The organism is Pseudomonas sp. SMN11, from assembly GCF_052041945.1.
Taxonomy (GTDB): domain Bacteria; phylum Pseudomonadota; class Gammaproteobacteria; order Pseudomonadales; family Pseudomonadaceae; genus Aquipseudomonas.
In genome coordinates this window covers 1-53,890 of record NZ_JBKGGW010000041.1, presented here as the reverse complement: position 1 = coordinate 53,890, position 53,890 = coordinate 1, and the positions used below count along the sequence as shown (strand labels likewise).

Below are 53,890 nucleotides of genomic sequence, written 5' to 3'. Positions count from 1 at the left end.
TCTTTCAGGTGCTGAAGGTGCCGGACACTCCGGCCACACCTCAATCCTTAAATCCCACCCCGCCGCACATGCTTCACCAGCACCTTCTCCAGCAACTCCCACATCGCCGGGTCGGTACTGAACGCCACATTGAAGCGCATCCATCCAGTCGCCTTGGCATCGACCATGAACAATTGCCCAGGCCCAAGCATGATGCCTTTCTCCAGCGCATCATCCAGCAACGCCGCGCTATCCGGAATCGCCGGATGGCGGGTCCAGATGTACATCCCTTCATCCGACTCGATGAACAGTTCAAAGCCCAATCGATGCAAATGCCGGCCAACTTCCTGATGCGCCTCGGCCAGGCGCTGGCGCAGGCGCTTGAGGTGCTTGCGCCAGCGTCCGTCGATGATCGCGGCATACACCACCCGCTCCATCACCTGCGAGGTGGTCAGCCCCGAGCGCATCTTCAGGTGCAGCAGCTTCTGCATCAGTTCCGGGCTGGCCAGCAGGTAGCCGACCCGCACGTTGGGTGAGATGCTCTTCGAGTAGCTGCCCACGTACACCACCTGCTGCAGGTGGTCGAGGCTGGCCAGGCATGGCTGCGGTTCGGCGACCATGTCGGCGTACAGGTTGTTTTCCACCAGCCGGAAGCCGTGCTGACTAGCCAGCTGCAGCAGGCGGTGCAGTTGCGGCAGCGGGGTGCGTGAGCAGGTCGGGCTGTGCAGGTGCGGCTGGGTGAAGAAGGTGGTCGGGCGGTGGTGGGCCAGCAGTTGCTCGAGGTGATTGAGGTCATAACCGTTCGGCGTGCGCGGTACGCCGATCAGCGTTGCGCCCTGGGTGCGCAGGATGCTCATCAGGTTGGGGTAACCCGGGTCGTCCACCAGCACCACGTCACCCGGGCGTACCAAGGTGCGCACGGCCAGGTCCAGTGCCTGGCTGGCGCCGTGGGTCAGCATCAGCTGCGCCGGGTTGCAGACAATCGACAGCTCCTGCTGCAGGTTCTGCGCGGTCAGCGCGCGCAGCTCCGGCAGGCCCATCGGGTCGCCGTAGCCAGACAGCTCCAGCGGGCTGCCGGCGACCTGGCGCAGGCCGCGGCGCAAGCCTTCTTCGTACATCCAGTCGTTGGGCAACCAGCCGCAGCCGGGCTTGTAAGGCAGTTGGCGGGTTTCGAAGATCTGTTGCAGGTACCACTCGGAATTGAACGTCGGGCGGCCGCTTTCGGCCTCGCTGTTCTGGCTTTCAAGCAGCTCGTTCGCCGCACGATTGACGAAGAACCCCGCATTGCCCTTGCTCACCAGCAGCCCCTGGGCGACCAGGCGGTCGTACGCCTCGACCACGGTGAAGGTGCTTACCGAATAGCTTGCCGCGAAGGCGCGGATCGACGGCACCTTGGCGCCCGGCTTGAGGGTCTGGTTGTCGATCAGCTCGCGCAGGCCGTCGATGATCTGGTTGACCAACGGCGTGGAAGAGTCTGGATGTAATTCGAACATTCGGGGCCTTCAAGAGTGCGGAACGCCAGGCGCAGCGGGGTGTATTGCATCGGCGGCCTGTACAGTGCAGTGCGAGATTCATGCCACTGTGCATGGCTCTCTACGTCGGACATTTTTACATTAGGTGTCAGATATCGCCACATAAAGCATGTTCAGTTCGCCCCAGGTGCCAACCCTGGGGCGCGTCAGCAGGCCGCCACGGAAGGCCTGCGTGTGTTTGCGCACACCATCCTGCCCGCATTAGCACTGATGTACAGGTGAAACCGAGAGCCATCGGGGTTTCACAGTTTTCCTTGGATAAAAAGAAGCACGGGGTACACAACTGATGGACGCAACATCCACAACCACCACCGCGAAAAGCGGGCACGAGAGCAAGCTCAGTGCCTCGCTCAAGTCGCGCCACCTGACGATGATGTCGATCGCCGGGGTTATCGGCGGCGCCTTGTTCGTCGGTTCCGGCAGCGTGATCCACAGCGCCGGCCCGGCCGCAGTGCTGGCCTACCTGGCCGGCGGCATTCTGGTGGTCCTGATCATGCGCATGCTGGGTGAAATGGCGACCTCTTCGCCGGACACCGGCTCGTTCTCCACCTACGCCGACCGCGCGATCGGCCGCTGGGCCGGTTTCACCATCGGCTGGCTGTACTGGTGGTACTGGGTCATCCTGATGGCCTGGGAAGCCTATGTGGCGGGCAAGATCCTGCATGGCTTCTTCCCCGACGTGAGCGTCAACGTGTTCGTGCTGGCCACGACCCTGCTGCTGATCACCGTCAACTTCTTCAACGTCAAGCACTACGGTGAGTTCGAATTCTGGTTCGCGCTGATCAAGGTGGTGGCGATCGTCTGCTTCCTGATCGTGTGCGGCGCTGCCGTGATGAACATCTGGCAGTTTGGTGAAGTGCGCGGCATGACCCATCTGACCGCCGAAGGCTTCATGCCCAACGGCATCACCACGGTCATTGGTGCGTTGCTGGGTGTGATGTTCGCTTTCCTCGGCGCTGAAATCGTCACCATCGCCGCGTCCGAAGCCAAGGACCCGGCCACCCAGATCGTCAAGGCCACCAACTCGGTGGTATGGCGTGTGTGCCTGTTCTACGTCGGCTCGATCTTCCTGATCGTCTGCCTGGTCCCGTGGAACGACCCGCAACTGGGCGTTTCCGGCTATGGCGCCTACCGCCGTACCCTGGAGCTGCTGGGCGTGCCGCACGCCGAGCTGCTGATGAACTTCGTGGTACTGACCTCGGTGAGCAGCTGCCTGATCTCGGGCCACTACACCGCTTCGCGCATGCTGTTCTCCCTGGCCCAGCGTGGCGACGCGCCGTCGTTCTTCAAGATCACCCGTGCCGGCACCGGCGTACCGGTGTACGCGATCATCGGCTCCTGCGCCGTGGCCGTGGTCTGCGCGCTGATCAACTTCAGCGAGACCCTGCGCCCGAAAGACGTGCTGGAAACCCTGATGAACACCACTGGCATGATCGCCCTGCTGGTGTACCTGGTGATCGCCTTCTCGCAGCTGCGCATGCGCCGCAAGCTGATTGCCGAAGGCAAGGAAGTGCGCCTGCAGATGTGGCTGTTCCCGTGGCTGACCTACCTGGTGATCGGCTTCATCATCGCCGCCCTGGTGACCATGGCCTTCATGCCTGACTACCAGATCCTGGTGATCTCCACCGGCATCGCCGCGGCTGTCGTGGTGGCCATGGGCGTGGTGCACCAGATCCGCTCTGGCAAGCAGCAGCACTAAGCGTCATTCGTTGTTGGAAACGGCCGGCTCCCTTGGGGACCCGGCCGTTTCGCGTTGTTGGGGCGGGTGTTTTTCCTCGGGCATGTGAAACCGCTGGTTCATCCATGGCGAACCCAGCAGGGCGGCGGCGGCGATCAGGGCCAGGATGGCAAGGGCCAGGGATAGCTTCATCGGCATGCGCATGTAGGGACTGACCTGAAGCATAGGCTGACAGTTCAGGTTCATGGGAAACGGTACATGGCTTATGCTCAAGCCACTGCCCGCCAGAAAGGAGCCTTCCATGGCCTGGTCCGCCACCCAGTATTCCCTCTTCGAAGATGAACGCACCCGCGCCGTGCGCGACTTGCTGGCCGCCGTGCCACCGCGGCCGGTGCGCCATGCCACCGACCTGGGCTGTGGCCCGGGCAACTCCACCGAAGTGCTGCTGCAGCACTGCAAAGATGCCCAGGTGACTGCGCTGGACAGCGACAAGGACATGATCGACAAAGCCCGAGAGCGCAAGCGCCTGCACATTCCGCGGGTGCGCTGCGAGATCGCCGACATCAGCGACTGGTCCGCCCCCGAACCGCAGGACCTGATCCTGGCCAATGCCTCGCTGCAATGGGTGCCCGACCACGGCTCGCTGTATCCGCACCTGGTGCGCCAGCTGAGTGAGGGTGGCAGCCTGGCCGTGCAGACCCCGGACAACCTCGATGAACCGGCACATCGGCAGTTGCGAGAAATCGCCAGCCAGGGCCCGTGGGCGGACAAGTTCGCCGACTTCCAGCTGCCACCGCGGCACAATGCGGCCTTCTACTATGACCTGCTCACGCCGTTGTGCGCGCGGGTGGACGTGTGGCGCACCACCTATCACCACCCGTTGGCGGGTGGTGCCGAGGCAGTGGTGGAATGGTTCAAGGGCTCGGCGCTACGGCCTTATCTGGCCAGGCTGGACGAGCAGGAGCAGGCGGACTTCCTGCAGATGTACCTGCAGGCCATGCAGCGGGACTACCCGCCAGCCACAGACGGCAAGGTGCTGCTGCCGTTTCCGCGGCTGTTTGTCGTCGCCACCCGCTAAGTGCGACGCCAGCGCCAGATGACGCAGGCGTAGATGGCCAGGTTCAGCACCAGCACGACGCCGCCCAGCAGCAGCTGGATCTGCGGCGTCAGCCCGGCGGGGTAGATCAATGGCCAGATGTAGTGCTCGACGAAGCCGCCGTGGTAGCCGGCGTCACCGGCGGCCAAGCGCATGCGGTTTTCCCAGTCGGTGAGCGGGCATTGCAGGTGCAGGCCTTCCACCGCCAGGCCCCAGGCCAGGGCGGGGAGGTGCAGGAGCAGGGCGGGGCGCCACTTGAGCACCAGCAGGCCCCCGAACAGGACCAGCAGGATGAAGGCCAGGTGCAGCAGGACCAGGGCGTCGGCGGCCAGGCGGAAAAGCATGGAGGGTGGGCCTGGAATTGAGGTATTCCCAGCATAGTTGTAATGCCTGTGGTGGCCTCTTCGCGGCTAAAGCCGTTCCCACAGGTACTGCACAGATTTCGCAAGCGGTGGGATACCTGTGGGCGCGGCTTTAGCCGCGAAGAGGCCGGTACAGGCGCTACAACTCTTCCTGAACCATCTGCAGGAAAGTCGACACCACCCGTCGGCTTCTTTGCTCGCTGAGGCACACCAGTGTCTCGGTCAGATGCCGCTGACAATCGACGATCGGCAAGGCACACACCCGCGCATCCGCACCAAACTCGGCCGCCGACACCACCCCCACGCCAATCCCCACCACCACCGCCTCGCGCGCCGCCTCGCGGCCTTCCACCTGGATCGCCGGGCGAATCCGCAAGCCAGCGCGCTGCATCTCTTCCTCCAGCGTCTGCCGCGTCACCGACCCCGGCTCGCGCAGTACCAGTGGGGTGTCGTCCAGGTCCGCCAGGCTGATCGAGCTAAGGCTGGCCCACGGGTGGTTGTGCGAGACGAACGCGACCATCGGGTCGCGGCGCAGCGGCACGCAGTACAGCCGCTCGTCATCGACATCGCGCCCGAGCAGCGCCAGGTCGGCCTGGTAGCTGAACAGCCTTGCCAGCGACTCATCGGTATTGCCGGTCTCGACCTTGACCTGAATACCCGGGTAGCGCTGGCAGAAGCGCGCTATCTGCGGCAGCACGTGCACGGGCGCATCCACCGCCAGCACCAGGCTGCCGGTATGCAGGGCGCGTGAGTCCTGCAGCAGGTCATGAGCTTCGGCCTCGCAGGCGAACAGGCGCTGGCTGATGCCCAGCAGGCGCTCGCCCAGGTCGGTCAGCTGCACCGAGCGCTTGTTGCGCTGGAACAGCAGCACGCCGAAGCGCTCCTCGAGTTTGCGCACCTGGTCGGACACCGCCGGCTGGGTCAGAAACAGTTTTTCCGCCGCGCGGGTGAAGCTGCCGTGCACGGCCACTGCATGGAAGGCCTTGAGTTGAGCGTGGGATACCGACATGCTGACTCCAGTAACAAGCTGAGCTTATGTGTGAAATACGATAAATCGATTTTCTTTATCAGTCAGCAACTGTTTCCATACGTTTCAACCCGAGGCCGTCGCCACAAGCAGCGGCCGGGCCATGGCCCGCACACGGTGCCATCTGACCAGATGACGAGCCTTCGTCATGCAGTGCGCAACACAACAACAAGACAGGCGTTTTTTAACAATCTGCCGGCACACTTGAGCAAGAGGTCAGAGTCAATGAATCAATCACTAGCCGCGTTGAAACGCTGGCGCATCCAGATTTTTGCTATCACCTGGCTGGCTTACGCCGCCTTCTACTTCACCCGCAAAGCCTTCTCGGTGGCCAAGCTCGGCATCGCTGAAGACCCGACGTTCATGCTCGACAAGGCCGCCATGGCCAACCTCGACGCCATCTACCTGGCCGCCTATGCCGTGGGCCAGTTCACCTGGGGCATGCTCGCCGACCGCTTTGGCCCGCGTGTGGTGGTACTGGGCGGGCTGCTGATTTCGGCAGCAGCCGCAGTGGTGATGGGCAGTTACGCGACTTTCCCGATCTTCGCCACCTGCATGCTGATCCAGGGCCTGGCGCAATCCACCGGCTGGGCCGGCCTGTGCAAGAACATCGGCAGTTTCTTCCCGGCCTCGCAGCGCGGGCGGGTACTGGGGCTGTGGAGTTCGTGCTACGCCTTTGGCGGCCTGGTCGCTTCGCCGTTCGCCGGCTGGTGGGCCTATACCCTGGTCGGCACCTGGCATGCGGCGTTCTTCTCCAGTGCCGCAGTGGTGGCCGGCGTCGCCGTGCTGTTCTTCTTCCTGCAGCGCAACAAGCCGGAAGACGTCGGCCTGGCAGCGGTCGAACCGGAGCCGCAGAGCATGGCCCCGGCCGGCAACCTGTGCAGCGTCTGGGCGCCACTACGCGAAATCCTGCGCAACCGCACGGTGCTGACCCTGGGCATGGCGTACTTCCTGTTGAAACCGGCGCGCTACGCCATCCTGCTGTGGGGCCCGGTGATCGTCTTCGAGCAGATGCCGTCGGTGGGCAAGGTTGGCGCGGCGATCATCCCGACTGCCTTCGAACTGGCCGGGCTGCTGGGCCCGATCATCATCGGTCTGGCCTCGGACAAGCTGTTCGGTGCCCGGCGCATGCCGGCCTGCGTGATCAGCCTGGTGCTGCTGACCGTGACCCTGGCAGCGTTCATGGGGGCCATGCACAGCGGCAGTATCGTGCTGGTAGTCGCCTTGCTGTTCGTCATGGGCCTGACCCTGTACGGGCCGGACTCGATGATCAGCGGCGCGGCGGCCATCGACTTCGGCACGGCCAAGGCCGGCGCCACCGCGGCAGGCTTCGTCAATGGCTGCGGCTCGGTGGGGGCGGTGCTCGGCGGCCTGTTGCCGGGCTACTTCGACAGCGTCACGGTGTTCATCGTGTTTGCCGGCTGCGCGTTGTTCTCCGCACTGGTGCTGCTGCCGCACTGGAACAGCCGCCCCGCCACTGCGCCCCAGGCCGAGGACGTGGCACCCAACACCAGCATGGCGATCAAGCCCCTGCGTAGCTGAAGGAAAGGCCCAAGGCTGAGATTACTTGTCGATCCACTGCCCGAGGGCGTATAAACTGCTCCCACTTTTGGCCGGTCGCTTCCTGAACCGGCCGTTGAAACAAAGAGAGTCGACATGGGCGCACAGTGGAAAGCCAAACATAGAGAAACAGCTGCCAATGCCAAGGGCAAGATCATGGGCAAGCTGGCCAAGGAAATCCAGATCGCTGCCAAGTCCGGCGCCGACCCGGACATGAACCCGCGCCTGCGCCTGGCCATCGTCCAGGCCAAGAAAGCTTCGATGACCCGCGAGACCCTTGAGCGTGCCATCAAGAAAGGCGCCGGCCTGGACGGTGAGGCCGTGCAGTACCATGCCGTCAGCTATGAAGGCTTCGCCCCGCACCAAGTGCCACTGATCGTCGAGTGCCTGACCGACAACGTCAACCGCACCGTGGCGCAGATTCGCGTGCTGTTCCGCAAGGGCCAGCTGGGCGCCAGCGGTTCGGTGACCTGGGACTTCAACCACGTCGGCCTGATCGAAGCCACCCCGGAAGGCGATGCCGACCCGGAAATGGCCGCCATCGAAGCCGGTGCCCAGGACTTCGAGGAAGGTGAAGAAGAAGGTTCGACCCTGTTCATCACTGACACCACCGATCTGGATGCCGTGCAGAAGGCGCTGCCGGATCATGGTTTCACCGTGACTTCGGCGAAGATCGGTTATACCCCGAAGAACCCGGTGAGCGCTGCCAGCCTGAGCGCTGAAGCACTGGCTGAGGTTGAAGCGTTCCTCGAGGCGATCGACGAGAACGATGATGTGCAGAACGTCTACGTTGGCCTGACTGCCTAAAAAAGCTGGGGCCGCTTTGCGGCCCTTTCGCGACACAAGGCCGCTCCTACAGGAATACGCATTTCCCTGTAGGAGCGGCCTTGTGTCGCGAAACGAGGGCAAAGCCCTCGCCGGCGATCCGGAGCCGAACCCCAATGAACCCGACCTTCGCCTCCCTCAGCCTCGCCCACCTGCGCACCCTCGACTGCCTCCTGCAGCTCAAGAATCTCAGCCACGCCGCCGACCGCCTGGGTGTCAGCCAATCGGCCCTGAGCCGCCAGCTGGCCCACCTGCGCGAAGCCTTCGACGACCCGTTACTGGTGCGCCAGGGGCGCGGTTATGTGCTCAGCGAACACGCCGAAGCCTTGGTCGAACCCCTGCGCCAGGTGCTCGAAGAACTCCAGGCCCTGCGCCAACCCGCCGCCTTCGACCCGGCCCGCTGCGAGCGGCGCTTCTGTCTGGCCGCTTCCGATTACGTGGCCGAGCACATGCTGCCGCTGCTGGTGGCTGCCTTGGAACAGGAAGCCCCGGGCGTGTCCATCGACTACCGCACCTGGCAGGCGGGGCAATACGCCTTGCTCGCCAGCGGCGAGATCGACCTGGCCACCACCTTGTTCGACGAGTCGCCGCCCAACCTGCATGGGCGCCTGCTCGGCGAAGACCGCGCGGTGTGCCTGATGCGCCAGGATCACCCGCTGACCGCGCTGGGCGTGCTTGGCCAGGACGACTACCTGGCCTGCAAGCACGTGCGCATATCCGGTGGCGGCGACAAGGACAGTTTCATCGACCGCCACCTGCGCGCCCAGGGCCTGCAACGGCGCATCAGCCTGGAAGTGCCGTTCTTCTCGGCCACGGTGCAGGTAATCGCCAACAGCCAGGCGCTGGCCACGGTGCCCGAGCACATCGCCCGGCAGCTGTGCCGCCTGCATGGGCTGGCGTGGCGGCCGTTGGGGTTTGTCGAGCATACCCAGCGCTATTGGGTGGTGTGGCATCAGCGCTTGCAGGCTTCGGCCGAGCACCGCTGGCTGCGCAATCGGGTGTTCGAGCTTTGGCGGCAGTCGCAGTTCGGGGTGCAGGGCGGGGTTGCAGGTTTGCCATAGCAGGTATGCGCGAAGCGGGGTTATTCGCCTGGGCGCAGGCGCCTAGACTGGGGCACTGGATAATCCTCAGGAGAGCGCGCGTGACCCCAGAACAATTTCGCCAATACGGCCACCAGCTGATCGACCTGATCGCCGACTACCGCCAATCCGTCGGCGAACGCCCGGTCATGGCCCAGGTCGAGCCCGGCTACCTCAAGGCCCAGCTGCCCCAAGGCGCTCCACAGCAGGGCGAGTCGTTCGACTCGATCCTCGACGACGTGAACCAACTGATCATGCCCGGCCTGTCGCACTGGCAGCACCCGGACTTCTACGGCTACTTCCCGTCCAACGGCACCCTGTCGTCTGTGCTCGGCGACTTCCTCAGCACCGGCCTCGGCGTGCTCGGCCTGTCGTGGCAATCCAGCCCGGCGCTGAGCGAGCTTGAAGAAACCACCCTCGACTGGCTGCGCCAGTTGCTCGGCCTGTCGGCCCAGTGGAGCGGGGTGATCCAGGACACCGCGTCCACCAGCACCCTGGTGGCACTGATCAGCGCCCGTGAACGCGCCACCGACTACGCGCTGGTGCGCGGCGGCCTGCAGGCCGAGGCCAAGCCGTTGATCGTCTATGTCAGCGCCCATGCCCACAGCTCGGTGGACAAGGCCGCACTGCTGGCCGGCTTTGGCCGCGCCAACATCCGCCTGATCGCTACCGACGAACAGTTCGCCATGCGCCCGCAGGCGCTGCAGGCGGCCATCGAGCAAGACCTTGCCGCCGGCAACCAGCCATGCGCCGTGGTCGCCACCACCGGCACAACCACCACCACCGCCCTCGACCCCCTGCGCCCGATCGGCGAAATCGCCCAGGCCAACGGGCTGTGGCTGCATGTCGACTCGGCCATGGCCGGTTCGGCGATGATCCTGCCGGAATGCCGCTGGATGTGGGACGGCATCGAGCTGGCCGATTCTGTTGTGGTCAATGCGCACAAATGGCTGGGCGTGGCGTTCGATTGCTCGATCTACTACGTGCGTGATCCGCAGCACTTGATCCGGGTGATGAGCACCAACCCGAGCTACCTGCAGTCGGCGGTGGATGGCGAGGTGAAGAACCTGCGGGATTGGGGGATTCCGCTGGGTCGCCGGTTCCGTGCGTTGAAATTGTGGTTCATGTTGCGCAGCGAGGGAGTGGAGGCGTTGCAGCAGCGCTTGCGGCGGGACATGGAGAACGCCCGCTGGCTGGCGGAGCAGGTGAATGCGACGGCAGAGTGGGATGTGCTGGCGCCGGTGCAACTGCAGACTTTGTGCATTCGCCACCGGCCCGCTGGGCTGGAGGGGGAGGCGCTGGATGCACATACCAAGGCGTGGGCTGAGCGGTTGAATGCGTCCGGGGTGGCGTATGTGACGCCGGCGACGCTGGAAGGGCGGTGGATGGTGCGGGTGTCGGTCGGGGCCTTGCCGACCGAGCGGGAGCATGTCGAGAAGCTTTGGGCGAACCTACAAGAGGTGGTCAAAGGCTGACATCGTCGGGGCCGCGTTGCGGCCCTTTCCGACCGGTCCGGCGCCCCGGCAAGGCCGCTCCCACATTGAGCGGCGAACGCCGTGCTTTTGTGGGAGGGGCCTTGCCGGGGCGCCGGACCGGTCGGAAAGGGCTGCAAAGCAGCCCCAGCAATCTATCAGTTGCTCACCGCCTGAAAACTCCCCTTGCGGCTGGCCTCGAAGGCTTCTTTCTCCATCGGCTTGGCATCCGGGTTACCCAGATCTTCCATCGCCATACGGTGGGTTTCCGGCGCAATGTAGGCCGCCAGTGCACACACGCAGGTGATGAAGAACGCCAGGCCACCGATCACCAGCGGAATGTTCTCCGAACCCGGTGGCGCCACCAGGGCGAACAGCGCCGGCAGCATGGCGGTGAGCATGGTGCCGATGTTCTGCGCGATGGCCATGGCCGATACGCGGTAGCGGGTGTGGAACAGCTCCGGGTAGAAGCTTGGGAACACCGCGTTGTAGCCCTGGTAGACCATGCCCCACATCACGATCGAGGCGGCGAAGGCCAGTGGCACGTTCTGGATGCTGATCGCATACAGGTAGACGAAGGCCAGCAGGCCAGAGCCCAGGCAGCCGGCGATCATGGTCGGGCGGCGGCCGATCTTGTCGGACAGGTTGCCCACGAACGGGATCACCAGCACCGCGACGATGTTGCCCACGACCGGGATCCACAGGTACACGCTCTTGTCGAAGCCGATGCCGTAGGCCGGCTGCACCGCATAAGCCGCGCCGAAGATGGTGGCAACCACCGGGATCACGTTCATCAGGGCCATGAACATCACCAGCACCATGTGCTTCCAACTGTGGCGGAAGGCCTCGCTGATTGGCGACTTGGCGACCTTGTCCTGCTTCTCTTCCTTCACGAACGCCGGGGTCTCGTGCACTTCCTTGCGGATGATGAAGCCCGCGATCAGGACGAAGGCGCTCATCAGGAACGGAATGCGCCAGCCCCAGTCATTGAAGGCGTCGCTCGGCATGAAGTAGGCCAGTGGCAAGAACACCGCCGCTGCCAGCACCTGGCCAGCCTGCACGCCCTGCAAGGTGAAGCTGGCGTAGTAACCCCGCCGCCCGAACGGGGCGTGCTCCATGATCATCGAGCTTGCGCCAGAGATTTCACCGGCTACGGCAAAGCCCTGGACCAGGCGCAGCACCACCAGCAAGGCCGGGGCCAGCAGGCCGATGTCGTGGTAGGTCGGCAGCAGGCCCACGGCCATGGTCGACAGGCCCATCAGGAACATGCACAGCAGCAATACGTTCTTGCGCCCGCGGGTGTCTCCCCAGTGGCCGAGCACAAAGGCGCCGATCGGGCGCGCCAGGTAGCCAACGCCGTAGGTGGCCAGCGAGGCGATGATGGCCATTTTCGGGTCGGTGTTGGGGAAGAAGATCTGCGGGAAGATCAGCGCCGCAGCTTGGGCATAAATGAAGAAATCGTAGTATTCGAGTGCCGAGCCAATCCATCCGCTGGCGGTCGCTTTCTTGGCTTGAGAGCTTGAGTGAGCCATCGTTGTCTCCGTTGTTCTTGTAGGTCGCCGCACGGCTGGCGTCGCCCGGGGGCGGCCAGAGGGGTGCGATCGCTTGTCGGGAGTAGGGCGGTTATAGCGCTGACGATCGCAGGCGGTGTCTGCTAAGGGAGGACGAACGAGCAGGTGCGGATCGCAAGGCGATGGAGGTGTGCATAGGTCGGTACCCGGTTTATTGAACTTATTATGTCGTGACGTTGGGCTGGTCTGCGCAGGTCCTGCCGAACGCCCGTCTGGGCAGAATTGGGCGGTCGGTGTGCCTGCGTCTGGGTTCATGTTTGCCTAGGGTTGGCAGTGAATCAATTCGTCGAAATCGGTTCTGTGCGGTAATCGAACGCAAAACTAACCATTTCGTACAAACAGATTGCCGGGCTGACTGTACCCGCGAATAATCGACAGTGCCAGGAGCCTTGCGAGGGTTTCGGCCCGTCGTCCGTCCAATAACAAGGAACTTCCCCATGCAGCGTTCGATAGCCACCGTGTCCTTGAGCGGCACCCTGCCGGAAAAGCTCGAAGCCATCGCCGCCGCCGGTTTCGACGGCGTCGAGATCTTCGAGAACGACCTGTTGTACTACGCGGGCAGCCCTCGCGAAGTGCGGCAGATGTGCGCCGACCTCGGCATTGCCATCACCCTGTTCCAGCCGTTCCGCGATTTTGAAGGCTGCCGCCGCGACCGCCTGCAGAAGAACCTCGACCGCGCCGAGCGCAAGTTCGACCTGATGCAAGAGCTGGGCACCGACCTGGTGCTGGTGTGCAGCAACGTCCAGGCCGACGCCCTGGGCGATGAACAGATCCTGGTGGACGATCTGCGCCTGCTCGGCGAGCACGCTGGCAAACGCGGCCTGCGCATCGGCTACGAAGCCCTGGCCTGGGGCCGCCACGTCAATACCTACCAGCAAGTGTGGAACCTGGTGCGCCAGGCCGACCACCCGGCGCTGGGCGTGATCCTCGACAGCTTCCACACCCTGTCGCTCAAGGGTGACCCGGCGGCGATCCGCGACATCCCCGGCGACAAGATCTTCTTCGTGCAGATGGCCGACGCGCCGATCCTGAACATGGACGTGCTGGAGTGGAGCCGCCACTTCCGCAACTTCCCGGGCCAGGGCGAAATGGACCTGGCCGGCTTCCTCGCACCGATCCTCGCCACTGGCTACCGCGGCCCGCTGTCACTGGAAATTTTCAACGACGGCTTCCGCGCCGCGCCGCCACGGCAGAACGCGGCCGACGGCCTGCGCTCGCTGCTGTACCTCGAAGAGCAGACACGCCTGCGTCTGGAGCAGGAAGGCACCGCCATCGAGCCGGGCGTGCTGTTCACCCCGCCGGCCGCCAGCACCTATGAAGGCGTGGAGTTCCTCGAATTTGCCGTCGACGAGGCCGTTGGCGCGCGCCTGAGCGGTTGGCTCAAGCGCCTGGGCTTTGCCGAGGCCGGCAAGCACCGTAGCAAGGACGTGCGCCTGCTGCGCCAGAACGACATCAACATCGTGCTCAACGCCGAGCCGTACTCGTTCGGCCACAACTTCTTCGAGGCCCACGGCCCGTCGCTGTGCGCCACCGCCTTGCGTGTAAAGGACGAGCACGCCGCGCTGCAACGCGCCACCGACTATCGTGGTCAGCCGTTCCGTGGCCTGGTCGGCCCCAACGAATGCGAAGTGCCAGCTGTGCGTGCGCCCGACGGCAGCCTGCTCTACCTGGTGGAGCAGGGCAAGGAAGGCCCTTCTCTGTACGACACCGACTTCCGCCTCGATCCGGCCGCCAGCGCCACCGGTGGCCTGCAGCGCATCGACCACATGGCCCTGGCGCTGCCGGCCGAGTCGCTGGACAGCTGGGTGCTGTTCTACAAGAGCCTGTTCGACTTTGCCGCCGACGACGAAGTGGTGTTGCCCGACCCGTACGGCCTGGTCAAGAGCCGCGCTTTGCGCAGCCAATGCGGCAGCCTGCGCTTGCCGCTGAACATCTCGGAAAACCGCAACACCGCCATTGCCCATGCGCTGTCCAGCTATCGAGGCTCGGGCGTGCATCATATCGCCTTCGATTGCGCAGACATCTTCAGCGAAGTGGCGCGGGCGAAGGAATCCGGGGTGCCGTTGCTGGAAATCCCGCTGAACTACTACGACGACCTCGCGGCGCGCTTCGATTTCAACGACGAGTTCCTCAGCGAACTGGCGTACTACAACGTGCTGTATGACCGTGATGCCCAAGGTGGCGAGCTGTTCCACGTGTACACCGAACCGTTCGAGGAGCGTTTCTTCTTTGAGATCATCCAGCGCAAGGGTGGCTATGCCGGGTACGGCGCGGCGAACGTCGCGGTGCGCCTGGCGGCCATGGCCAAGCGCCGCAGTGGAGCGGCGCGCAAGCCGGTGTTGTGATTGCGAGGTGCCTGCCGACAGGTATATGGCGCCTGTCGGCATACCACTCGGCGATGCGCCGCTGCAGGCTCAGCGCCGCAACAAACGGCTGACCACCAGCGCAAGCCCCGCAGCCACCGCCAGCGCCGTCAGCGGTTTCTCCCTGACGAATGCCGAGACGTTGTCCAGGGCATCGCCGTAGCGCTTGGTCAGTTCCCCTGACGCCTGACGGGCATCACCTTCAGCTTCCAGTGCCGGGTCCTCCAGCCACTGCCCAGCCGCGCTCTGCGCCTTGCCAGCCAGTTTCTCTGCTACACCTTCGATCTGTTCACGCTTCATGATTAATCAAACCTTCCTGTGAATGGCCATGGGGTTGTCGCACTGGGTTAGGAGGCAGCGACTGTGGCTTAGTTCCCGCTGCGTAGGCCGCCGATCTGACGGGGAGCGAATGCTTGTCATCTATGCTTATGTGGCTTTTATCCGGAAGTTGTGACAGGTCCAGTCGAGAGGGCAATCATGAGCAAGGTATTCGTCAACATCGGCCTCAGCCTTGACGGCTACATGGCCCCGGAAGGCATGGACATCGCATATTGGGAAAACCCCGAGTACAAGCACTGGGGCGCCAGGTGGGGTGAGCTGATGAGCTGGATCCTCAAGCAGCAGTACTTCCGCGAGCACCTCATGTTCGCCTCGGGCGGCGAGACCGGCCCGGTCAACGACATGCTCCGTTACACCCTGGAGCGTACCGGCGCCGCCATCATGGGCAAGCGCATGTTCGAGCAGGGCGAGCGCAGTTGGCCGGAGGTAGCGCCTTTCCATTGCCCGGTGTACGTGCTCACCCACGAAAAGCGCGAACCGTGGGTGCGCCCGGGCGGCACGACGTTCCATTTTTGCAACGATGGGCCGGCGAAAGCCCTTGAGCTAGCCAGGGTGGTTGCAGGCAGCCGTGACGTCCGCATCTCTGGCGGCGCGGACGTGATACAGCAGTACTTACGCATGGATGCCATCGACGAACTGGAAATTGCCCTTGCTCCGGTGCTCTTTTGCTGTGGACGACGCCTGTTCGACAACCTGCATGAGCCCGTGGCCAGGTTTCGGGTCGAAAAAGCATTCCATACACCCGATGCTACGCACCTGCGCTATGTGCGAGCGTGAGGGGAGGTCGAACCTGGCTATCCGCGCGTTCGCGCTGGTCGCCCTGCTGGCGATGGCACTGCCCGCAAGCGCGGATTGGCGTGCGTCACTGCCTGCCGCACAGGTCGCGGGCAGTGGCGACTTCACCTGGTTCGGCCTGCGCCTCTACACTGCCCGCCTGTGGCGCGCCAGTGGCTCGTGGAGCTGGGACGAGCCATTCGCCCTCGAACTGGTCTACCACCGGTCGCTGTCACGGAACACGCTGGTGCAGGCCAGCATCGATGAAATACAACGGCTGGCGAAGTATCCATTGCCCACCGACACCGTCAAACGCTGGTCAGCCGCCATGGCTGAAGCCTTCGTGGACGTGCGCCCGGGCATGAACATCACCGGCCTGTATCTACCCGGCCAGGGTTGCCGTTTCTACGTCGATGGTCAACTCAGCCTGGAAGTCGCGGACCCGGCCTTCGCCCGAGCGTTCTTTGCCATCTGGCTGGATCCCCGGGCCCGCGATACACAGCTGCGCGAGCGTCTGCTAGGAGTGGGCGGGAGCGAGCGAGGAGGTTGAGCCATGTACAAGGCACTGCTGTTGATCGCCTGCCTGCTCCTGGGCAGTTGCAAGGTCGGGGTCGAACACTACGCCCAGGAACAACCGCGCCTGGACCTGGCGGCGTTCTTCTCCCAACCGGTGCAGGCGTGGGGCATGTTCCAGAAGCGCTCGGGCGAGGTGGTCAAGCGCTTCCATGTGCGTATCGACAGTCGCCGCGAAGGTGAGCGACTGATCCTCGACGAGCATTTTGTGTACAGCGATGGCACACGCCAGCAGCGGACCTGGACCCTCACCCCCGACGGCCCCAACCGGTGGCGCGGCACGGCAGGCGATGTGATCGGCGAGGCCACTGGCATCATGGCTGGCAACGCCCTGCAATGGCGCTACCAACTGGACCTGCCGGTCGATGGCCGGCACTGGACCATGGACATGGACGACTGGATGTACCTGATGGACCAGGACACCATGATCAACCGCACGCGCATGAGCAAGCTGGGTGTGGAAGTCGGGCAGATCACCTTGTTCTTCCGCCGCATGCCGCATGGCTCGCCATGAACAAGGGTGAGCTACCCAGCAAGGTCTGTGTCGTCTGCGGCTTGCCATTCACCTGGCGCAAACGCTGGGCGCGTTGTTGGGAGGAGGTGCGCTACTGCTCCGAGCGCTGCCGCCGTGCAGCGAAACGCCGCGAGCCGCAGGCGAGTGAAACATCGTAAGGTCAGCCACTAAATACTGTTATAGAGAGCTTTCATGCTTTATGTCGTCATGCTCGGCGGCCGCCACCCGGCCGCCAAGATCGAAGTCCACGACGTGGTGTTCGCCCACGCCGACACGCTCGAACACACCTATCCCCAGTTGCGCGAAGCCTGGTTCGGGGCGGCCAAAGGCCTGCATATCGATTCCTGGCTTGAAGTCCACGGCGTGGATGGCTATCGCGTGGAGCTCCAGCCAATGCCCCCAGGCAAGGAGGCGTTACGCCTGTTTTTCATCAACCTCGGCGGGTACGAGCGGGATGTATTTGGCGAGGCGCACCGCTATCTGCTGGTCGCCGCCGCCAATAAGGTCGATGCCAAGGCCATGGGCAAGAAGCGCATGCAGCGTAGCTGGCTGAAACCCCACACCGACGCCTTGCTCGACGTCGACCAGTGCCTGGCGATCGATCAGGTCGCGGGCCTGCATGTGCATCTGGTGCAAGGTGAACATGCCGACCCGGTGGCCCGCAGCGATTACATCCTGCTCTGAAGGCTCGCCTCACCATCGGGTACTGCGCAAGCCTTAAGGGTACAGTGCCCCTATTTCCAGCGCGCTGAGTCAGCCTAAACCAAAAGCCTGCTTCCCAGCCCCTTGCCACTCACGGATAATCCCCCAAATCCCAAAAAATACACCGTGAGCCGCCATGAGCAACCCCGTAGCCCCCCTCAGCCCGCCTGAACCCTCGGCTACGCGCCAACCGCGCAAGAACAACCCCGAGAAAACCCGCGAGGACATCCTCCAGGCCGCCATCAACGAGTTCGTCCAGCAGGGCCTGGCCGGCGCGCGCGTCGACGCCATCGCCGAGCGTACGGCCACTTCCAAGCGCATGATCTACTACTACTTCGGCAGCAAGGAGCAGCTGTACGTCGAGTGCCTGGTCAAGCTGTATGGCGACATCCGCAAGACCGAGCAGAGCCTGGACCTGGAGTCGCTGCCGGCCGAGCAGGCGATTCGCCGGCTGTCCGAGTTCACCTTCGACCACCATGACCGCAACGTCGATTTCGTGCGCATGGTCTGTACCGAGAACATCCACTACGGCGAGTACGTCAAGAAATCCCCGGCCATTCGCGAGATGAGCAGCCTGGTGCTGCAGGCATTGGGCAGCACCCTGGCGCGTGGCGTGAAAGAGGGCGTGTTCCGCGAAGGCATCGAGGTCATCGACCTGCACATGCTGATGAGTTCGTTCTGCTTCTACCGGGTGTCCAATCGCCACACCTTCGGTGACATCTTCCAGATAGACCTGGCCGACGAGCAGGTCAAGCAGCGCCACCGGCAGATGATCTGCGACGTGGTGCTCAGCTACATCCGCGCCTGAACCCGCTTACTCGCCCAGCCGTTGCTCGCGTGACGGCGGATAGCCGAAGTAGGCGGCATAGCACTTGCTGAAGTGCGACACCGAGACAAAGCCGCAGGCCACTGCCACCTCCATCACCGACAGGTCGGAGTACTGCAGCAGGCGGCGGCTCTTGGTGATGCGCAGTTCCATGTAGTAGCGCCGCGGCGAAGTACCAAGCTGGGCCTGGAACAGGCGGTCGATCTGCCGACGCGAGCGGCCGCTGTAGGCCGCCAGCTGGTCGAGGCTCAGGGTTTCTTCGAGGTTGTTTTCCATCAGCTCGACGATGGTGCGCAGGTGCAGGCTCATGGACTTTTTCGCCCCGGGGCCGACCTGGCGGTAGCGAGCGCCGGAGAACGACAGGATCTCCTCCACGCCCTCGGCCAGGCCATCGCCATACAGGCGGCGCACCAGGCCGAGCATCAGCTCCATCGCACCGTTGGGGCTGGCGGCGCTAAGGCGGTCGCGGTCGAGGGTGAAGCTGGACGGGGTGATGCGGGTTTGCGGGCTGCGCTCGGACAGGCTGGCGCGCTGTTCGGGGTGGATGCTGCAGCCGTAGTCGTCGAGCACGCCGGCCCGGCCGAGGAACCAGGCGCCGTTCCACAACCCGCCCAAGGCCATGCCGTGGCTGGCGCAGTCGTCCAGCAGGCGGTCGAGCTCGGGGTATTTCAGCGGTGTACGCAGGCCGCCGCAGACGATCAGCAGGTCGAGTTCCTTCAGTTCGCTGGCAGACAGTTCGCTGGCGACCAGTTCCAGGCCCAGGTCGCTCAGCACCCGGTCACCCTTGAGTGACAGCGGGGTAAAGCGGAAGCTGTCGGCGCGCAGGAGGTTGGCGGTGACCAGCACGTCCATGGCCACGGTGAAGCTGGCCATCGAGAAGTGCTCGAGCAGGATGAAGTCGACGCGGTAGGGTGCCTCGGGGCTACCGGCGCTGGCCTTGAGCCGCAGCATGTTGCTGGTGCTGGTCTTCTTGCTGAACTGACGTGGGGTGGGCACTCTGGACTCCGCTTCCTGGCTGGCCAGCAGAGTGTGGCGGGAGCGTGCGGGAAAGACAACTTCCGGTGGGCGCGTGTCGTATTGCAGGTCGTGTTGAGGCAAGTGGGCTATGCTGGCGATCCTGTTCTGGAGAACCTCGATGAAATACGCCATCGCATTACTGTTCGGTCTGCTGCCGTTGCTGGCCAATGCCTTGGAGGCAGGCGAGCGACTGGCGCCCTGGACGCTGCTTGACCAGTACGACCAGCCTTACAGCCTGAACGCCGACACCCACATACTATTGGTGGCTCGCGACATGGATGGCGCCAAGCTGGTCAAGGCCGCCCTGGCCGATACCCCCGAGGGTTATCTGGAGGCGCGTGATGCGGTGTTCGTCGCCGATATCCAGCGTATGCCGGCGCTGGTCAGCAAACTGTTCGCCATTCCGGCGATGCGCGATTACAGCTACCGGGTGATGCTCGACCGCGAAGGCCGCGTGGCCAGCCGTTATCCGGGGCAGGCAGGGCAAGTGTCGTGGTTGCAGTTGCAGGATGGAGTGTTGGTGAACCAACAGGCATTTGCCGATGCTGCCGCACTCAAGGCTGCCTTGGAGCACAATGCGGATCACTGAGTGATGCTTGGGCCTGGCACGGTCATTGTGGGAGCGGCCTTGCGTCGCGAGAGGGCTGCAGAGCAGCCCCAGGATCTCGGCATCACGCAGGAGTTGCCGGGGCCGCTCTGCGGCCCTTTCGCGACGCAAGGCCGCTCCCACAGGAGCCAGCGTCTGCCTTAAGCTTTGCTCAGGCCAGGTAGTCGGCGAAGGCCTTGTCCTGCTCCAGCACGAATGGCAGCTTTTCGAATAGCAAGTCGAGGTTGACCTCTTCGAACAGCGGGCCACCCAGGGCTTCGCGTGCCTCGTCCGTCGGCCCGCCATGCTGCTCCAGCGCATCGAAGATCTCCATCGCCTGGGCGATGACCCGCGCATAGGGCTGGCCATCAGGCGCCAGGTGCGGTTGTGCCTGGTAACGAATAGCCGCCTGCAGGGTTTGCGGCAGGTTCCAGCGCTTGGCCAGTTCGGCGCCGACTTCCGGGTAGCCGAAGCCCAGTTGCTGGGTTTCGCTGGCAGCGCGGTTGGTGGTGCCACTGGCCCCTTTGATCCGTGCGGCGTATTCCGGCGCGCCGGTCTGGATCAACAGCTCGCCGATGTCGTGCATGACCCCGCAAGTGAAGGCCACTTCAGCGTCGAGCCCGGCCTGGCGGGCTAGCAGGCGGCTGATGCTGGCAACCTGGAAGGTGCGCCCCCAGAACACCTTGAGGTTGAAGCCCGGTGCCGACTTGAACGCCCCGGTTACGGCCGAGGCCAGCACCAGAGTGCGTAGCGTGTTGAAGCCCAGGCGCATGGCCGCATCCTCGATGCTGGCCGACTCGCGGGCGCCCTTGAAGCGCGCCGAGTTGGCCAGGCGTAGCACCTTGGCGGCGATTACCGGGTCGCGCTCGATGCTGCGCGCGACCTTTTCCAGGCTCTCGTGGGGGTTGTCGAACTGCTGGACCAGCTCCAGGGCCACCTGGGGAATGCTGGGGAGAGTGTGCAACTGCGCAAACAGCGTATTGATGTCCATGGCAAGACGCTCTTCGTCCGGTGGGACTTTATACGATAGGCAATTTTTCGCTGTCTGCCTGCCGCTGGTCCGGCTTCAGCACGCGGCGTTCGGGAAGTCGCCACGCAGGTTCTCCCGCAACCAGGCGATGAACCACAGCGCATCCTCGCCGGGCGCGGGTGTCGGGCTCAGCACCTGGTAGCTTTCAAGTGGTACCCCTTGTGCCACGCAGCGCACCAGGCTGCCTGCGGCCAGCTCGTCTGCCACCAGCACCTCGGTGGCCAAGGCAATGCCGTGCCCCGCCTTGGCCAGGTTCAGCACGATGTCGTTGCTCACATGGGAAGTATCTGCCTTGACGCATTGCCGCACACCCTGGGCGGCAAACCAGCTGCTCCACCGGCTGCCGCTGTCGACGTGGATAAGTTTGCACCCGGGCAGCTCGACCACCGTCAGCGCCAACGGCAGCGTCGCCCTGAAGGCGGGTGAACAGACGGCAAACACCTCCGGGCGAATCAGCAGTTCATGCACACCCGACAATTCCCCCGGCAAGCCATAGGCGATGGCCAGGTCCGCCTGGCGGGCGTCGACGCTGGTAAAGGTGGCGTTAGGTTCGATGGCGATCTTCAGCTCCGGGCGCAGGGCTTTCAACGCCCCGATGCGCGGGGTCAGCCAGCGCGAGGCGAAGGCCGGCACGCACAGGATCCGCAGCCAGCGCTCGGGCGCCCGGCGGCTGACCACCTGGCCGGCATGGGCCAGCATCTTCAAGGCTTCCGAGGCGCTCTGGTAGTAGTAGGCGCCTTCCTGGGTCAGGCTCACGCCCCGCGGCGAGCGGTCGAGCAGGCGCACGCCCAGCCAGCCTTCAAGGATCTTCACATGCCGGCCGACGGCGGGTTGGGTGACATGCAAGGCCTGGGCGGCAGCGACGTAGCTGCCCAGGCGAGCGGCGGCCTCAAAGGCACGCACGGCGTTCAGGGGCGGGAGCCGGTCGAGGGACATGAGCAACCTTGGCTTGTTAGTTTTTTTAATAGTGGCTGCAAAATTATTGTGCTTTTCCGTGCCTGGCAACTTGTCCAGACTCGCTTGGCATACTTCCACACCTTGCGAGGAGCGGCCCATGCCGGCATTTCCAAGAATAAGAACATCCCTGTCTGCCTTGGCCATCGTGGCCACCCTGAATGCTGTGGCTCACGCCGAAGAGGGCAAAGGACCGTGCGGTGTGCCTGGGCTGAAAACCTGCCCGCAACCGTTCGACAAGACGCTGCCAGCGGCCAAGGACATGCTCAGCTGGGACCAGGCCACCCGGGTGATCGGTTTCCGCAATACCTACCGCCTGTATGGCGGCGATGTGTTCAGCACCCGGGGCGCCAAGCCATACCCGCTGCCTGAAGCCGCCCACCCGCTTGCTGAAGTGCGCTACACTGTGGATGGCAAGCCGCAAGGCATCGCCGACTATGAGCGCAACCAGAGCGTCACCGGCCTGCTGATCCTCAAGGACGGCAAGATCGCCTACGAACACTATGCTCAGGGCAATACACCGCAGACCCTGTGGACCTCCCGCTCGGTGGCCAAGTCGGTGGTCAGCGTGCTGGTCGGGGTGGCGATCAAGCAGGGCAAGATCCATTCGGTAGACGACAAGATCACCCGCTACATTCCCGAACTGGCCGGCACCGCCTGGCAGGACGTGACCCTGCATCAGCTGCTGCAGCACAACTCGGGTGTGGTCTGGGACGAAAACTACGCTTCTAAGAACTCCGACTTCTCGCACATGACGCAGTGCGAAGCGACACCAGACCCGTTCACCTGCGTGTTCAACCTGGTGAAGTCGGTGAAGCGCAAGCCTGGGGTGAAACCCGGCGAAGTCTGGTCGTACAACACGGGTGGTGCCTGGCTGGTCGGCCGGGTCCTGGAGAATGCCACCGGCCAGACCCTGGCGAAGAACCTCGAAACGCAGATCTGGAGCCGCTACGGCATGCAGCAGGACGGCGTATGGCATGCGCTGGTACCGGGCAAGGTCAACATGGGCGGACACGGTTTCAACGCCACGCTGCGAGACTGGGGCCGCTTCGGCCAGTTCGTGATGAGTGGCGGGCAGCTGCCGGGCGGCGAAAAGCTGCTGCCGGACGACTGGATCGCCCGCTCCACCCACTGGACCCAGGCCAAGGGCTCGGTCACCGATGCAGCGCCGAACGGGCAGTACGGCTATCAGTGGTGGTACAACGCACCGGCAGCGGATGCCAAGCTTGAGCCGAAGAGCACGGCGACCAGCGACCAGACGTTCTGGGCGCTGGGCATCTACGGCCAGACCATCGCGATCAACCCGGCGCAGAAACTGGTGATGGTGCAGTGGTCGACCTGGAAGAATGCTGAAACGCCAAGCTCCCTGTACGACGAGCAGGCGGTCTTCGTGAACGCGGTATCGCAGGCGCTGGGCGGTAAGTAGCGGCAAGCAAGCAATCCAAATGAACCCTCACGGCTGGCAGCAACCCAACCCAGTACATGGCAACGGGAGAGCACTCATGGAAATCGGAACGATCTGGATCATTGTCGCGGCCCTGGTCATCTTGCTGGAGATCTTCGCCATCTGGCACATCATCGGTAGCGAACGGCGCGCAGAGCGCAAGATGCTATGGATCGTGTTCGTGGTCTATGCACCGTTCCCGGGGTTGTTGTTCTGGGCCTGGCGGGGGCCGCGGGCGGTGAAGGGCAGGGCGGTGCTGCAGGAGAAATGACGGCGGCGGTATCAGGCGCGGGGCGCCTGATACCGGTGGCTTCAGTCCGGCGTGATACCGATCTTTATTTCCGGGTCCAGGCCGCTCACCAGCAGGCTGCCGGCGAAGCTGACCGTGTCCTGTACTTCAAGCGCCTTGAACGCGTCGCGGATGCGGGTACGGATCGCCTTGCCGGCCTCTTTGCGTTTTTCTTCCGCAGTGCCTGGGGACAGGACCAGTTCACCGTTCAGGGTCGTTTCGATCTTGCCGGTTTTTTCCCAGCCCATCTCTTCGCGCAGGTGGGTACGCGCTGCTGCGGCGTCACTTTCATGATCATTGCTCACTGGGCTGATGGTGTAGGCGAGTTGGAACGCGTAGGGCTTGCTCATGGCTTTTCCTTCAGTGAAGCGGCGCTGCGCCGCGGTTGTGGCCTCCGTGCCGGGAGCTGCAATCTAGCGAACTGCGCGGCTTAGGCCTACATACGCGGTGTTGAGCTTCTGTACTTCAATCAAGAAACTTCCTACAAGCGGTTGACCTCTACCTAACTCGAGCCAACAGACTCGGACGCTCACTCACACGAAGGAGCGTTCCATGACCCGCGCATTCCAGCTGTCCAATCCACAAGGCCTGTACGACCCCAGCGCCAACGCCTATTCCCATGTTGCCGAGGTGACCGCCGGCAGCCGCCTGCTGTTTATTGCAGGGCAGGGTGGGGAGGATGCCGATGGGCAGCTTTCGTCCGAATTTGCACGGCAGGCGCGGCAGGCGCTGGCCAATCTGCAGACTGCGCTGGCTTCGAAAGGGACGGAGTTGGCACAGGTGTTCAAGCTGACGTTGCTGATTGTCGATCACAGTGAAGAACGCCTGGCGCAGTGGGTGGTTGAGGCGGATCTTGCGTGGGGAGGACACATGAAACCGACCTGCACGCTGATACCGGTGCCGCGCCTGGCGCTGGATGGAATGCTGGTGGAGATCGAGGCTGTGGCGGCTATTGCATAAGCCTGCACCGGCCCTTTCGCGGGGCCCGCTCCTACAGGTACAGCGCCGACCGTGAAGGCAGCGCTGTACCTGTAGGAGCGGGCCCCGCGAAAGGGCCAGTACTGGCACTACAAAAGCCTTAGAATGAGCTTTTCCCCGAGCCCACCCAGCCATGCCGCCCATCGAACTGCTGCCCACCACCCCTGACCAGGCCGAACTGATCCGTAACCTCTATCAATTCTACGCCTACGAGTCCTCCGACTGGGAGCAGGAAGATGTCGAGGTTGACGGCCGTTTCTACATCCACGAAGAGCACCTGCAGCGCTACTGGCAGTCCCCGGGCTGGAGCGCCAGCCTGGTGCTGGTGGACGGTTTCATCGCCGGCTTCGTGCTCGTCGAGCGCAGTGAGCTGCCCGGCATCGAGGCGCTGGAGCTGGCGGACTTGTTCATCCTCAAGCGCTATCGACGCCAGGGCATCGGCCGTGCCGTGGCCAGCCAATGCCTCGCCAGCCTGGGTGACTGGCTGCTGCGCTGCTACGCCCTGGACCCGATCGCGGTGGCGTTCTGCAAGGCGGTGCTGGCCGACCTGCATCGGCCAGTGCAACAGATCTACCCCGGCGATGACCCGGACCTGCTCACCTATCAGGTGACCGCCACTCGGCACTGATTGCCTGTCGATAGAGCAAAATTTTGTGATCCACTTCACAAAATCCACTCGCAAGGCATAATGCCAGCACTGATTTTCTAGACTCGGCCCCTCTGGCCCGGTGTTCCTTTCGTGCGCGTCGCAGGTTCAGGTAAATTTCATGTCGCTAGTCGCAAGTCCCGACATCATGTACCGGCTGTTGATCCAGAGCGTGGTGGACTATGCCATCTACCTGCTCACCCCCGACGGTATTGTTGCCAACTGGAACCCCGGCGCCCAGCGGGCCAAGGGCTATCGCGCCGAAGAGATCGTCGGCCAGCATTACTCGCTGTTCTACAGTGAAGACGAGCGCGCGGCCGGCTTGCCCGAGCAGAACCTGGAGCAGGCGCGCAGTACCGGTCGCTTCGAAGAGATCGGCTCGCGCCTGCGCAAGGACGGCTCGGCATTTCATGCCCATGTGGTGATCGACGCGGTTCGCGATGACAACGGCCAGCTGGTCGGCTTCGCCAAGGTCACCCGCGACATTTCCGAGCGCCGCCAGCAGGAGCTGGAGCTGCTGCAAGCCAAGGAACTGGCCGAGCAGTACAGCCAGGAAATGGCCAACCTGTCTCAGTTCCTCGACTCGGTGATCGCCAATATCCCCGCCAGCGTCATCGTCCAGGACCTGGAAAGCCAGCGCATCCTGCTCGCCAACCAGCAGGCCGAACGCCTGTTCGGTGGGGGCGGTAAGCCAATGATCGGCCATATGCCTGGCGAGTGCCTGGCACCGGCCGCGGCCGATTACCTGGAAACCCAGCTCAGCCGAGGCGCGCGCAGCAGCAAGGGATTTGCAGCCGAAACCCGGGTCGACACCGCCTGCGGCCCGCGCACCTTGCGCAGCCGAGCGCTGCTCAGCCAGAAATGCGAAGGTCAGGCGGATTACGTGTTGTTCGTGGCCGAAGACGCTACCGAAGAGCTCGCCGCCCACGCGCAGATCCACCACATGGCGCACCACGACGCGCTCACCGGGCTGCCCAACCGCACTTTGTTCCATGAGCGCCTCAAGCAAGCCCTGGTACGCGGTCACGAGAACGAAAAGCTCACCGCCGCGCTGTGCCTGGACCTGGACAACTTCAAGAACATCAACGATTCCCTCGGCCATGCCTTCGGCGACAAGCTCCTGCGTGCGCTCGGCAAGCGCCTGCGCCGTGAGCTGCGCGAGCACGACACTCTGGCCCGATTGGGTGGCGACGAGTTTGCGGTGGTGCTGACCCACCTGGACAGCCACGAAGCCGCCTGCAATACCGCCAGGCGCCTGATCGAGGCCATTCGCCCGCCGTTCCAGATCGAAGGCCACCAATTCTCGGTGGGCGTCAGCATCGGTATCGCCATCGCTCCCGACGACAACGATCAGGCCGAACAACTGCTCGGTTACGCCGACATGGCCCTGTACGAGGCCAAGCGCAATGGCCGCAACCGTTACGAGTGCTTCCACCTCGAACTGGATGTCGCCGCCCGCCAGCGCCGCCTGGTGGAGACCGACCTGCGCACCGCTTTGCACCTGGGGCAGTTGCAGCTGCACTACCAACCCGTGGTGGATCAGCAGACCAGCAGCGTGACCGGCTACGAGGCGCTGCTGCGCTGGGAGCACCCAACCCGTGGCATGGTCATGCCCATGGACTTCATCCCCATTGCCGAGGAAACCGGGCTGATCCACGAGCTCGGCAACCGTGCGTTGAACCTGGCGTGCCAGGAGGCGGCCACCTGGGGTACCGAGCAGACCGTGTCGGTGAACCTGTCGGCGGTGCAGTTCAAGAACGCCAACCTGGTCCACACCGTGACCCTGGCCCTGGCCGACTCGGGGCTGGCGCCGCAGCGCCTGGAGCTGGAGATCACCGAGTCGGTACTGCTCGGCAACAGCGAAGAAAACGTGCGCACCCTGCGGGCGCTGAAGGACCTGGGCGTGTCGATCTCGCTGGATGACTTTGGTACGGGGTATTCGTCGCTGGGCTATCTGCGTTCGTTCCCGTTCGACCGGATCAAGATCGACAAGTCGTTCGTGCATGACATGTGCGACAGCCGCGAAGCGATGTCGATCATCCGCGCGATCACCGAGCTGTCCAACAGCCTGATGATCAAGACCACGGCCGAAGGGGTGGAGTCGGAGGAGCAGATGGAGCGGCTGCGGGCGGAAGGGTGCTCGCACTTCCAGGGCTATCTGTATGGGCGGCCGGCGCCGGCCAGCGAGCGTTTGAAGCAGGTTTGTGTGTAGCCGTTCGAGGGCCCTTGGGGCCGCAAAGCGGCCCCGGTTCTCAGTTATTCCAGTCGGGCGCAAAGTCCGGGCTGACCACCCGCTGATCTTTCGGCAACCCCGCGATCAGTGCCCGGTCGGCATCATCCAGGCGCACCTCCAGCGCCGCCAGGTTGGCCAGCTGGTTTTCCCGGCTGCTGGCCTTGGGAATCACCGCCACCCCATCCTGGTCCAGCAACCACTTCAACGCCACCTGGCTCGGCAGCACGTCATGCTTGCGCGCAATCTCGCGGATCACCGCCTGCTCCGCCGCACGGCCGCGGGCCAACGGGGTATAGGCGGTCAGCAGCAGGTCATGCTGGCGGGCGTAGTCGAGCAGCGGTTGCTGGCTGAGCAACACGTGGTATTCGACCTGGATCGCCGACAGCGGCGCGCCCAGCTCTTCGATCACCCGGCGCAGCAGGCCAAGCGGAAAGTTGGCCACGCCAATGCTGCGCGCCTTGCCTTCATCACGCAGGGCCACCAGGGTTTCGATGCTGCGGGCCAGGTCCCAATCCTTGCCGGGCCAGTGGATGTGGAACAGGTCGACCTGTTCGGTGCCCAACGCGCGCAGGCTGTCTTCCAGGGACTGGCGCATGGCCTTGGGCGCCAGGCGATCCCACCAGACCTTGGTGGTCAGGTGGATCTGCTCGCGGGGCACGCGGCTGTCGCGCAGGGCCTGGCCGACGGCGGCCTCGTTGTCGTAGGCGGTGGCCGTGTCGATGTGCCGGTAACCCAGTTCCAGCGCCTGGTGCACGGCACGGGTGCAGACATCGCCGGTCATCGGCCAGGTGCCCAGGCCGATGCAGGGCAGGTCGAGGCCGTTGCGGGTAGTGAGCCGATGCATGAAAACTCCTTGTTCGAGGTCGAGGGTCCGTCATCGATGGTGCGCGCTTTGCCGGGCACGGGCCATGCAGCCGAGGCGGAAAGTGGTCGATCAGCGAACGGAATGGCAAACGTGCCACGCAAAGCCTGGAAATGAACTTCCTCAAGTTGTCGTATCTCTTCTAGAATCCGTGCTGTCGCACCTTCCCCTGGCGCAGCATGCAGCCGCGCCGCCGTCGAGAACGCCATGAGTTCCAGCACACCGCTGTCCGGAGTCAACCAACCCCTGCGCGGCATCGCCCTGGTGGTGGTGGCGACGTTCCTGTTCGCCAGTCACGATGCTTTGTCCAAGTTCCTCGGTGGGCTGTACCCGATCATCATGGTGGTGTGGGCCCGCTACGTGGTGCACACGCTGCTGATGGCCGGGATCTTCCTGCCCAAGTCGGGCCTCAATGTGCTGCGCACCCGCCGCCCGGTGCTGCAGACCCTGCGGGCGCTGAGCCTGCTGAGTACCAGCTTGTTGTTCACCACCGGCCTGCAGTACCTGCCGCTGGCCGAGGCGACTTCGGTCAACTTCCTTGCCCCGGTGCTGGTCACCGCGCTGTCGGCGCCCTTGCTCAAGGAGCGGGTGACACCTGGACAGTGGGTGGCGGTAGTGCTGGGCTTCATCGGAGTGCTGGTGGTCGTGCACCCCGGTGGCGCGATGTTCACCCCGGCGATCCTCTATCCGTTCGGTTCGGCACTGGGCTTCTGCTTCTATCAGCTGCTCACGCGCATCCTGGCAGCCTACGACAGCCCGACCACCAGCAACTTTTACGCCGGGCTGTGCAACACCTTGGTGATGAGTGCACTGGTGCCGTTCTTCTGGGAAGTGCCGCGCTGGGAGCATGGGTTGCTGATGCTGGCCCTGGGCGGTTTCGGCATGAGCGCGCACCTGCTGCTGACCCAGGCCTTCCGCCATGCCGCACCGGCGCTGCTGGCGCCGTTCAGCTACTGCCAGATCGTGTTTGCCGGCTTGCTGGGGCTGTTGATCTATGGCCAAGTGCCCGACAGCGCGAGCTTGCTGGGTATCGCCATCATCTGCCTGAGCGGCCTCGGGGCGGCCTGGATGCAGCGCAAGAAGTAAATAAGATCTTGAAATTGCTGGGGCTGCGCAGCAGCCCCATGGCCCTGTCAGGCCAACTGGTAAGTGGTCTTTACTCGAGTGAAGAACTGCCGCGCATGGGTGCCTTGCTCACGCGACCCCAGGCTCGAAGCCCCATTTCCACCAAACGGCACATGGTAATCCACCCCCGCCGTCGGCAGGTTGACCATCACCATGCCAGCCGAACTGTTGCGCTTGAAGTGCTCGGCATGGCGCAGCGAGGTGGTGACGATCCCCGCCGACAAACCGAACGCCGTGTCCTCGGCAGCGGCAAAGGCTTCGTCATAGTCACGCACCTTGAGCACGCTCAGCACCGGCCCGAAGATCTCTTCGCGGTAGATACGCATGTCCGGCGTCACCTCGGTGAACAGCGCCGGGGTGAACAGATACGCCCCCGCAGCGTTCTCTACCCGCTCGCCACCGCACACCAGTTTCGCCCCTTGTTCACGGCCACTGGCCACGTATGCCAGGTTCTGTTCCAGCTGCCGACTGTCGACCACCGGGCCGATATCGGTACTGGCCTGCAGTGCGTCACCCACCTGCAGCGCACGGGTACGTTCGCCCAGGCGCGCAACAAAGGCATCGTGGATGCCCTGGGTAACGATTACCCGTGAACTCGCCGTGCAACGCTGCCCGGTGCTGAAGAACGAGCCGTTCAGCGCCACGTCCACGGCCTGTTCCAGGTCGGCATCGTCGAGCACGATCAGCGGGTTCTTGCCACCCATTTCCAGTTGCACTTTCTTCATGCCTTCCGCCGCCAGCCGGGCAATCTGCCGGCCGGTGTTTTCCGAGCCGGTAAAACTGATGCCATCGAGCAGCGGCGAGCGGATGATCGTGTCGCCAACGCTGCGCCCCGGTCCGATCAGCAGGTTGAACACACCCGCAGGCAGGCCGGCGCGGGAGATGATCTCGGCCAGGGCCCAGGCCGAAGAGGGCACCAGTTCGGCGGGCTTGAACACCACGCAGTTGCCGAAGCACAACGCCGGGGCGATCTTCCAGGCCGGGATGGCGATCGGGAAGTTCCACGGCGCAATGATGCCGACCACGCCCAGCGGCTGGGTGAACACGTCGATGCCCACGTCCTGGCGCACCGACTGGTACTTCTCGCCCTCGGCGCGCAGCGCCTCCTGGGCGTAGAACTTGAACGAGCGCCCGGCGCGGTCCACTTCACCCAATGCCTCGCGGACGATCTTGCCCTCCTCGCGGGCCAGCAGAGTGGCCAGCTCCTGGCGGCGGGTGAGGATCTCGCTGCCGATGAAGTCCAGCGCATCGGCGCGCTCCTGCGGATTGCTGCGTGCCCAGCCGGGCGCGGCACGGCGAGCGGCTGCGAGGGCCTGCTCGGTCAACGCCTGGTCTGCGCGCACAAAGCGCTCGATCACTTCAGCGGGGTTGGACGGGTTGCGGTTTTCCAGCACGTCGCTGCCGCTGTCCAGCGCGACGAAGGCGCCGTCGACGTAACTGCTCTTGGTTACCAGGGTCATGCGCTACGGATCCTTTTGGCGGAATTATGGCGGGCAACAAACTCGCTGATGTTGTCCACGGCGCTGTCCATCAGCTGCTGCATGGCGTCTTCGCTGCTCCAGGCGATGTGCGGGTTGAGCAGGAAGTCGTCGCGGTCTATCAGCTGGAACAGCGGGTTGCTCGGGTGCAGCGGCTCGACTTCCACCACGTCCAGCGCCACACCCCCCAGGCGTCCGTGGCGCAAGGCGTCGATCAATGCGGCCTCGTTGACTACGCCACCACGGCCGGTGTTGACCACGATGGCATCCGGCTTCATCAGCGCCAGGCGGTCGGCGTCGATCAAGTTGTGGGTTTCGGGCGTAAGCGGGCAGTTGATCGACAGCACGTCGCAGCTGCGCAGGAGTTCGGCCAGCGGTCGGCAGTCGGCCCCCCGGCGCTTGCCACCACGGTCCTCGAACAGCACCTGCATGCCAAAAGCCCGCGCCAGCTCGGCCAGGCGCAGGGCAATCGGGCCGCTGCCGATGATCGCCAGCTGTTTGCCACGCACATCGCGAATGCGGTGGTCGAAGTAGATGTTCTTGTACTCGGCCTCGCCGGCATGCACCTGGCGCATCAGCCGGGTGAACGCGGCCGGGCGACGGAACAGTTCGAGGATCATCGCCAGGCTGTGCTCGGCCACCGTGTTGGCGGCGTAGCCCGGCACGCTGGCCACTTCGATGCCATGGGCGTTGCAGTAGTCGACATCGACGATGTCGCGGCCGGTCAGGGCCAGCGAGATCATCTTCAGCTTGGGCAGCTGGCGCAGGTGCTCTTCACGCAGTGGCACGCTGCAGGTGAAGGCGATGGTGGCATCCTTCAGGTGCTCGAGCATCTGCTCCGGGTGGGTGTAGGCAAACTGCTGCCAGGTGTGCTCGCAGTCCGGGCGCTTGAGCCGGGTGGAAGGCGCCAGGCCCTCGTCGTCGAGCAGTACGATATGTTCGCTCATGCTGTGTTCCTTATTTTTTTTGCGCCGGCACGTAGCCGGCCGGGGCCATGCTGACCAACTGGCGGGTAACGAAACCGGCGTCCTGGTCGTGGTCTTCCAGCGACTCCTTGCGCACCAGCGCATCGCGCACCATGTGCGCGCCGAAGAAGCGGAACGGCTCTGGCGGCAGCAGCTTCATCTTCTGGTTGACCAGGCCGCAGTTGGCCCACTCGTCGTTGGCGTGGGTGGCCAGCGACTTGATGATGCGGCTGGCGAACACCGTGGTGGCCACGCCGTTGCCCGAGAAGCCGATGCCGTAACTGACCGTCTGGTAATGGTCGAGGTAGCCGAAGTTGGGCAGCCCTTTCATGGCCCGGTCGATCGGGCCGGTCCAGCTGCTGACCACCGGCACGTCCTCCAGCTGCGGGTACAGGCGGCGCAGTTCGGCGGCAACCCTGTCGGCAGCCGGCGAAGGCTTTTCATAGAGGTTGCCGATACGCCCGGCGTAGGCGAACTGGCCAAGCGGTTTGCCGAACACCACACGGCCGTCCGGGGTGTTGCGCCAGTAGTTGAGCACGGTGCGCGAGTCGGTCATGCACTCGCCGCGGCTGAAACCGATGGCATCGAGCTTGGCCTTGACCGGCGCGGTGGCCACCATGTCGCTGGACATGATCGCGATCATCCGGCGCAATTCAGGGAATTGCGCGCCCCAGGCATTGAGCGCGAGTACCACGTGGTTGGCTTTCACATGCCCCTTGGCGGTGTGCACGACGGGGTGCTTGCCGCGTACCAAATGGGTGAACGGCGACTTCTCGAAGATCTTCACCCCCAGCTTCAGCGCCACCCGGCGCAGGCCACGGGCGAGCATGGCTGGCTGCACGGTGGCGGCGTTGGGGTCGAAGATGCCGCCCAGCACCAGCGGCGAGCCGACGCGGCCGCGAATGGTTTCGCGGTCCAGTTCCTGGAACGGGTTGACGTCGAGTTTCTGCAGGCCGTCGGTGAGCACCCGCCATGAGTTCATCTGCCGCTGGTTGGTCGCAGTCCACAGCCAGCCGTCCTTGCGGTACTGGGCATCGATGCCGTGCTCCTGGCAGAAGCTGCCGATTTCGTCGATCGCCGACTCCGCCGCCTCGCAGATGCGCCGCGCCTCGACGTCGCCGCAGATGGTGCGCACCGACAGGTACTTGCCCCACCAGTTGGTGGCAATGCCGCCATTGCGGCCGCTGGCGCCGGAGCCGCAACGGTCGCGTTCGACGATGACGATGGTTTTCTCGGGATGTGCCTGTTTCAGGCGGATGGCCGACCACAGGCCAAGGAAGCCACCGCCGACGATACACACGTCGGCTTGAATCGAGTCCTGCAGGGCAGGGGCCAGGTCGCTGTCCAGGTCGAGTGCCTGGGCATACCAGAATCCGCGGTACATGAGGGGTGCCTCTGAGCATGTTGTTGTGGCTACATGATGCTCAGCGCGCCCGGCGGCCCGATATTACAGCCATGACAATTGATAGAACGGCGGCGCGTTTTGTCATGGACTTACTATTTGTCGTGCGGCATATGATATGCCGGACGCCAGGTGCGCCCTACAATGGCGCTATTCAGCATGTCATGAGGCCGACTTTCATGGTTGCGCAACTACAAGAAGAACAACAACTACAACCCCCGGCACAGATCAAACCCGAACTGCGCGTCGGTTTCGTGCTGCTCAACCAGTTCACCCTGGTGCCCGTCGCCGGCCTGGTCGATTCACTGCGCTTTGCCGCCGACAAGTCGTTCCGCAGCCAGCAGGTTTACTGCCAGTGGGACTGGATGACCCTCGACGACCAACCGATCGCTGCCAGCTGCGGCATGCCGATTTCGCCAACCAAATCGCTCAACCTGTTCGCCCAGTACGACTACATCGTGGTCGCCGGCGGCCTGCTCGGCGAGACCCGCAATCCGCCAGACTGGCTACTGGATGCCTTGCGCGACGTGCATGCCGCCAACATCCCGATCATCGCCCTGTGCTCGGCTTCGTTCGTGCTGGGCAAGGCCGGCCTGCTCGATGGCCGCCGTTGCGCGGTGCACTTCACCCTGCGCGACGAGTTCCGCGAGCGCTTCCCGCTGTCGACCATGGTCATCGACAAGAGCTACGTGGATGACCGTGGCATCATCACTTGCCCGGGTGGCACCGCCATCGACCTCGCCGCCAACCTGATCCGCCGCCACTGCGGCGCGGTGCGGGCGCAGAAGGGCCTGGAATACCTGCTGGTGGATGAGCGGGCGGAGGAGGAGAGCGACAAGGCCGCCAGCGAATGCGTGTACCAGAACGACCGGGTGCAGCGGGCAATTGCCTTCATGCGCGCCAACCTCGATGCGTCGATGACGCTCAAGGCGGTGGCCGAAGCGGTGGGCACCCACCCGCGGCAGTTGCACCGCGAGTTCGTTGCCAACACCCAGGAACCGCCGGCCAACTACTGGCGCAAGCTGCGCCTGGATCACGCGCGGCGCTTGCTGGTGAACACCAGCCAGAACATCACCACCATCGCCTTGGCCTGCGGGTTTTCCGATGCGTCGCACTTCATTTTGTGGTTCCGCAAGCAGTATGGCGAGACGCCGTACAGTTTCCGCAAGCGGCGGCATGAGGTGGAGCGGTTTGACTGGCACGGTGACAAGGTGGGGTTGGACCCGGATCTGTGACGGCTTGCGCAGCGTTGTAGGAGCGGCCTTGCCGGGGCGCTCCTACAGGAGATGTGCCGGTCAGCGGGCGAATGCGATATCAATGCTGCCCGAAGGCCTGAATCTCGATGCGGTAATCAGGCGCCGCCAACGCGGCCCCCACGCAAGCCCGCACTGGCGGCTGGCTTCCCACCCAGGCGTCATACACCTCGTTCATCGCCGCAAAATCGCCCATGTCGGCCAGCCAGATCTGCACGCGCGTGAGGTTTTGCTTGCCAGCCCCGATCAGCGCCAGCCACTGCTCCAGCTGCGCCAGCACGCAACGCGTCTGCGCAGCGATATCACCCGCTTGCAGCGCAACGATCCCCGAGGTCTCGATGCGCCCATCCACCAGCACCATCTGGCTGGCCCGTGGGCCAGAGTTGATCCGTTCGATCATCTGCCGACTCCTCAGAACAGCACGTAGGTCTTGCGCAGGGTTTCGTGGATATGCCACACGCCCTCGCAGTTTTCCGGGAACAGCACCGCATCGCCGGCACGCAGTTCCACCGGTTCGCCACCATCAGGGGTGAAGGTGCAGCGGCCGCTGACGATATGGCTGAACTCGCGGTTCTTGAGGAAGCGACGGAACACGCCCGGGCTGCTTTCCCACACGCCGATGCTGGCACCCACCGCTTCATCGGTCTGGTCCTGGGCGGAGGCCGCATGGGCGATCGGTTCGCCGATCGGCAGGCGGGCAGGGGCCGGCTCGCCGAGCAGCGAGGCAGGGGCATTGCGGACAACGGTAAGGACTTGGCTCATGACGGGTTCCTTCAGGCTTTACGAGCGACAGATTTGTAGGTTGGCGAAGCCGATGCGGCTTGCCCGCCGAGGGCAGCGGCTTGCTGCAGGTCGAGCTTGCTGGTCTCGGGGGCCAGCCACCAGGAGATCAGCGCACCGAACAGCGAGATCAGCGCAGCGGCGAACATGGTGTTGGCCACGCCATAACTGGCCAGGGATATCGGTACCAGGTAGGTGCCCACGGCGGCGCCAATACGCGACAGCGACGTGGCCAGGCCCACCGCCGAGGCGCGGATCTCGGTCGGGAACAGTTCGTTGGGGTACACGTATTCCAGCACCTGGGCACCGCCGATCAGCACCGCATAGGCGCCGAACAGCACCAGCACGGTGGTTGGCGAAGCGTCGGGAAACACGCCCAGCAGCATCAGGGACATACCCGACCAGAGGAAGCTGTGGATCAGCATTTTGCGTCGGCCCAGGCGGTTGATCAGCAGGGTAGCCAGCAGGCAGCCGAGGGTGAACAGGAAGGTGATGGCGATCGAGCCGTAGGCGGCCCAGTCGCCAGTCAGCTTCAGCGCCTGCAGCACCTTGGGGGCGAAGGCATAGATGGCGAACAGCGGCACGATGGCGCAGGTCCAGAACAGAGTGACGAAGGCCATGCGCTTGCCATAGCCGGAGTGGAACAGCGACCACAGCGACACCGGTTTGCCGCTGCTCTGCTCGGGCAGGTCGGCAATCGAGTAGTCCGGGCCGTAGACTTTCTTGATGACCGCGTCGGCTTCGGCCTTGCGGCCCTTGCTCAGCAACCAGCGTGGCGATTCCGGCGTGCCGCTGCGGGCAATCAGGAACAGTGCCCCCGGCACCAGCGCACTGGCCAGCACCCAGCGCCAGCCGTCGTCACCGCCCACACGCAGCAGCAGCTCGCCGACCACGTAGGCGACGGCAGCGCCGGCAAACCACATCAGCACCATCGCTGCCAGCAGCGGGCCGCGCTGCTTGCGTGGGAGGAACTCGGCCAGCAGCGACGTGGCGATCGGATAGTCGGCACCGACCGCGACACCGATCAGCAAGCGCCAGGCGAACAGCGCCCAGGCCGACTCGACCCAGAACTGCGCCACCGAGAATCCGACGATGGCGATCAGGTCCACCAGGTACAGCACCTTGCGCCCGTATTTATCGGTGAACCAGCCACCGATGAAACCGCCAAGAAACACCCCGATCAGTGCCGAGGCCGCGATCAGCCCTTCCCAGAAGGCTGACAGCTGCAAGGCGTTGGTGATCTGCAGCATGGCTACGCCGATGATGCTCAGCACATAGCCATCGAGGAACGGCCCGCCTGCAGAGTAGACGGTCAGTTTGCGGTGGAAGGCATTCAGCGGAGCATCTTCGACAGAGCGTTTGGATGTGGTCATTCAACTTACCTCTTGTTGTTATTCACGCATCAGCGTCGCGGCACTATGGCACCGGCTTCGCAGGGCTCCATATAACGGCTGGGACGAGTCATGGGATGCGCTGGCGGGGCTTGCTCAGGGCTTATGCAAGTTGTCCTGGATGTTCTAGAGGGGAGGGTGGGGGCTTTTCTACTGTGTGCAGGTGGCTTGGTTTTTCGCTGCAGAACAATCACAAGAATCTGGAACCGAACTCATGATCCGTCCTCCCCTGGAATCCCTCGACGGCGACCACTACGACGTGGTGGTCATCGGCGCCGGTGCGGTCGGCTGTGCCGCCGCCCGGCAGTTGGCTGCGCGTAACTTCCGTACCTTGCTGGTCGACCGTGGCGACATAGGTGCCGGCACCTCGTCGCGCTCCAGCCGCATGCTTTATTCGGGCCTGGGCTACCTGGCCGCGCGGTATCCGCTGTGGCAGATCCCGTTTCGCCCGCTCGACATGTGGCAGCGCCTGCGCTACACCCGCGAGGTCATGCGCTGCCGCGCCGAGCTGGTCAAGGACATGCCCGGGCACCTGACCAGGCACCGCTTCCACTATCCGTTCCGCAAGGGCGACCGCTACCCGCCATGGCTGGTGGACATGGGCTTTCGCCTGGTCGAGGCGCTCGGCGGCTGGAAGGTACCTCTGGCTTATCGGCGCCAGTCGGCGCAGCAGGCGGCCGACGACAGTGCCATGGCTGCCGGCCTGGGCGGGCCATTGCGTGGGGTGGGGGTGTTCGAGGAATACATGTACGCCTGGCCCGAGCGGATTTGCGTCGACACCGCGCTGGACGCGCAATGGCGCGGCGCGACGGTGCGCACCTATACCCGCGTGAGCCAGCTGCAGCGCAGCGAGGGCCAGTGGCAACTGACCCTGGACGAGCAGGCCCCCGAGGCGTTCGGCCGGGCGCACGTCACTGCCAAGGTGGTGGTCAACGCCGCCGGGCCCTGGGTCGACAGCGTTGCCGGTGCGGCCGACAGTGGCCCGCGGGTGCTCGGTATCAAGGGCGTCAATGTCATGGTGCGGCTGCCTGAGGCCTACCGTGGCCAGGGCCTGGAAGCGTTCTCCAGCAAGGGCGAGCCTTACTACGTGTTCCCCTGGCGTGAATTCCACTTCATCGGCCCGACCGAGTCGCACTTCACCGACGACCCGGACACGGTGCGCGTCGAGGACGGCGAGATCGAGTACATCCTCGCCGAAGCCAATCACCTGTTCCCCGACCTGCAACTGACCCGCGCCGATGTGCAGCACTGCTGGTGCGGCGTGCGCCCGACCTCGACCCTGGATGGCCGCAGCACCTATTTGCCGGTGCGCCTTAGCGAGGCGGCCGGCAAGCCCGACCTGCTGACCCTGACCGGCTCGACCATCATGCTTCACCGGCATGCCGCGCGGGTGATCGCCCGTGGCGTAGAGGCACGCCTGGGCAAGCGAGGCAAGGCGCCCAGGGGCATGATCGAACGCGAGCACATCCAGGGCGAGGACATTGCCCGTATCGTTGCCCGTGAACATGTGGTGCGGTTGGTGGACCTGGTGCGCCGGCGTTTGCCATGCGGGCTGGACCCGGACCTGGGGCGCGAGCGGGTGGAGCAGTTGTCACACCGTGCGGCGGCGGCGATGGGCTGGACGGAGGCGCGGCGCCAGCAAGAACTGAAGCACTTCGAAGAGGATACTGCTCGGGTGTATCGACAGCTCTGAAAGGTTGACGCGGTCTTTGTAGGAGCGGCCTTGTGTCTCGAGAGGGGCTGCAAAGCAGCCCCGGCATTCTTTGTGCAGAAGCTGAAAGCTGGGGCTGCTGCGCAGCCCTTTCGCGACACAAGGCCGCACCTACACCGACCGAGCCTGCCTCGTAGCTGTTCTACCTCAATGCCGCCCAGGCAACCCCGACCGGGTCAGCAAGGCATCCAGCACCACCTCGCAAGCCGCCCCCCAGTTGGCACTCACCGGCTGATGCATCAACACCGCCAGGCCATCGGCCGTAAAGGTCCCAGGCGTGGCAATCGCCTGCCCCAACGCCTTCAGGGTGTACTCCGGCTGATGCTGCGCACTGGTCACACAATCCTGCATATTACCCAGCACCAGCGCCCGGGCCTCAGCTGCCGGCAGCCCCTTGTCGGTCAGCCACTGCTGCAAGTCATGCAACAGGAAATAGAACCAGCCATTCATGCACGCCGCCACCGTGGCCAGCTCGAATGCCGGCTCATCCTGCACCACCACCAGGTTGCCCAGCGGCCCCAGGCACTGTTCGGTCAGTGCATCCGCCGGGCATACCACCACGGTGGACTGGTTGTACTGCGCCGCATACGACAGCATCACCCGTACGCAATGCGCGCCCGGGAAGGCCGTGGCCAGCAGTTCCAGGCTGACCCCGGCCGCCAGCGATATCAGGCGCTGGCCGGCGCGCAGACGCACTTCGCCGGCCAGCTGGGCCAGCGATTCCGGGCGCACGCCGAGGATCACCAGGTCAGCCTGATCGACCACAGCCTGGTTGCTCGGCAGCACCTCACACCCCTGTTCCACGGCAAGCACCTCGGCCCGCTGGGCGTTACGTGGCGACAGGTAGAGTGCGCCCTCGAAACCACTGCGGCGCAGGCCGACCACCACTTTTTCGGTCAGCTCGCCGACCCCGAGAATACCCAGGCTATGCATGTTGCCTCCTTGTCAGCTTTCCAGGCCGGCACGGCGCTGGCCCCAGTGCAGGTTCAGGTTGACCCCCACGCTCAGCAGCGGTTCCGGCGGGTTACGGTTGGGGCCGTCGGAGCCGAGCAGGAAGTCGATCAGCTCATCACGCTCGCCGCTCAGCCAGTCGGCCAGCAGCGTGCCGGTGGCGGTGCCACGAGTGATGCCCAGGCCGTTGCAGCAGAGCGCTGCGTGCACGTTTGGCGCCAAGGTGCCGAAGTGCGACAGGTGGTTGCGCGACAGGCACATCGAGCCGCCCCAGGTGAACTCGAACGGCAGGCCCGAGAGCATCGGGAAGCGCCGCTCGAATGACTCGCGATGCTGGCGCCCGGCGCGGTCCAGGTAGCGCTGCTGGGCGCGACCGTTGGCGTTGAAACTGAAACTGTTGCGCACCAGCAGGCGCTGGTCCGGGGTGCGCCGCAGGGTGCTGCCGAACGGGTCGGCGGGGATGATGCCCCAGGTCGCCTTGCCACCCAGGCGCGCCTGCTCATCTTCGGTGAGCGCACGGGTCATGCTGGCGTAGGTGAAGATCGGCAGCAGCCGGCCCGGCAGGAAGCCGAAGTACGAGGCGAAGGCGTTGTTGGTCAGCAGCAGCTGGCCGGCGACGATCTCGCCGTGGGCATGCTTGAGGGTAATGCGCCGGCCCTGTTCGAGGCGGGTGATGGTGGTGCCTTCGTACAGCGTGACGTTGGCGGGCAGGCTTTCGGCCAGGCCCTTGGCCAGCGCGGCGGGCTGCAGCAACTGGGTGCCGGGGGTGTACAGCGCCTTGCGGTAGAAGGCAGTGCCGAAGTGCTCGGGCAGGTCGCGGGTGTCGATCATTTCATAGGGTTGGCCGAGCTTTTCGAGGCCGCTGCGGTAGGCTTCGAGCACCGCCAGCCCCTTGTCCTCGACCGCCGCCTGGTACTTGCCGTCCGGGCGGAACTGGCAGTCGATGCCGTGCTGGTTGATCAGCCCGCGCAATATCGACTGGGCGCGCAGGTTGAGCTTGAGGTTCATCCGCGCGGTGGCCAGGTCGCCGATGTAGTCGGGGGCGCCGATGTCGTGGGGCAGGTCGATGGCAAAGCCGGAGTTGCGCCCCGAGGCGCCGAAGCCGACCTCCTGGGCTTCGACCAGGATGATCTCGTCGTCAGGGTGGTGAAGCGCCAGTTGCCGCGCCGCGGCAAGGCCGGTGAAGCCCGCACCGAGCACCACCCAGCGCGCCTCGCTCCGCCCCCGGTGCGCGGCGCGTGGCTGGCGCTTGGGGCTGAGGTGGAACCAGCCGCAACCGTTGTCGTCCGCGGGGGTAGAGGTGTTTCTGTACATGGGATTTTATCCGTGTTGTTTTCTCCACTATCGCATCGGGGTTGGCGGCGGGCATATAACGGGAGGGACGGGTGGTGGGATGTTCGGGCTCACCCGCGCCCGGCAGGTTCGCGGCGGTACAGGGGCCGTGGGGTACTGGGATCAGTCTCGGTCAAGTGGCTGCCGGCCGCGACGAACCCGGCATGTTCGGCCAGGCGCTGGCTGGCGAGGTTGTCGATGTCGGTGGTCAGCCACACCGGGGCATCGACGGCGTCCAGCAGGCAGGTCAGCGCCTCGCGCATCAGGCCCTGGCCGCTGCTGGCCTGGTTCGCCCAATAGCCCACTTCGTACTCGTCAATGCCCGGGCGCAGGCCGATGCAGCCGATGACATCCCCGCTGTCTGCGGCGAGCACGAAATAGCGCTTTTCCTTGGCCGGGTCGAGAAACTCCTCGGCGCTCAGTTGCAGCGTTTCCTGCACTTCCTTCAAGGTCCAGTCGGGCTTGGCCCAGGCCAGGAACGGCTGGTGCAGCGCGTAGCTGTCGAGCAGTGCCTGCCGCAGTTGCTGGGCGAACGCTGGCGCGGGGCGGACCACCAGGGTACGGGGCGTGGACAAGGTACGGGGCAGATCGGAGTAGGGCATTACAGGCCTTCCTGGGCGGGTTGATCGGGCAAGCTAAGCATATTTTTGTGTAATCTGTGCGAGCCGCTTCGCGGGTTTGCCGTGAACGCCCGAACCGATCATTCAAAGGAAACTGAAGGTCCGCCCATGCCCGAATACACGCTGCATTGCTTCGCCGAATCCGGCAACGCCTACAAAGCTGCGCTGATGCTCGAACTCACTGGCCAGGACTGGCAACCGGTGTTCGTCGATTTCTTCAACGGCCAGACCCGCGACCCGCAATGGCGCGACGAGGTCAACGAGCAGGGCGAAGTGCCCGTGCTGGAACACGCCGGGCAACGGCTCACCCAGTCGGCGCTGATTCTCGAGTACCTTGCCGAGCGCACCGGCCAGTTCGGCCCGCGTGATGATGACGAGAAACGCGAGATCTGGCGCTGGATGCTGTTCGACAACCACAAGTTCACCAGCTACTACGCGGCGCTGCGGTTCCTGCTGTGCCTGAAGAAGACCGGTGAGACCGATGTAACCGGCTTCTTGCGCGAGCGGGCCACGGCGGCATACCGGATTGTCGATGCGCACCTGGCGAAAACGCCGTTCATGATTGGCGGGCGCTTGACCATCGCCGATCTGTCGCTGGCGGGGTATGTGTTCATGCCGGAGGATACCGGGATCGTGTTGACCGAGTTCAGCCATATCGAGGCGTGGAAGCAGCGGATTCAGGCGGTGCCGGGGTGGAAGCACCCTTATGACTTGATGCCCCGCACGGCGTAAGCCTGTACCGGCCTCTTCGCGGGGCAAGCCCGCTCCTACAGGGACCGCGTCGTACCCATAGGAGCGGGCTTGCCCCGCGAAGAGGCCGGCACAGGAATAACCGATTTCAGTACCTGACTTCGATCCCTACATACGCCCCGATCCCATCCCCCGGCCAGAACGATGCCGTATCCAGCCCGCGCGCGTTGTACACCGGCGTCACCGCCGTCACGTAAGCCTTGTTCGCCAAGTTCTTCAGGTCCAGCGACACCTTCCAGTTGCCCTTCGGCGCCTCATACCCCAGGTTAGCCCCCCAGATCGTGTACGACGGCGCGTACAGGCTGTTGGCATAGTCCACCGCCGTGCGCGATGCCGATTGCACGTTGACACCGGTGTACCAGCCGCTGTGGTCCTGGTACTGCAATTCACCCTGGTAGATGTGCTTGGGCACGCCCGGCAGCTGGTTGTCGCCGAAGGTGTCGTCATGCCGGTAGTAGAAATCGTTGTAGGTGTACGATTGGCGCCAGCGCACCAGATCGCCTTGGGGGTTGTCCCACAGGCGCGTGTTGAGCCCGGCCTCGACGCCCTGGTGGATGGTGGGCGAGGCGTTGAACGCACCGGTAACTGCCGCCGCAGTGGAGGTGGCGGGGATGAGCTGCACGTTCAGCAGCTCGTCGTGAATCCACGAGCGGTACAGCGCCAGGCTGCCGTCGAAGATGCCGTGCGAACCCTTGATACCGACCTCGAAGGTGTTGGCCTTCTGTTCCACCAGCGGGCGAATGTACGGCAGGGTCGGTCCGGAACCGGAGTATTCCCATGAGGCAGGCGGGTCGATACTGCGGCTGAAGTTGGTGAACACCTGCAGGTCTGGGCTGAACTCGTAGCGCAGGCCGATACGCGGGGCGACGCTCCAGTTGTCATAGTCGACGTGCTGCGGAAAGGTGGTGGTGTTGGGGTTCACCGCGTAGTCGATGTTGACCTTGCGCCGCACGTTGATGAACGACACTCCACTGGTGAGCCACAGGTTGTCGACCAGGTTGATGTCGTTGCCCAGGGCGATCACCCGGTCGAACGAGTCCTTGTAGTTGACCTGCTTGAGCGACACCTTGTTGCCGTTGGCCGAATCGACCCCACCGCGCAGGTGCTGGGTCGAGGTGAAGGCGATATTGCTGCGGCTCTCATGGCCGAACAAATAGTCGATGCGGTCGTAGCCCAGCAGCAGGCCGAGGTCGTGCCAGTCCCAGTAGCTGGGGTTGCTCGGGCTGCGCGGGCTGTTGGTGTGGCGGTAGTCGTGGTACGACAGGCCGAAGGTCAGCCGCGCATCGTCGTCGAAGGTGTAGATGGTCTTGCTGCCGACCCAGATGCTGCCTGGTCGGCGCGCACCGGCGCCGCTACTTTCGGCAGTGGCGCTGGCCCGGCGCGGATGGTGCAGGGCATTGTCGAGGGTGGTGGCGCTGGGGTCGTTGTGGGTTTCGTCGCGGTAGCGCAGCAGCAGGCGGGTTTCCAGCTTCGGGTTGAAGCGGTAGCCGGCGTTGGCGACGATGCCGGAGCTTTTCGACAGGCTGTAGTCGCGGTAACCGTCGTTGCGGTAGTTGTCGGCCTGCAGGTAGTAGTCCAGGTCACCTTCGACACCGCCGTAGCTGATGCTCTGCTTCTGGTAATGGTAGCTGCCGGCCTCGGCACGCACGCGCAGGCCGGGGGCGCTGTAGCCGCTGTGGTTGACGAAGTTGACCGCGCCACCGAGGGTCAGCGCACCGTACTGGAAGGCGTTGGCCCCGCGCAGGATCTCGGTGTAGTTGACGCCGCTGGCGTTGAGGAATTCGTAGGGGGTGCCGCCGGGGCCGGTCAGCGGCAGGCCGTCGAACAGGAACTTGATGCCTTCGCGGAAGTAACCGGGCGAGGTGTTGGCGCCGGAGCCGCGGATCGAGATTTTCGCTGCGTCGTTGCCGCCGGTTGACTGCACGAACACCCCGGGCTGGTAAGCCAGGGTGTCCTGCAGGGTGGCGGTACGACCTTTGGCAACCTCTTCGCTGTCGACCACGCTGGTGCCGCCGGGGACTTCGGCGAGGGCGCTGGCGGCCTGTTGCACTTCAGTCTGCTTTGCGGCCTGCACGGTTACCGTGCCAAGGGTCTGGTCAGCGGCCAGTACCGTGACCGGGGCCAGCAGGGCCGTGGCCGCGATGGCCACGCGCAATGGATGGGGATGAATCGCACGCATCGTTGTATTCCTTGAAAGTCATCTTGGGTCCTCGGCGTTCTATGGGAATAGTCAGGCCTGTCGACATCGGTAAGAGCAGTTTCTGTGCCAGCTGGCAAAAGGCCGGAAGTTGAGGCTTTGCCAAGTGATTCAGTGTCTGTAGATGAATGAATCAGCAAGTTTTGTTGTGGTTGTGTTGTATTTGAAACAGTGCGGGTTATATACAAATATCCAAATCAAACGGCGAACCCTGTGGGAGCGGGTTTACCCGCGAATGCTCTGGAATGGTCACCACCGCATTCGCGGGTAAACCCGCTCCCACAGGGCCTTGCATGGCCTGACTGTCTGCAGTCCAACAGCAGGTGGGCAGTTTGTCTGGTTGGCGTGTCTGGAAAGTTGCTGGCGTCCAGTAAATACGAGGGAAGCAGGCTGGCACGACAACTGCAAAAGACCTTTATGTAGCCGTCTATATAAAGAGCCTGCTGTGCAGCCAAATTCCCGAATATTCAATACATGCCTGTTGGCGAGTGCGCTGTTAATTGCCGCCTGTTCACCCGCCACGCCCCCGCAAACCCCCAATACCCTCAAGGGCGAAGCCGTCGGCGAAGTGAATGGCGTGATGCGCTACCCGGCCAGCGACTTCGTCGAACAGCAGGCCGGGCAGCGCGGCGGCACCTTGCGCGTGTCGGCAGCAACCGACGCTGGCAGTTTCGATATCCACGCACTGTCCAACGGCAACATGCAGTGGATGGGCCGCATCCTGTTCGATTGCCTGGTCTACCAGGCCGATGACGGCACCCTCACGCCGTGGCTGGCGAAAAGCTGGGAGATCAGCGCCGACGGCCTGACCTACACCTTCCACCTGCGCGACGACGTCACCTTCAGCGACGGCGAGCGCTTCGACGCAGAAGCGGTACGGGTCAACTTCGAACACATGCGCGACCCGAAAACCAAGTCGCCGCTGGCGGCTGCCTACATCGCGCCGTACCTGCAGGGCAGGGTGGTCGACCAATTCACCTTCGAGGCCACCTTGCGCGCGCCCTATGCACCGTTTCTCGATGTGCTGTCGCAAGCCTGGCTGGGGATGATTTCGCCACGGCAGATCCTCGAGGCGCCCGCGACCATTGCCAGCCAGCCGATCGGCACCGGGCCGTTCGTGCTGACGGTTTGGGTGCGTGACCAGCGCGCCAGCTTCTCCCGCCGCCCGGGCTACGACTGGGCACCTGCGGCGATCAACCACCAGGGCGAGGCCTACCTCGACGGCATCGAACTGAGCTACGTGCCCGAAGCGATGATTCGCTACACCTCGCTGGAAGCCGCCGACAGCGACATGGCCCTGGACGCCCCGGCACAGAACGCCACGGCGATCCGCGGCAACCCAAAACTGACCCTGCGCAACCGCATCCGCAAGGGCAACCCGATGCGCAGCATCACCTTCAACGTCGAGCGCGTGCCTTTCGATGACGTGCGGGTACGCCAGGCGGTGGCCAAGGCCATCGACCGCGACGGCCTGGCCTGGATCTCCGGCTTTGGCGAGTACCTGGCCAAGGGTGACTTTCTTGCCGTGAATACCCCCGGCTACGACCCGGTCGCGCGTGATGCGCTGGCTTTCGACCCGGCCGAAGCGGGCCGCCTGCTGGATGCCGCCGGTTGGACCGGGCGCGATGCCGAGGGCTACCGCACCCGCAACGGCCAACGCCTCGGGGCGACCCTGCTGACCTACGACAACCCGGCGTTCCCGGCCAATGTCTCGGTGGCGGCTCAGGCTGACTTGCGCAAGGTCGGCTTCGACCTGCGCATCGAGCTGTTGCCGATCAGCAAGGTCATGGAGCTGCGCTATCGAGGCAACTTCGATGCCCTCGGCGGCGGCTACTGGCACACCAACACCGCTGACGGGCTGTACATCCTCTACCACAGCCAGTCGATTCCCAGCGCCCGGATGATCGGCCAGAACGTCGGTCACTTCCGGGACGCCCAGCTCGATCAGCTGCTCGGTGAAGCCCGGTTCAGTACCGACCCGGCACAACGCCGCACGCTGTATCGCCAGGCCCAGCAGCGCCTCGGCGAGACCGTGCCGGCCGTGCCCTCGGTGGAGAGCCAGATGCTCCTGGCCTATCGCAACGCAGTCGGCGGCGTGCTGTTCGATGGCTCGCACAACGTTCCCCTGTTCACCAGCGTGTGGCTGGCGAAGGAGCAACCATGAACCTGCTGGCAACCTTGCTGCGCCGCCTGCGTGACGGCGTGATCGTGCTGTGGGCGGCAGCCAGCCTGACCTTCCTCGGCATGCAGCACAGCGGTGGCGACACCGCCCTGGCGATTCTGGGCGGCCCGGATGCCATGCCAAGCGAAGCGCTGCTGGCGCAGGTGCGTGCCGAGTATGGCCTCGATCAGCCCTTGTGGGTGCAGTACGGCCATTACCTGCTGCGCCTGGCCCAGGGCGAACTGGGCGAGTCGTACCGGCTGCGCATTCCGGTCGGCCAGGCGATTGCCGAGCAGGCCGGTGCGACCCTGGCCCTGGCTAGCAGCGCGGCCGTGCTGGCGGTGCTGCTGGCGCTGGCCTCGGCGCTGCTCACTGCCAACCGTGGGCGACGCCTGCGTGCGCTGGTATCGGGCATCGAACTGGTGCTGTCGTCGGCCCCCAACTTCGTGATCGGCACCGTGCTGTTGCTGGCCTTCGCCTTCTACTTCCATGTGCTGCCGCCGTCCGGTTCAAGCGGCTGGCGCTCGTTGGTGCTGCCGAGTCTGGCCCTGGCATTGCCGATCGCGGCGGTGCTGGCCCAGGTGCTGCGCCAGTCCCTGGAGCAAGTGCTGGAACAACCCTTCATCACCCAGGCCCGCGCCCGCGGCATGGGTGAGACCGCCGTGCGCCTGCGCCATGCCTTGCGCCACGCCCTGGTGCCGCTGGTGACCCTCGCCGGTTACGTGTTTGCCAGTCTGCTCGGTGGTGCCGTGGTGCTCGAACTGCTGTTCGGCCGCCAGGGCATCGGCCGGCTGATGCTCGACGCCACCGCCACCAAGGACGTGCCGCTGGTGCTCGGCGTGACCCTGCTGGCCGCGGCCCTCTACGTGCTGGTCAACCTGCTGGTGGACCTGGCGAGCCAGGCCATCGACCCGCGCACCGCACGCCCCTGAATTCACTTGAAAGGAACCGTCATGAGTCAAACCCCGATTACCGACGCCGAACTGGATGAGCGCTTAGCGCCGATCTACACACGTATCGCCGAAGGCGCAGTAGCCCGCGAGCAGCAGCGCGCCCTGGCCCATGAACCGGTGGCCTGGCTGCGCGAGGCCGGCCTCGGTGCCCTGCGTGTGCCACGCAGCCATGGCGGCCTTGGCGCAACCTTGCCGCAGTTGTTGCGCCAGCTGGTGCGCCTGGGCCAGGCCGATTCCAACCTGCCGCAGATTTTCCGCGCCCACTTCGGCTTTGTCGAAGGACGTCTGTCGTCCAACGATGCTGCTTCGCAGGACTACTGGTTCGCCCGCGTGGTGGCTGGTGAGCTGTGGGGCGCAGCCATGGCCGAGCGCACCGACAGCACCGGCAATACCGTGCAGCTCAGTGAAGGTGAGGGCGGTTACCGGCTGGACGGGGAAAAGTACTACTGCACCGGCACCCTCTACGCCGACTGGGTCGCAGCGGTGGCCAACCACGGCGACGACCTCGTCAGCCTGGCGGTACCGACCCGTGCGCCGGGCGTTGAGCGGGTCGATGACTGGGATGGCTTCGGCCAGCGCCTGACCGGCAGCGGTACCACACGGTTCACGCAAGTGAAGGTGCAGCCTGAGCATCTGTTGCGACGCTTCGCCAAAGGGGAGTTGCGCGCTGAGTCGTACCTCACGGCGTTCTACCAGGCGGTGCACCTGGCCACGCTGGCCGGCATCAGCCGTGCAGTGTTGGCCGATGCCGTGGCCTTCGTCCAGGGTCGCACCCGCGCCTTTGGCGTGCCGGGGCAGTCGCAGCCGGCCGCCGACCCGCTGGTGCACGCGGTGATCGGTCGGCTGTCGAGCCTGGCCTTCGCCGCCGAGGCCCAGGTGGCTGCCGTGGGCCAGAGCCTGCAGGCGGTGTTCGAAGCGGGGCAGCACGGCGAGGTGCCCGAACAGCTGTACACCGACGCCGAAATCCACGCCTTCCAGGCCCAGCAGATTGTCCTGCCGCAAGTGCTGCAAGCCAGCACCTTGCTGTTCGAGGTCGGCGGTGCCTCGGCCACCAGCAACACCCGGCGCCTCGACCGCCACTGGCGCAATGCTCGCACCCTGGCCTCGCACAACCCGGCGATCTACCGCGAACAGGCGCTGGGCGATTACTACCTCAACGGCATCAGCCCGGCCCAGGCCTGGCGCGCCCGACATGCTGCCGCCAATGAAGGGCAGGGCAGCGGCGACGAAGCCAGCGCAGTCTGATCAGGAGAACCGCATGAGCACCAAACAGATGAGCCTGGGCATGAACATCCTCGGCTTCGGCTCGCACTCAGGCGCTTGGCGCCAAGGCGAAGCGGCACTCGATGCCTATATCGACGTCAACTACTACCGCGACATTGCGCGCATTTCCGAGCGCGGCTGCCTGGATGCGATCTTCCTCGCAGATGGGCCGGCGCTGCCGCCGGACGTATCTTCGCAACCCGGCGGGCGTCTGGAACCGACCGTGCTGCTCACCGCCGTGGCCACCGCCACCGAGCGCATTGGCGTGATCGCCACTTGTTCCAGCACCTATAACGAGCCGTTCAACCTGGCCCGGCGCATCGCCTCGCTGGACCACATCAGCGGCGGCCGGGCGGCCTGGAACGTGGTCACCAATGCCGGTGACGCTGCGGCGCAGAATTTCGGCCTGGCCGGCGCACCGTTGCATGTCGACCGCTACGGGCGTGCCGAAGAGTTCGTCGATGTGACCCTGAAGCTGTGGGACAGCTGGGAAGACGATGCGATCATCGGCGACCGTGCTGCTGGTCACTTCGCCGACCCGCGCAAGGTTCACACCCTCGACTTCCAGGGTAAGCACTTTCAGGTCAAGGGCCCGCTGAACCTGCCGCGCTCGCCCCAGGGGCGGCCGGTGCTGGTGCAGGCCGGTTCCTCCGAAGGCGGCAAGGCACTCGGCTCACGCTATGCTGACGCGATCTTCACCACCCAGACCACCTTGGCCGACGGCCAGGCGTTCTATCAGGAGATGAAAGCCCGCGCCAAGGCCTGGGGGCGTGACCCGCAGCACCTGAAGATCATGCCCGGCCTGTCGACCGTGATCGGCAGCACCGAGGCCGAAGCCCATGCACGTTTTGACGAGCTCAATGCCTGGCATGGCGAGCATGGCTTGCTGCAGCAGGTGGCGGGACGCATCGGCATCGACGCCCGCGAGCTGGACCCGGACGCGCCGTTGCCGTGGGAGCGAATTGGTGCGGTGGCGGATTTCGAGCGCGGTTCGCACGGTTTTCTGGAAGCCCAGCTGAACCTGGCGCGCAGCGAGAACCTGACCATTCGCCAGCTGTCGCGGCGGATCCTGGTCGGGCATCGCCTGGCCGTCGGCACCCCGGAGCAGGTCGCCGATACCTTGGCCGAGTGGTTCCTGGCCGGGGCAGGGGATGGCTTCAACATCATGCCCGACATGTTCCCGTCCGGGGCGCGGGTGTTCGTCGAGGAAGTGGTGCCGCTGCTGCAGAAGCGCGGCTTGTTCCGCACCGAGTACACCGGCACCACCTTGCGCGAGCACCTCGGCTTACCCAAGGCGCATAACCAGTTCGCAGCCTAGGGGGCGCTCTGCGCCCCTTTCGCGACACAAGGCCGCTCCTACAGGAAACCGCGATCCCTTGTAGGAGCGGCCTTGCGTCGCGAAAGGGCTGCAAAGCAGCCCCAGGATCTTGAACCCAACACACATTCATCAGGAAAAACCAATGCGCTACCGCCCCCTCGGCCACACCGACCTCCAAGTCAGCCTGCTCAGCCTCGGCACCATGACCTGGGGCCACCAGAACACCGAACAGGACGCCCACCAGCAACTGGACGCCGCCCTCGCCGCCGGCATCAACTTCATCGACACCGCCGAGATGTACCCCACCCCCACCCGCGCCGAAACCTGGACCACCACCGAGCGTTACCTTGGCAACTGGATCAAAGCCCGAGGCAACCGCGACACGCTCATCCTCGCCAGCAAGATCGCCGGCCCGGCCCGTGACCCTGGTGGCCAGGCGCATATCCGCGATGGCCTGTCGCACCACGACCGCAAGAATATCGTCGCCGCCCTGGAAGGCAGCCTGCGCCGGCTGAACACCGACTACCTGGACCTTTACCAGCTGCACTGGCCCGACCGCACCAGCAACTTCTTTGGTATCCGCGAATACCCCTATACCGATGACCACCCGGAAACCGCCGCCATCGAAGAATCCCTGGCGGTGCTCGACGAGCAGGTCAAGGCTGGCAAGGTGCGCCATGTCGGCGTGTCCAACGAGACGCCGTGGGGTGTCGGGCAGTTTCTGCGACACAGCGAGGACAAAGGCCTGGCCCGTATCGCCAGCATCCAGAACCCGTACAGCCTGCTCAACCGCTTGTACGAGAACGGCCTGTCGGAGTTCAGCCATCGCGAGGGTGTCAGCCTGCTGGCTTACTCGCCGCTGGCGTTCGGGGCGTTGACCGGCAAGTACCTGAACGGCGCAAAGCCGGAGGGTTCGCGGCTGTCGTCGGTGTACCGCACGTTCAATCGCTATGGCAGCGAGGAGGCCAACAGTGCCATCGGCCGCTATGTGCAGATTGCGCGCGAGCATGGGCTGACACCGGCCCAGTTGGCCCTAGCGTTCGTGATCCGCCAGCCGTTCGTGGCCAGTGCGATTACCGGGCAGACCACGCTGCTGCAGTTGCAGGAGAACCTGAGTGCGCTGGATGTGCAGCTCAGCGACGAGGTGCTGGCCGAAATTCAAGCTGTGCATCGGCGTATTCCAAACCCGGCGCCGTAGCCCGCATGGCAAGGGCTTCGCCCTTGTTCGCGGCTAAAGCCGCTCCCACAGGATCACCACCCTGCTGAAACCTGTGGGGTCCTTGTGGGAGCGGCTTTAGCCGCGAAGAGGCCGGTACAGGCGACATAAAGAAGGACAGACATGAACGCGATTGCATTGACACCCACTACCGTGGCCAGCAGTTGGCAGGTTCGCCCAGGCATTACGCTGGCCTGGGCCATCCTGGCCCTGCTCCTGCTGGCCGTAGCCTTCCCCAGCTGGCTCTCCCCAGCCGACCCTCTGGGCGCCGACGCCCGCCTGGCCTATCTCCCACCAAACAGTACCTTCTGGCTAGGCACCGACGAAAACGGCCGCGACGTGCTCAGCCGCCTGATCCACGGCGCCCGTCCATCGCTCTACATCGGCCTGGCAGCCACCCTGGTCGGCCTCGGCCTGGGCACTTCGCTCGGCCTGCTGGCAGGCCTGGCCCCCGCTTGGCTGGACAACCTGCTGATGCGTGCCGTCGACGTCCTGCTGGCCTTCCCCGACCTGCTGCTGGCGCTGGTCATCATTGCGCTGTTCGGCCAGGGCACCGGCAACCTGATCCTCGCCGTCGGCATCGCTTCAGTGCCGCGTTACGCCCGCCTGGTCCGAGCCCAGGCCCTGACCATCCGTCACGCCGGTTTCGTCGAAGCCGCCGTCGCGCTGGGCCGCAAACGCTCGGCGGTGGTGCTGGCCCATGTGCTGCCCAACGCCGTGCAACCGGTGCTGATCCTGGCCTGCATCGGCCTGGGCGGCGCCATCACCGCTGCCGCTGCGCTGAGCTTCCTCGGCTTCGGCGCACCACCGCCTGCGCCCGAGTGGGGCGCGATGATGGCCGTGGCGCGCAACTTCATGGCCAACGCACCCTGGCTGATGGCCTGGCCGGCGTTGGCGATCACCCTGACTGTCATTTCCATCACCGTCATCGGCCGCGACTGGCTGCGCCGTAGCGAGGGCAGAAACCCATGAGCATCTTCGAACAACACCCGGCATCCTTGGTGGATATCCGCGACCTGCGCGTGAATTTCAACGGCGTGTCGGTGGTGCACGGCGTCGACCTGCAACTGCACGCCGGGCAGTGCCTGGCACTGGTGGGCGAATCGGGCTCGGGCAAGAGCGTGACTGCGCGCACGCTGGTCGGCCTGACCGGGGCCGGCGCTCAAGTGCAGGCGCAGCGCTTGGCGTTTGCCGGGAAGGATCTGCGCCGGCTTGATGAGACGGACTGGCAGCGCTTGCGCGGTGGGCATATCGGCTTCGTCATGCAGGATGCGCTGGGTTCGCTCGACCCGCTGCGACGAGTCGGCGCCGAGATTGAGGAACCGTTGTTGTTGCATACCAAGCTGGCCGCTGAACAGCGTCGCTTGCGTGTGCTTGAACTGCTGCGCCAGGTCGGCGTGCCAGAGCCCGAAGTCCGCGCTCGGCAATATCCGTGGCAGCTGTCCGGAGGCCTGCGACAGCGCGCCCTGATTGCCTCGGCCATCGCCTGCCAGCCGCGCCTGCTGATCGCCGACGAGCCCACCACCGCACTGGACGCCACGGTGCAGGCGCAGATCCTCGACCTGCTGGATCACTTGCGCGCACGCGACAACAGCCTGCTGATGGTCTGCCATGACCTGGCCGTGGTCGCACGCCTGGCCGACCGGGTGGCGGTAATGCACCATGGCGTGGTGGTGGAGCAGGGCAGTGTCGAACAGATCCTGCAAGACCCGCAGGACCCTTATACCCAACGCCTGCTGAGCGCGGCGCGGGCGGTGCATTTCCAGCGCCCGGCAGTGCCGGCGCTGGCGCTGGTGGAGGACACCGTGGACGAGCAACCGGTGGTGCTGGAGGCGCGTGGCCTGCACAAGGCTTTCGTCGGGCCGGATGGCCAACCGCGTGAGGTGCTGAGCGACGTGTCCCTGCAATTGCGTGCCGGACAAACCCTCGGCGTGGTCGGTGAGTCCGGTTCTGGCAAGAGCACTCTGGGCCGTATCCTGCTGGGGCTGGAGCGGGCGGAGCAGGGCAGTGTGCACTTGGCTGGACAGGACTGGCTGGCGCTTTCCGCCGCGCAGCAACGCCAGGCCCGGCAAGGCATTCAAGTGGTGTTCCAGGACCCGCTGGCCTCGTTTGACCCGCGCTACACGGTACTGAGGGTGCTTGCCGAGGCGTTGGCTCATGCGGGTGTACCGCGTGGGTTACGACGTACCGAGGCGGCTGCGTTGCTGGAGCGGGTGCAGATGCCGGTGGGGCTGCTCGACCGTCGCCCGCTGGAGTTGTCGGGTGGGCAGCGGCAGCGTATCGCGATTGCCCGGGCGCTGGCGATGAAACCCAAGGTGCTGGTGCTGGATGAGCCGGTGTCGGCGCTGGATGTGTCGGTGCAGGCGCGGATTCTGGGGTTGCTGGCGGAGCTGAAGGCAGAGTTGAACCTGGCGTGTCTGTTCATTTCACATGACCTTGGGGTGGTGGAGCAGGTCAGTGATCAGGTACTGGTGATGCAAGGGGGCAGGGTGGTGGAACACGGGGCGGTGGCGCAGGTGCTTGGGCAGCCGCGTCATGCATACACCCGAGCTCTGCTCGATGCGGTGCCGCATCTGCCGGCGGCGAAGGCTCGCTGGTTTGAGCGGATTGCCGTCTAGGGTACGCCGACAACGTTGCAGCGCCTGTGAGATCGAGCGCCGCCCGCGCGGCGCCCGATCTAATGGGCGATGCACATCTGTCGGCGAACACTGTG

51 protein-coding genes are annotated in these 53,890 nt (G+C 64.6%); 30 read left to right on the top strand and 21 right to left on the bottom strand.

Going from position 1 to position 53,890, the window contains the following annotated elements; all coding sequences use genetic code 11:
• Positions 1–47 precede the first annotated feature (47 nt).
• Positions 48–1,472, bottom strand: coding sequence for a PLP-dependent aminotransferase family protein (locus ACLEJU_RS25020; protein ID WP_435425571.1), 1,425 nt, complete (start codon positions 1,470–1,472; stop codon positions 48–50).
• A gap of 325 nt (positions 1,473–1,797) precedes the next feature.
• On the opposite strand from ACLEJU_RS25020, the gene ACLEJU_RS25015 reads away from it, so the two are divergent.
• Complete coding sequence (locus ACLEJU_RS25015; RefSeq protein ID WP_435425572.1) at positions 1,798–3,210, top strand: amino acid permease; 1,413 nt, start codon at positions 1,798–1,800, stop codon at positions 3,208–3,210.
• Between the two features lie 3 nt (positions 3,211–3,213).
• Here the strand turns inward: ACLEJU_RS25015 and ACLEJU_RS25010 are convergent, their stop codons facing one another.
• Positions 3,214–3,393, bottom strand: coding sequence for a hypothetical protein (locus ACLEJU_RS25010; protein WP_435425577.1), 180 nt, complete (start codon positions 3,391–3,393; stop codon positions 3,214–3,216).
• A gap of 97 nt (positions 3,394–3,490) precedes the next feature.
• Here ACLEJU_RS25010 and tam point away from each other — a divergent pair, with 97 nt between their 5' ends.
• On the top strand, positions 3,491–4,267 hold the full coding sequence (gene tam / locus ACLEJU_RS25005; RefSeq protein ID WP_435425573.1) for a trans-aconitate 2-methyltransferase: 777 nt from the start codon (positions 3,491–3,493) through the stop codon (positions 4,265–4,267).
• Here tam and ACLEJU_RS25000 read toward each other — a convergent pair.
• Both ACLEJU_RS25000 and ACLEJU_RS24995 read right to left on the bottom strand, forming a co-directional pair.
• On the bottom strand, positions 4,264–4,629 hold the full coding sequence (locus ACLEJU_RS25000; RefSeq protein WP_435425574.1) for a DUF2784 domain-containing protein: 366 nt from the start codon (positions 4,627–4,629) through the stop codon (positions 4,264–4,266). The genes tam and ACLEJU_RS25000 overlap by 4 nt on opposite strands.
• Positions 4,630–4,786: 157 nt before the next feature.
• On the bottom strand, positions 4,787–5,656 hold the full coding sequence (locus ACLEJU_RS24995; RefSeq protein WP_435425575.1) for a LysR substrate-binding domain-containing protein: 870 nt from the start codon (positions 5,654–5,656) through the stop codon (positions 4,787–4,789).
• Between the two features lie 243 nt (positions 5,657–5,899).
• Between ACLEJU_RS24995 and ACLEJU_RS24990 the strand changes: the two genes are divergently transcribed.
• From ACLEJU_RS24990 to ACLEJU_RS24975, 4 genes are all read left to right on the top strand, one after another.
• The gene (locus ACLEJU_RS24990) at positions 5,900–7,216 is read left to right on the top strand and encodes an MFS transporter (protein WP_435425576.1); all 1,317 of its coding nucleotides are present in this window, start codon (positions 5,900–5,902) and stop codon (positions 7,214–7,216) included.
• 114 nt (positions 7,217–7,330) lie between these two features.
• Positions 7,331–8,041: a YebC/PmpR family DNA-binding transcriptional regulator gene (locus ACLEJU_RS24985; protein WP_027920424.1), complete on the top strand. Its 711-nt coding sequence runs from the start codon at positions 7,331–7,333 to the stop codon at positions 8,039–8,041.
• Between the two features lie 134 nt (positions 8,042–8,175).
• A complete protein-coding gene (locus tag ACLEJU_RS24980) occupies positions 8,176–9,120 on the top strand; it encodes a LysR family transcriptional regulator (RefSeq protein WP_435424683.1) in 945 nt (314 codons plus the stop codon).
• A gap of 80 nt (positions 9,121–9,200) precedes the next feature.
• The gene (locus ACLEJU_RS24975; RefSeq protein ID WP_435424684.1) at positions 9,201–10,613 is read left to right on the top strand and encodes a DOPA decarboxylase; all 1,413 of its coding nucleotides are present in this window, start codon (positions 9,201–9,203) and stop codon (positions 10,611–10,613) included.
• Positions 10,614–10,768: 155 nt separating this feature from the next.
• On the opposite strand, the gene ACLEJU_RS24970 is transcribed toward ACLEJU_RS24975, so the two are convergent.
• The gene (locus ACLEJU_RS24970; RefSeq protein WP_294334673.1) at positions 10,769–12,142 is read right to left on the bottom strand and encodes an MFS transporter; all 1,374 of its coding nucleotides are present in this window, start codon (positions 12,140–12,142) and stop codon (positions 10,769–10,771) included.
• Between the two features lie 476 nt (positions 12,143–12,618).
• Here ACLEJU_RS24970 and quiC point away from each other — a divergent pair, with 476 nt between their 5' ends.
• The gene (quiC, locus tag ACLEJU_RS24965; protein ID WP_435424685.1) at positions 12,619–14,526 is read left to right on the top strand and encodes a 3-dehydroshikimate dehydratase QuiC; all 1,908 of its coding nucleotides are present in this window, start codon (positions 12,619–12,621) and stop codon (positions 14,524–14,526) included.
• 69 nt (positions 14,527–14,595) lie between these two features.
• Here the strand turns inward: quiC and ACLEJU_RS24960 are convergent, their stop codons facing one another.
• The gene (locus tag ACLEJU_RS24960) at positions 14,596–14,844 is read right to left on the bottom strand and encodes a CsbD family protein (protein WP_435424686.1); all 249 of its coding nucleotides are present in this window, start codon (positions 14,842–14,844) and stop codon (positions 14,596–14,598) included.
• A gap of 177 nt (positions 14,845–15,021) precedes the next feature.
• On the opposite strand from ACLEJU_RS24960, the gene ACLEJU_RS24955 reads away from it, so the two are divergent.
• The 6 genes from ACLEJU_RS24955 (at position 15,022) to ACLEJU_RS24930 (ending at position 18,254) form a co-directional block, all read left to right on the top strand.
• Positions 15,022–15,660, top strand: coding sequence for a dihydrofolate reductase family protein (locus tag ACLEJU_RS24955; protein ID WP_435424687.1), 639 nt, complete (start codon positions 15,022–15,024; stop codon positions 15,658–15,660).
• Entirely contained in the window at positions 15,647–16,207 is a 561-nt protein-coding gene (locus tag ACLEJU_RS24950) for a chalcone isomerase family protein (protein WP_435424688.1), read from the top strand. Before ACLEJU_RS24955 ends, ACLEJU_RS24950 begins: the two co-directional genes overlap by 14 nt.
• A gap of 3 nt (positions 16,208–16,210) precedes the next feature.
• The gene (locus ACLEJU_RS24945) at positions 16,211–16,744 is read left to right on the top strand and encodes a DUF3833 domain-containing protein (protein ID WP_435424689.1); all 534 of its coding nucleotides are present in this window, start codon (positions 16,211–16,213) and stop codon (positions 16,742–16,744) included.
• Positions 16,741–16,902 (top strand): DUF2256 domain-containing protein, encoded by a 162-nt coding sequence (locus tag ACLEJU_RS24940; RefSeq protein ID WP_435424690.1) that lies wholly within the window; start codon positions 16,741–16,743, stop codon positions 16,900–16,902. Before ACLEJU_RS24945 ends, ACLEJU_RS24940 begins: the two co-directional genes overlap by 4 nt.
• A 34-nt stretch (positions 16,903–16,936) precedes the next feature.
• Positions 16,937–17,428, top strand: coding sequence for a DUF1543 domain-containing protein (locus ACLEJU_RS24935; RefSeq protein WP_435424691.1), 492 nt, complete (start codon positions 16,937–16,939; stop codon positions 17,426–17,428).
• A gap of 154 nt (positions 17,429–17,582) precedes the next feature.
• On the top strand, positions 17,583–18,254 hold the full coding sequence (locus ACLEJU_RS24930; protein ID WP_103447901.1) for a TetR/AcrR family transcriptional regulator: 672 nt from the start codon (positions 17,583–17,585) through the stop codon (positions 18,252–18,254).
• A 6-nt stretch (positions 18,255–18,260) separates the two neighbouring features.
• Here the strand turns inward: ACLEJU_RS24930 and ACLEJU_RS24925 are convergent, their stop codons facing one another.
• Positions 18,261–19,268: a GlxA family transcriptional regulator gene (locus tag ACLEJU_RS24925; RefSeq protein ID WP_435424692.1), complete on the bottom strand. Its 1,008-nt coding sequence runs from the start codon at positions 19,266–19,268 to the stop codon at positions 18,261–18,263.
• A gap of 139 nt (positions 19,269–19,407) precedes the next feature.
• On the opposite strand from ACLEJU_RS24925, the gene ACLEJU_RS24920 reads away from it, so the two are divergent.
• The gene (locus ACLEJU_RS24920; protein WP_435424693.1) at positions 19,408–19,878 is read left to right on the top strand and encodes an FAD/FMN-containing dehydrogenase; all 471 of its coding nucleotides are present in this window, start codon (positions 19,408–19,410) and stop codon (positions 19,876–19,878) included.
• 169 nt (positions 19,879–20,047) lie between these two features.
• Here the strand turns inward: ACLEJU_RS24920 and ACLEJU_RS24915 are convergent, their stop codons facing one another.
• Both ACLEJU_RS24915 and ACLEJU_RS24910 read right to left on the bottom strand, forming a co-directional pair.
• The gene (locus tag ACLEJU_RS24915) at positions 20,048–20,866 is read right to left on the bottom strand and encodes an HDOD domain-containing protein (protein WP_435424694.1); all 819 of its coding nucleotides are present in this window, start codon (positions 20,864–20,866) and stop codon (positions 20,048–20,050) included.
• A 75-nt stretch (positions 20,867–20,941) separates the two neighbouring features.
• Entirely contained in the window at positions 20,942–21,841 is a 900-nt protein-coding gene (locus ACLEJU_RS24910; protein ID WP_435424695.1) for a LysR substrate-binding domain-containing protein, read from the bottom strand.
• Between the two features lie 220 nt (positions 21,842–22,061).
• Between ACLEJU_RS24910 and ACLEJU_RS24905 the strand changes: the two genes are divergently transcribed.
• The gene (locus ACLEJU_RS24905; protein ID WP_435424696.1) at positions 22,062–23,285 is read left to right on the top strand and encodes a serine hydrolase domain-containing protein; all 1,224 of its coding nucleotides are present in this window, start codon (positions 22,062–22,064) and stop codon (positions 23,283–23,285) included.
• A 76-nt stretch (positions 23,286–23,361) separates the two neighbouring features.
• A complete protein-coding gene (locus ACLEJU_RS24900; RefSeq protein WP_012314118.1) occupies positions 23,362–23,574 on the top strand; it encodes a PLDc N-terminal domain-containing protein in 213 nt (70 codons plus the stop codon).
• A 41-nt stretch (positions 23,575–23,615) separates the two neighbouring features.
• On the opposite strand, the gene ACLEJU_RS24895 is transcribed toward ACLEJU_RS24900, so the two are convergent.
• Positions 23,616–23,942: a hypothetical protein gene (locus ACLEJU_RS24895; protein WP_435424697.1), complete on the bottom strand. Its 327-nt coding sequence runs from the start codon at positions 23,940–23,942 to the stop codon at positions 23,616–23,618.
• A gap of 202 nt (positions 23,943–24,144) precedes the next feature.
• On the opposite strand from ACLEJU_RS24895, the gene ACLEJU_RS24890 reads away from it, so the two are divergent.
• From ACLEJU_RS24890 to ACLEJU_RS24880, 3 genes are all read left to right on the top strand, one after another.
• Positions 24,145–24,552, top strand: a complete 408-nt coding sequence (locus ACLEJU_RS24890) for a RidA family protein (RefSeq protein ID WP_435424698.1) — start codon at positions 24,145–24,147, stop codon at positions 24,550–24,552.
• Between the two features lie 151 nt (positions 24,553–24,703).
• Positions 24,704–25,198, top strand: coding sequence for a GNAT family N-acetyltransferase (locus tag ACLEJU_RS24885; protein ID WP_435424699.1), 495 nt, complete (start codon positions 24,704–24,706; stop codon positions 25,196–25,198).
• Positions 25,199–25,337: 139 nt separating this feature from the next.
• Positions 25,338–27,428: a sensor domain-containing protein gene (locus ACLEJU_RS24880; RefSeq protein ID WP_435424700.1), complete on the top strand. Its 2,091-nt coding sequence runs from the start codon at positions 25,338–25,340 to the stop codon at positions 27,426–27,428.
• Positions 27,429–27,468: 40 nt separating this feature from the next.
• Here the strand turns inward: ACLEJU_RS24880 and ACLEJU_RS24875 are convergent, their stop codons facing one another.
• Positions 27,469–28,293 (bottom strand): aldo/keto reductase, encoded by an 825-nt coding sequence (locus tag ACLEJU_RS24875; protein ID WP_435424701.1) that lies wholly within the window; start codon positions 28,291–28,293, stop codon positions 27,469–27,471.
• Between the two features lie 225 nt (positions 28,294–28,518).
• Here ACLEJU_RS24875 and ACLEJU_RS24870 point away from each other — a divergent pair, with 225 nt between their 5' ends.
• Positions 28,519–29,397, top strand: coding sequence for a DMT family transporter (locus ACLEJU_RS24870; protein WP_435424702.1), 879 nt, complete (start codon positions 28,519–28,521; stop codon positions 29,395–29,397).
• A gap of 47 nt (positions 29,398–29,444) precedes the next feature.
• On the opposite strand, the gene ACLEJU_RS24865 is transcribed toward ACLEJU_RS24870, so the two are convergent.
• The 3 genes from ACLEJU_RS24865 to ACLEJU_RS24855 are packed head-to-tail and all read right to left on the bottom strand — an operon-like array spanning position 29,445 to position 33,263.
• Positions 29,445–30,896, bottom strand: a complete 1,452-nt coding sequence (locus tag ACLEJU_RS24865; protein WP_435424703.1) for an aldehyde dehydrogenase family protein — start codon at positions 30,894–30,896, stop codon at positions 29,445–29,447.
• Positions 30,893–31,861, bottom strand: a complete 969-nt coding sequence (locus ACLEJU_RS24860; protein WP_435424704.1) for an NAD(P)-dependent oxidoreductase — start codon at positions 31,859–31,861, stop codon at positions 30,893–30,895. The genes ACLEJU_RS24865 and ACLEJU_RS24860 overlap by 4 nt, the downstream gene beginning before the upstream one ends.
• 10 nt (positions 31,862–31,871) lie before the next feature.
• The gene (locus tag ACLEJU_RS24855; protein ID WP_435424705.1) at positions 31,872–33,263 is read right to left on the bottom strand and encodes an NAD(P)/FAD-dependent oxidoreductase; all 1,392 of its coding nucleotides are present in this window, start codon (positions 33,261–33,263) and stop codon (positions 31,872–31,874) included.
• 197 nt (positions 33,264–33,460) lie between these two features.
• Here ACLEJU_RS24855 and ACLEJU_RS24850 point away from each other — a divergent pair, with 197 nt between their 5' ends.
• Entirely contained in the window at positions 33,461–34,516 is a 1,056-nt protein-coding gene (locus ACLEJU_RS24850; RefSeq protein ID WP_435424706.1) for a GlxA family transcriptional regulator, read from the top strand.
• A 79-nt stretch (positions 34,517–34,595) separates the two neighbouring features.
• Here the strand turns inward: ACLEJU_RS24850 and ACLEJU_RS24845 are convergent, their stop codons facing one another.
• From ACLEJU_RS24845 to ACLEJU_RS24835, 3 genes are read right to left on the bottom strand one after another with little or no spacing between them, the layout of a single operon-like run.
• A complete protein-coding gene (locus tag ACLEJU_RS24845) occupies positions 34,596–34,934 on the bottom strand; it encodes a RidA family protein (protein WP_435424707.1) in 339 nt (112 codons plus the stop codon).
• Positions 34,935–34,945: 11 nt separating this feature from the next.
• Positions 34,946–35,296: a cupin domain-containing protein gene (locus tag ACLEJU_RS24840; RefSeq protein ID WP_110638145.1), complete on the bottom strand. Its 351-nt coding sequence runs from the start codon at positions 35,294–35,296 to the stop codon at positions 34,946–34,948.
• Positions 35,297–35,307: 11 nt separating this feature from the next.
• On the bottom strand, positions 35,308–36,687 hold the full coding sequence (locus ACLEJU_RS24835) for an MFS transporter (protein WP_435424708.1): 1,380 nt from the start codon (positions 36,685–36,687) through the stop codon (positions 35,308–35,310).
• Positions 36,688–36,919: 232 nt separating this feature from the next.
• Between ACLEJU_RS24835 and ACLEJU_RS24830 the strand changes: the two genes are divergently transcribed.
• Complete coding sequence (locus ACLEJU_RS24830; protein WP_435424709.1) at positions 36,920–38,398, top strand: FAD-dependent oxidoreductase; 1,479 nt, start codon at positions 36,920–36,922, stop codon at positions 38,396–38,398.
• Positions 38,399–38,563: 165 nt separating this feature from the next.
• On the opposite strand, the gene ACLEJU_RS24825 is transcribed toward ACLEJU_RS24830, so the two are convergent.
• From ACLEJU_RS24825 to ACLEJU_RS24815, 3 genes are all read right to left on the bottom strand, one after another.
• On the bottom strand, positions 38,564–39,349 hold the full coding sequence (locus tag ACLEJU_RS24825) for an NAD(P)-binding domain-containing protein (RefSeq protein WP_435424710.1): 786 nt from the start codon (positions 39,347–39,349) through the stop codon (positions 38,564–38,566).
• A gap of 12 nt (positions 39,350–39,361) precedes the next feature.
• On the bottom strand, positions 39,362–40,681 hold the full coding sequence (locus ACLEJU_RS24820) for an NAD(P)/FAD-dependent oxidoreductase (protein WP_435424711.1): 1,320 nt from the start codon (positions 40,679–40,681) through the stop codon (positions 39,362–39,364).
• An 89-nt stretch (positions 40,682–40,770) separates the two neighbouring features.
• Positions 40,771–41,301, bottom strand: coding sequence for a GNAT family N-acetyltransferase (locus tag ACLEJU_RS24815; protein WP_435424712.1), 531 nt, complete (start codon positions 41,299–41,301; stop codon positions 40,771–40,773).
• A 126-nt stretch (positions 41,302–41,427) separates the two neighbouring features.
• On the opposite strand from ACLEJU_RS24815, the gene ACLEJU_RS24810 reads away from it, so the two are divergent.
• Positions 41,428–42,051, top strand: coding sequence for a glutathione S-transferase family protein (locus ACLEJU_RS24810; protein ID WP_435424713.1), 624 nt, complete (start codon positions 41,428–41,430; stop codon positions 42,049–42,051).
• Positions 42,052–42,157: 106 nt separating this feature from the next.
• Here the strand turns inward: ACLEJU_RS24810 and ACLEJU_RS24805 are convergent, their stop codons facing one another.
• Positions 42,158–44,248, bottom strand: coding sequence for a TonB-dependent receptor family protein (locus tag ACLEJU_RS24805; RefSeq protein WP_435425456.1), 2,091 nt, complete (start codon positions 44,246–44,248; stop codon positions 42,158–42,160).
• Positions 44,249–44,711: 463 nt separating this feature from the next.
• Here ACLEJU_RS24805 and ACLEJU_RS24800 point away from each other — a divergent pair, with 463 nt between their 5' ends.
• The 7 genes from ACLEJU_RS24800 to ACLEJU_RS24770 all read left to right on the top strand — a co-directional run bounded on the left by ACLEJU_RS24800 (position 44,712) and on the right by ACLEJU_RS24770 (position 53,795).
• Positions 44,712–46,430, top strand: a complete 1,719-nt coding sequence (locus tag ACLEJU_RS24800; protein ID WP_435425457.1) for an ABC transporter substrate-binding protein — start codon at positions 44,712–44,714, stop codon at positions 46,428–46,430.
• Positions 46,427–47,359: an ABC transporter permease gene (locus ACLEJU_RS24795; RefSeq protein ID WP_435425458.1), complete on the top strand. Its 933-nt coding sequence runs from the start codon at positions 46,427–46,429 to the stop codon at positions 47,357–47,359. The genes ACLEJU_RS24800 and ACLEJU_RS24795 overlap by 4 nt, the downstream gene beginning before the upstream one ends.
• Before the next feature lie 21 nt (positions 47,360–47,380).
• Positions 47,381–48,625 carry an acyl-CoA dehydrogenase family protein gene (locus tag ACLEJU_RS24790; protein WP_435425459.1) on the top strand — a complete coding sequence of 415 codons (1,245 nt, stop codon included), beginning with the start codon at positions 47,381–47,383 and terminating at the stop codon, positions 48,623–48,625.
• A gap of 13 nt (positions 48,626–48,638) precedes the next feature.
• The gene (locus tag ACLEJU_RS24785; protein WP_435425460.1) at positions 48,639–49,961 is read left to right on the top strand and encodes an LLM class flavin-dependent oxidoreductase; all 1,323 of its coding nucleotides are present in this window, start codon (positions 48,639–48,641) and stop codon (positions 49,959–49,961) included.
• Positions 49,962–50,103: 142 nt separating this feature from the next.
• The gene (locus ACLEJU_RS24780) at positions 50,104–51,159 is read left to right on the top strand and encodes an NADP(H)-dependent aldo-keto reductase (RefSeq protein WP_435425461.1); all 1,056 of its coding nucleotides are present in this window, start codon (positions 50,104–50,106) and stop codon (positions 51,157–51,159) included.
• Between the two features lie 141 nt (positions 51,160–51,300).
• Positions 51,301–52,149: an ABC transporter permease gene (locus ACLEJU_RS24775; protein WP_435425462.1), complete on the top strand. Its 849-nt coding sequence runs from the start codon at positions 51,301–51,303 to the stop codon at positions 52,147–52,149.
• On the top strand, positions 52,146–53,795 hold the full coding sequence (locus tag ACLEJU_RS24770) for a dipeptide ABC transporter ATP-binding protein (RefSeq protein WP_435425463.1): 1,650 nt from the start codon (positions 52,146–52,148) through the stop codon (positions 53,793–53,795). Before ACLEJU_RS24775 ends, ACLEJU_RS24770 begins: the two co-directional genes overlap by 4 nt.
• Positions 53,796–53,890 lie beyond the last annotated feature (95 nt).

Coding starts and splice junctions, on each gene's coding strand:
- ACLEJU_RS25020 (WP_435425571.1), bottom strand. CDS start 1,472: ATGTTCGAATTACATCCAGACTCTTCCACGCCGTTGGTCAACCAGATC.
- ACLEJU_RS25015 (WP_435425572.1), top strand. CDS start 1,798: ATGGACGCAACATCCACAACCACCACCGCGAAAAGCGGGCACGAGAGC.
- ACLEJU_RS25010 (WP_435425577.1), bottom strand. CDS start 3,393: ATGCGCATGCCGATGAAGCTATCCCTGGCCCTTGCCATCCTGGCCCTG.
- tam (WP_435425573.1), top strand. CDS start 3,491: ATGGCCTGGTCCGCCACCCAGTATTCCCTCTTCGAAGATGAACGCACC.
- ACLEJU_RS25000 (WP_435425574.1), bottom strand. CDS start 4,629: ATGCTTTTCCGCCTGGCCGCCGACGCCCTGGTCCTGCTGCACCTGGCC.
- ACLEJU_RS24995 (WP_435425575.1), bottom strand. CDS start 5,656: ATGTCGGTATCCCACGCTCAACTCAAGGCCTTCCATGCAGTGGCCGTG.
- ACLEJU_RS24990 (WP_435425576.1), top strand. CDS start 5,900: ATGAATCAATCACTAGCCGCGTTGAAACGCTGGCGCATCCAGATTTTT.
- ACLEJU_RS24985 (WP_027920424.1), top strand. CDS start 7,331: ATGGGCGCACAGTGGAAAGCCAAACATAGAGAAACAGCTGCCAATGCC.
- ACLEJU_RS24980 (WP_435424683.1), top strand. CDS start 8,176: ATGAACCCGACCTTCGCCTCCCTCAGCCTCGCCCACCTGCGCACCCTC.
- ACLEJU_RS24970 (WP_294334673.1), bottom strand. CDS start 12,142: ATGGCTCACTCAAGCTCTCAAGCCAAGAAAGCGACCGCCAGCGGATGG.
- quiC (WP_435424685.1), top strand. CDS start 12,619: ATGCAGCGTTCGATAGCCACCGTGTCCTTGAGCGGCACCCTGCCGGAA.
- ACLEJU_RS24960 (WP_435424686.1), bottom strand. CDS start 14,844: ATGAAGCGTGAACAGATCGAAGGTGTAGCAGAGAAACTGGCTGGCAAG.
- ACLEJU_RS24955 (WP_435424687.1), top strand. CDS start 15,022: ATGAGCAAGGTATTCGTCAACATCGGCCTCAGCCTTGACGGCTACATG.
- ACLEJU_RS24950 (WP_435424688.1), top strand. CDS start 15,647: ATGTGCGAGCGTGAGGGGAGGTCGAACCTGGCTATCCGCGCGTTCGCG.
- ACLEJU_RS24945 (WP_435424689.1), top strand. CDS start 16,211: ATGTACAAGGCACTGCTGTTGATCGCCTGCCTGCTCCTGGGCAGTTGC.
- ACLEJU_RS24940 (WP_435424690.1), top strand. CDS start 16,741: ATGAACAAGGGTGAGCTACCCAGCAAGGTCTGTGTCGTCTGCGGCTTG.
- ACLEJU_RS24935 (WP_435424691.1), top strand. CDS start 16,937: ATGCTTTATGTCGTCATGCTCGGCGGCCGCCACCCGGCCGCCAAGATC.
- ACLEJU_RS24930 (WP_103447901.1), top strand. CDS start 17,583: ATGAGCAACCCCGTAGCCCCCCTCAGCCCGCCTGAACCCTCGGCTACG.
- ACLEJU_RS24920 (WP_435424693.1), top strand. CDS start 19,408: ATGAAATACGCCATCGCATTACTGTTCGGTCTGCTGCCGTTGCTGGCC.
- ACLEJU_RS24915 (WP_435424694.1), bottom strand. CDS start 20,866: ATGGACATCAATACGCTGTTTGCGCAGTTGCACACTCTCCCCAGCATT.
- ACLEJU_RS24910 (WP_435424695.1), bottom strand. CDS start 21,841: ATGTCCCTCGACCGGCTCCCGCCCCTGAACGCCGTGCGTGCCTTTGAG.
- ACLEJU_RS24900 (WP_012314118.1), top strand. CDS start 23,362: ATGGAAATCGGAACGATCTGGATCATTGTCGCGGCCCTGGTCATCTTG.
- ACLEJU_RS24895 (WP_435424697.1), bottom strand. CDS start 23,942: ATGAGCAAGCCCTACGCGTTCCAACTCGCCTACACCATCAGCCCAGTG.
- ACLEJU_RS24890 (WP_435424698.1), top strand. CDS start 24,145: ATGACCCGCGCATTCCAGCTGTCCAATCCACAAGGCCTGTACGACCCC.
- ACLEJU_RS24885 (WP_435424699.1), top strand. CDS start 24,704: ATGCCGCCCATCGAACTGCTGCCCACCACCCCTGACCAGGCCGAACTG.
- ACLEJU_RS24880 (WP_435424700.1), top strand. CDS start 25,338: ATGTCGCTAGTCGCAAGTCCCGACATCATGTACCGGCTGTTGATCCAG.
- ACLEJU_RS24875 (WP_435424701.1), bottom strand. CDS start 28,293: ATGCATCGGCTCACTACCCGCAACGGCCTCGACCTGCCCTGCATCGGC.
- ACLEJU_RS24870 (WP_435424702.1), top strand. CDS start 28,519: ATGAGTTCCAGCACACCGCTGTCCGGAGTCAACCAACCCCTGCGCGGC.
- ACLEJU_RS24865 (WP_435424703.1), bottom strand. CDS start 30,896: ATGACCCTGGTAACCAAGAGCAGTTACGTCGACGGCGCCTTCGTCGCG.
- ACLEJU_RS24860 (WP_435424704.1), bottom strand. CDS start 31,861: ATGAGCGAACATATCGTACTGCTCGACGACGAGGGCCTGGCGCCTTCC.
- ACLEJU_RS24855 (WP_435424705.1), bottom strand. CDS start 33,263: ATGTACCGCGGATTCTGGTATGCCCAGGCACTCGACCTGGACAGCGAC.
- ACLEJU_RS24850 (WP_435424706.1), top strand. CDS start 33,461: ATGGTTGCGCAACTACAAGAAGAACAACAACTACAACCCCCGGCACAG.
- ACLEJU_RS24845 (WP_435424707.1), bottom strand. CDS start 34,934: ATGATCGAACGGATCAACTCTGGCCCACGGGCCAGCCAGATGGTGCTG.
- ACLEJU_RS24840 (WP_110638145.1), bottom strand. CDS start 35,296: ATGAGCCAAGTCCTTACCGTTGTCCGCAATGCCCCTGCCTCGCTGCTC.
- ACLEJU_RS24835 (WP_435424708.1), bottom strand. CDS start 36,687: ATGACCACATCCAAACGCTCTGTCGAAGATGCTCCGCTGAATGCCTTC.
- ACLEJU_RS24830 (WP_435424709.1), top strand. CDS start 36,920: ATGATCCGTCCTCCCCTGGAATCCCTCGACGGCGACCACTACGACGTG.
- ACLEJU_RS24825 (WP_435424710.1), bottom strand. CDS start 39,349: ATGCATAGCCTGGGTATTCTCGGGGTCGGCGAGCTGACCGAAAAAGTG.
- ACLEJU_RS24820 (WP_435424711.1), bottom strand. CDS start 40,681: ATGTACAGAAACACCTCTACCCCCGCGGACGACAACGGTTGCGGCTGG.
- ACLEJU_RS24815 (WP_435424712.1), bottom strand. CDS start 41,301: ATGCCCTACTCCGATCTGCCCCGTACCTTGTCCACGCCCCGTACCCTG.
- ACLEJU_RS24810 (WP_435424713.1), top strand. CDS start 41,428: ATGCCCGAATACACGCTGCATTGCTTCGCCGAATCCGGCAACGCCTAC.
- ACLEJU_RS24805 (WP_435425456.1), bottom strand. CDS start 44,248: ATGCGTGCGATTCATCCCCATCCATTGCGCGTGGCCATCGCGGCCACG.
- ACLEJU_RS24795 (WP_435425458.1), top strand. CDS start 46,427: ATGAACCTGCTGGCAACCTTGCTGCGCCGCCTGCGTGACGGCGTGATC.
- ACLEJU_RS24790 (WP_435425459.1), top strand. CDS start 47,381: ATGAGTCAAACCCCGATTACCGACGCCGAACTGGATGAGCGCTTAGCG.
- ACLEJU_RS24785 (WP_435425460.1), top strand. CDS start 48,639: ATGAGCACCAAACAGATGAGCCTGGGCATGAACATCCTCGGCTTCGGC.
- ACLEJU_RS24780 (WP_435425461.1), top strand. CDS start 50,104: ATGCGCTACCGCCCCCTCGGCCACACCGACCTCCAAGTCAGCCTGCTC.
- ACLEJU_RS24775 (WP_435425462.1), top strand. CDS start 51,301: ATGAACGCGATTGCATTGACACCCACTACCGTGGCCAGCAGTTGGCAG.
- ACLEJU_RS24770 (WP_435425463.1), top strand. CDS start 52,146: ATGAGCATCTTCGAACAACACCCGGCATCCTTGGTGGATATCCGCGAC.